Here is a 55518-nt window from a genome sequence, read left to right as displayed (position 1 = left end):
TCCCGTCCGGCACGCTCATCGTCGGCCCGGCCGTCACCGACGCCGTCCACCTGCTCGCCGAGCTGATCGAGAACGCGATCTCGTTCTCTCCCCGCGAGAGCAAGGTCCAGGTCACCAGCACGCCCGCCGAGGGCGGCGTGCTCGTGTCGATCAACGACCTGGGCATCGGGATGAACCAGGAGGAGCTCTCCGAGGCCAACTGGCGGCTGGCGAACCCGCCCGTCGTGGACGTGTCGGTGTCGCGGCGCATGGGCCTGTTCGTGGTCGGCCGGCTGGCCCTGCGGCACGGCGTCCGCGTCCAGCTCAGCCCCCGGGAGACGGGCGGCCTGAGCGCGCTGGTCTTCCTGCCCGACATGCTGATCAGCAGCGGGCTGGGCGTGCCGCAGCAGGGCGGGCAGTACGAGGCGTTCACGGACTTCGACCCGAGCATGTTCACGGACCAGTCGCGGAACGGGGCCGGCTCCTTCGGGGCGGGGCCCTCGGTCGACGGTCCTGAGCACGTGGTGGACACGCAGTGGCCGGGGTCGCTGCCCGTGCCGGGGAGCAGCGGCGGCGGGAACTGGGCTCCCTTCGGGGGCGACCCCGCGCCGTTCAACGAGCAGCCCGCGGCGTTCAACGACCGGCCCGCCGGGGATCGCCCGTTCGGCGAGCAGCCCTTCGGGGACCAGCCGTTCGGTGAGCAGCCCTTCGGGGAACGGCAGGCGCCCTACGTGGAGCAGCCGCACAGCTCGCAGAACGGCGACCAGCCGCGCTGGCCGTCCTTCGCCGAGGAGGCCCCGCCGCCCGCGCAGCAGCCGTTCGGTGAGCAGCCGTTCGGTGAGCAGCGCTGGCCGTCGTTCGCCGAGGAGACGCCGCCGCCCGCGCAGCAGCCGACGTCGTTCGCGGACAACCGGTGGCCGTCCTTCGCGGAGCAGCCGCCGCCCCTGCAGGAGGAAGAGCCGCGCTGGCCGTCGTTCGCCACCGAGCCGCCCAAGCAGCAGCCGGAGGAGCCGCGGTGGTCGTCCTTCGCCGACCCGGTGCCGCGCAGGTCGCTGTTCGAGTCCGAGGACCGTCCGCAGCCGCAGTTCGGGGAGTCGTACCGGTCGCCGTTCGCGGATGAGCCCAAGGCCGCCGACCCGTTCCAGCAGAACGGGCACTCCAACTACGACAGGTTCGGGCCCGGCGACTACTCCTCGCAGGACATGACCGGTCCGCTCCCCGTGGTGCGCAACTCGCCCATCGAGGAGCAGGGGGACGAGTTCCTGCCGATCTTCTCGTCGGTCGGGTCCGACTGGTTCCGGCGGCCGGAGCCCGAGGTGCAGCGGCCGCACAGCGAGCCCGCGGCCCGCGAGGACGAGCCGGAGATCACGGCCGTGCACCCGGCCGTGCCCGCCGACCCGGACCCCACCCCGGCCGTTCCCACATCGTCCCCTTCGGGCCTGCCGCGGCGCACGCCGGGCGCGTCGGGGGCGGGAGCGACGTGGTCCTCGCCGGCGGATTCCGGCTTCCAGGCCGCGCAGGCTGCCGCACAGCCCGCGCAGGGCGGCACGACGTCCTCGGGCCTGCCCCGTCGCGTCCCCAAGGCCAACCTGGTGCCCGGTACGGCCAGCCTCGCCGAGCCCCAGGCTTCGTCACCGGTGCCGCAGATCTCACCCGAGCGGCTGCGCAGCCGGCTCTCCAGCTTCCAGCAGGGCGTCCGCCAGGGCCGAGCGTTCACCCGGGGCGAAGAGAATGAGGAGGACAAATGAGAGAAATGAGCCAGGGAGCGCGCGGCATCAGCTGGTTGATCACGGATTTCGTGAACAACGTGCCGGGCGTCGCCCACACGGTCGTGGTGTCGTCCGACGGTTTGCCGCTGGCCTTCTCCGAGGGTTTTCCCAAGGACCGGGCCGACCAGCTGGCCGCGGTGGCGTCCGGCGTGATCAGCCTCACCCAGGGTGCCGCGCGGGTCTTCGAGGGCGGTATGGTGACCCAGACCGTTATCGAGATGCAGCGCGGGCTCTTGATGATCATGTCCATCAGTGATGGGTCCTGTTTGGCTGTCCTGGCTGCCCCCGACTGTGACATGGGCCTGGTCGCGTACCAGATGACCCTGCTGGTCGAGCGGGCGGGCCAGGTGCTGACGCCGGCTGTACGCGCCGAGCTGCAAGCGGCCCGTCCCCGTTAGCGGGGCGGTGACAGGAGATCATGGTGTCAGGTCAGGGTTGGGCTGGTGATAGCACTCCGCCGCATCCGGCGGCTCCCCGTCCGCAGAAGCAGAGCTCCCTGGTACGGCCCTATGCCGTGACCGGGGGGCGTACCGCTCCGCGGATGAAGTTCGCCATGGAGGCTTTGGTGTCCTCTGTGACGTCGGAATACCAAGACATTTCCCTACTTAGTCCGGAGTATCAGGCGATTATTCAACTGACCCGGAACGTCCGGTCGGTTGCCGAGATCTCCGCCCTTTTACGCCAGCCCCTTGGCGTGGTCCGGGTGCTGATCGCCGACATGGCGTCCGAGGGCCTGATCCGCGTGCACCAGCCTGCGCTGGACGCCGGAAAGCCGGACCTCAACTTGCTCGAAAGGGTGCTCAGTGGACTTCGCAGGCTCTAGTCCCGGCCTGACCTCGACGAAGATCGTCGTGGCCGGGGGCTTCGGCGTGGGGAAGACGACATTCGTGGGTGCGGTCTCGGAGATCCTGCCGCTCACCACCGAAGCGGTCATGACGGACGCCTCCGCGCACGTGGACGACGTCTCCCTCACGCCGAACAAGACCACCACGACCGTGGCCATGGACTTCGGCCGGGTCTCGCTCGACCAGGACCTGATCCTCTACCTGTTCGGCACGCCCGGACAGCACCGCTTCTGGTTCATGTGGGACGACCTGGTGCGGGGCGCGATCGGCGCGGTGGTGCTCGTGGACACGCGGCGCCTGGCGGACAGCTTCCCCGCCATCGACTATTTCGAAGAGGCGAAGCTGCCGTTCGTGATCGGCATCAACGGCTGGGACGGGCAGTTCGCGCACGCCCAGGACGAACTCCGCGAGGCCCTGTCGATCGGCGGCCACATCCCGATCGTCCGCCTGGATGCCAGGCAGCGGGAGTCGGTGAAATCCACCTTGATCACCCTGGTGGAACACGCCCTGACCCGCCACATGCACACCCCGGTGTAGGCGGGCCGGCCCCACCCGGGGCTTCGAATGACGGTCTTTACGCCGAAGGGCCAGGATTCTCTCCTGGCCCTTCGGCGTATCCCGGTCGGCCCACCCCTTGACAGACGAGACGGTGGGCCGGCTCCTGCCCACCCTGCCCGCCTCGATCGAGGAAATGAGGAGATCGTCCCAGTGGACAGTCCAGCGCCGCACCCCGCCCGGCAGGTCGGCCCAGTCACCATCCAGTCGCACCAGTGCCAGCGTGCCATCACGCAAGCAGCTACCACCCTCCCGCGCTGCCTTTCAGCGACTCGCCCACGGCCCGAGTGCGCGCGGGGCTATGGAGCATGTCCACGATCTTGACATGACATCCAAGATTCTTGTGCGGGTTCGTCATCGGCTGCTCGCCTGGGCTGGAGGCAGGTAGGCGAGATCGCCGATCCTCGTCGAGGAGGGACGACGTTCCGTAGATCGGCGTAGCGGAAGGCGACACGTCGGGCGGCTCGTGACGGCTCGATGGCCGGATGGCGGGCGTACAGCACCCGCTTGCGCCGGTCATCCCAGCCGGCCCGCCACCAGTACCGCTCCCCGTCGCACCACACCACCAGCCCCGCCCAGACTGACACCAGGGCGAGGCCGTAGCCCTCGTGTGCGTCTGCGTGAATGCCGTGCTCGATCTGGAGGGACCGGCGTAGGAGCTCTGCGGATAGTGCGGCTTGCGTTTTCTTGCCGTTCTTGGGCACGGCGATAATCTGGTCATGCATCGTTGACGCCCCAAAGCTCTCGATGCCTCAGACCCCCGTCTGCGGGCGGTGTTGCTGCACCGTTCGTCCCGTAGGTGGGGGTCTGCTTAAGGCCCCTGTTTTAGGGGGGCTAAAGTCGAGAGTAGAGCTGTGGCTTGACCCTCGCAATAGGGGGGCTAAAGTGCACCATATGTCGGTCGCCGAGGAGGCAACGCCCGGATGGACTTGAAGACGCTGAGGGAAGTCGCCGAGGTCGGCGATCCCGTGGAACGAGCCCGCCTTCTCAGCCGACTCATGACCGAGGAACAGGGGCTGGTGACCGAGGCGGCCAAGATGCGGCGGCAGGCCATCGCCGAGGCGCGCGAATCCGGCATGAGCCTGGAGGAGATCGCCGGGCGGTTGGGCGTGTCGCCTGGTCGTATCTCACAGATGAGGAAGGGGCCGACGGCTCGTGCTCCGGAAGGGCCCGCGTCCCCCGCTCCTCGGGTGCTGGTGCAGCGGGCGTTGCCGACCGAGCCCGCAGTACGGGGTTCCAAGTCCCTGTTCCTGGCGGAGGCGGAACGGCAGGGGCTCAGGGCCGACCGCCAGATGCTCTACGTTGGACTGGAGCCCGCCAGCGATCATGTGGCGGCTTGCCTGCGGGTCGAACCTGGTGCGGACATCGTTGCGCGGCGCAAGAGGATGACAGCCAACGACGTGCCGGTGCGGATCGCGACGAGCTACTTCCGTGCCGACCTGTTCGGCGACACCCGGCTTGCCGAGCCGGAGTTCGTCAAGCCGTCGCTTCAGTCCGCGCTGATCGCCCTGGGCTACGCGTTCGGTCACGCGGAGGAGAACCTGACCGCCCGGCCGCCGACCGCCTTCGAGCGTGAGACGCTGGAGTTGGAGCCGGGCGAGTGGGTCGTCCAGGTACTCCGGGCGAGCTATTCCACCGAGGATACGCCCATTCACATTTTGGAGACGATCTGCGCGGCCAACCGGCACGTCTTCTCCATAGGCCAGGTCTCCGGGTACGACGAATTCTGAGTGACCAACTGAGCCGTGGATCCAGGCTGACAACGAGTTCCGATACAGGCGCAGGATCTCCCTGGTCGAGGGCCTGGCGCCTGGCAAGAGGCGCCGCTCTCCGCGTGCTCAGGCCCCGGCGTGGCCCAGCGTACGCTCCGGAGTGTCCAGCCAGATCCGTTGGCCCTCCTGCGTGATGGTCATGCCGAACCGTTCCCGGTCCGGCTCGCCCCAGGACACCCACTGGGCGTAGGCGTCGGTGATCTCATCCCACAGCGACCGATCGCCGAGCTGGTATGCGAGGTGATCGCCGTCCGAGTCGTGAACCGCCGCCGCCCAGTGGGCAGGGTCGGCAGGGTCGACCACGTACAGCACGAAACGGTCTCCCTCGTCGACCTCGCGGAGGTGCAGGCCGGTGAGAGCCGACATGGCCAGCCCCGCCCCCGCCGGCGCGTAAGCGATCGTGTGCGGGTCCACCTGGGTCGTGGACCGTCGGCCGCTGCCGTCGTCGTCGGCGACGGGGGAGCCGTCCTGCGAGCGCATCAGCATGTACGACGTGCAGCCGGGGAACCGGCCGACGGCGACCCCGCCCGGCATGACCACGAGCCGCACGGAAAAGTCGACGTCGAAGCCGGGCGAGAACGGCGCCAGGATCACGCCGCCCGGCCGAGTCTGCTCGACCCACGCGTACGGCACCGTGTGGACGGCGCAGGTGACGTGGACCCGGTCGTACGGTGCTCCCTCGGCCCACCCGTCCGCCCCGTCACCGACGACCAGGCGCGGGTGCACGCCGGCCGCGGCCAGCGTCTTTCCCGCTTGCTCGGCGACGGCATGATCGACCTCGATCGAGGTCACGATGCCGTGCTCGCCGACCAGGTGGGACAGCAGCGCGGCGGTCCAGCCCGTCCCCGTGCCGATCTCCAGCACCCGATCACCCGGCTCCGGATCGAGCAGGGTGAGCAGATCGACGACGGTCCCCGGGGCGGAGTTGGAGGAGGTGTAGCGCCCGTCCACCTCGCGGATGTCGGTCGCGCCGGCATCGAGCTGCGTCACGATGGCGTCCGGCCCGTACACCGTGGCCCACCAGGTGTCCGGGTCGGCGTGCCGGTCGATGAGGCGGGGGCCGCCTCCGGTGAGAGCGACCCCGGCAGGGGGTACGAAACGATGCCGGTGCACGGCTCGCAGCGCCTTGTCGAGGGCGACGCTGACCGGGCGGCGCTCGCTGATGACGTCGATCAGGCCATCAATGCGGGCGCCCAGGTCGAGGGTCACTTGCCGTCCTTCTTGTCCCCGTCACCGCTGCCGCGCCTACCCGCGCTGCCGTCTCCGTCGCCCTGGCTCTTCTTCTGCTCCTTTGGGGGAGCGAACGGCTTCAGGCTGGGCTCCTCGCCCTTGTGCTTTCCCATGCTGGCCTCCTACGTCTAGACGAGTAGCTCATCGTGATCGTATGGCTACGTTTCGGAGCGGGCAAGAGGGTAGTGCGGTTCCGGTCTTCGCCGGTAGGCGAATGTCACTCCTCGCTCTGACACGCCCAGGCGTGGCGTATGTGGAGGTCCCACCCCGGCTCGAAATGGCCGAGCAGCCGCAGAGGGAGTCAAGCCACCTGCGCATTCAGGGCGAGGCGGGCGACGGCTATGGGCTCGCGTGCGTGGGACTGGTGGTGTGACGCCACCATGACGGCTTCTGGTGGCGTACCGGCTGGGACTGGAAGGGCTTCCCGCCGAGTCGCCGCCCGCTTCGGGCGGTTGCGGCGATCCCGCCCGCCACCGGACGACAACGACACCGCCGCACTCGGCAGCCCGCTGTGAGCGTTCGGAGTCGGCCCGTCCACTTGGACGGATGGACGAGACGTTCACCACCGATCCGCGGCGCTCGATCAGGCTGGGCAGGGCGGTCCTGGTGACGCGGACGGCGCTGAGGAGGTTGACGTCGAAGACGGCGGCCCACTCCGCGTCGCCGGTGTCGAGGAAGCCGACCGGCTCCATGGCGTCGCCGCCGCCGACGTTGTTGACCAGCAGGTCGATGCCGCCCAGCTCGGCGAGCGCGGTGTCCAGCAGGTTCTTGACCTGGGGGTCAAAATCATCGGCCGGCGGCCGGCATCTCGGGACGCGCGCCGGTCGCCAGCCAGTGGGCGCGCCGCGTGATCGCGGCCGGCCAGCCGTTCGGGACCACGGTGAAGGCGCCCGCCCGCACCGCCGCGAGGGCCTGGTCCGCGATGTCCGCGGGGTCCTCGCCGTCGGGCGACATGCCGGTGCGGACCAGGGCAGGGCACAGCATCGTCACGCCGATGGGCGTGTCGGCCAGCGACAGCGCGGCCTGCTCGGCGAGGGCGACGACGGCGTGCTTGGAGGCCGCGTACGCGCCCCCGGCGGGGAACGTGACGAGCCCCGCCAGGGACGCCGTGATCAGGATGTGCGCGGGCCGGCCGGCCGCGAGCAGGCGCGGGACGAACGCCCGCAATCCGTTGACCACGCCGCCGACGTTCACCGCGAACACCCGGTCCCAGTCCTCCGGGCTGACCTCCCACGGCGCGCCCAGATCACGGCCGACGATGCCCGCGTTCAGACAGACCAGATCGACCTCCGGTACGGCGGCGGCCAGCGTCTCCATCTGCGCGGAGTCGGAGACGTCGGTCCGGACGGCCTCGGCTCCCAGCTCGGCCGCGGTTTCGGCGAGCGCAGTCTCGTTGACGTCGGCGAGCACGACCCGCGCCCCGTCCGAGCGGAGACGGGCGGCCAGGGCTCTGCCGATCCCGCCGGCGGCACCGGTGACGACGGCGTTGGTGATGTTCATGAGGATGCTCCAAAGTGGTCGCGAGCCGAGGTGTCGCCCGCGCGGGCGAGGGTGAACTCGCGGACGAAGTAGGCGCCCTCGCCGACGCCCACGACCCGGGCGTCGGAGACCACGCCGCGCAGCGAGTCGAGATCGTCGAGGACGGGGTCGTCCGGGTCGAGGGTGCTGAGGACAGCGGTGTGCCCGGACATGGAGTGGGAAGTCATGGCGATGCACTCGTTTCTCTGTCGGATGCCGGAATCGGCGGTCAACGCGTCGGAGCACGCGGAACGGAGCGCTCGGCCGGACCCGTGCCCACGGGTCGCCGGAAAGCGCTGCGGAGTCCGCTTAGGGACGCGGACTAGCGAAACAAGGTGCCAGGAACCATGCCGTGATCATATCGGAGCCGTGCGCCCCGGGGGGTTACGTTCCGTCACCGCCGACGCCGCTGAGTACGTTCATACCGAATCCCTTGACCTTGTTCAGACGGGTCGGTAATGATCAACCGCGACTCCCGCCGAAAGGTGATCACGTGCGTTTCATCGCAGGCAAGACCGCGGCCTTATCCGCCGTTCTGACAGCAGTTCTCGTCGTCCCCCAGCCGGCCTCGGCCGCCACCCAGCTCATCGGGAACGGCACCTTCGACAGCTCCACCGCCCCCTGGGCCGCGATCGGCCAGACGACCGTCGCGGTCGAATCCCAGCGGCTGCGGGTGGACGTGAAGGCCGTCGTCGCCAACCCCTGGGACGCCATGGTGGCCGCGCCCACCGCCGCCGTCCTGAACCCGGGCAAGAGCTACACGCTCTCCTTCGACGCCTACTCCACCGTGGCGTTCAACGCCACCACGACGGTGCAGTACAAGGCCACGCCCAGCGCCAACCAGTCGCTGGCCACGGGCGTGCAGCTCACCACGACGAGCAAGCGCTACAGCATCCCCTTCACCGCCGCGACCGCCGCGGACACGGCGGCCGAGGTGACGTTCCAGCTCGGCGGGTCCGGCGGGAAGCCCGTGGTCCGGTTCGACAACGTGTCGCTGATGGAGACGCAGACGACGCGCCCGACCACCCTGTTCGTGTGGAACCAGTCCAACCCGGCCAAGTTCGTCACGGCCAATCCGAGCGCCGGCCAGACCCAGGCCATCTCATCGAACATCGCCAACAAGCCGATCTTCGAGTGGTTCGGCGGCTGGTTCAGCGACATCACGCAGGCCGTGGACACCTATGTGGGCGCGGCGCAGGCCCAGGACAAGCTGCCGATGCTGGTCGCGTACAACATCCCCAACCGGGACGCGTGCGCCGACCAGTCGGGCGGCGGCGCGGGCGACGCGGCCGGGTACCACACCTGGATCACCGACTTCGCCAAGGCCATCGGCACCAGGCACGCGATCGTCGTGCTGGAGCCCGACGCGGTCGCCGCCGCCCCGTGCGTGACCCAGATCGGCAAGAACCCCGAGGACCAGTACAAGATGCTGCTGGACGCCACGCAGGTGCTGAAGGCCCAGGCGCCCAACGCGTGGGTCTACCTGGACGCGGCCAACGCCACCTGGCGCACGCCCGACTTCATGGCGCCGCTGCTGGTCAAGTCGGGCATCGCCAACACCCGCGGCTTCTCCGTGAACGTGTCGAACTACTTCACCACCGAGGACTCCGAGGAGTACTCCGTCGCGCTCAACGGTTACCTGTCGAGCTCGGTCGGCGCCAAGGCGTACGTGATCGACACCAGCCGCAACGGCAACGGCCCCTACTCGGACAGCACGCCCGAGGACAACTGGTGCAACCCGCCCGACCGCAAGCTCGGCACCCCGCCCGTCAAGCAGACGAGCGGCGCCGAGTACCTCTTCTGGGTCAAGGTGCCCGGTGACTCCGACGGCGTGTGCGGCGTCTCCGACAAGCCGGCCGGGACGTTCGATCCCGACCTGGCGGTTGCCCTGATCAACGGCTAGCCCCCGGTGGCCGGGTCTCTTTGGCGAGAGGCCCGGCCGCTCTCTCTCAGGCCCGCTGGAGCAGGAGGGTGACGAAGCCGAGCGCCTCCCGGTAGCCGTTGAGCCACAGCTCGCGGTGCTCCCGCGCGACGGCGAGGGCCTGGTCTCCGTCCGGGCCCGGATTGGCGGCGGCCCAGCGGGACAGGGTGCCGGTCCACGACCATTCGTAGTCGTCCCACTCGGCGAGGGTGCTCACGTGGCCGTACACGGCCGGCCAGCCCTCGGACTCGGCGGCGGCCACCGTGCCCGCCAGATCGGGATACTCGCCGATGGCCGCCACGACCTCGGGCGCCGGAGTCTTCTCCCAGAAACCCTCCCCGACCAGCGCCAGCCCGCCGGGCCGCACGAACCTGGCGGCCGCGTCCAGCGTGCCCTTCAACCCCTGGAACGCGTGGGTCGAGCCCACGCAGAGCACCAGGTCGTACGGCTGCTCCGCGGAGAACTCGGCAGCCGGCGTCTCGTGCAGCGTCAGCCGGCCGGACAGGCCACGCGCGGCCGCCGCCCGCTCCGCCGAGGACAGGGCCTGCCGGGAGATGTCCACGCCGTCGGCCGTCGCTGAGGGGACGAGTTCGAGCGCGCGCAGCGACCATTCGCCCTCGCCGCATCCCAGGTCGAGGATGCGGGCCCCCTCCGGCAGCGCCGCCCGGCGCAGCAGCCGGTCGAGGTTGCCGGGCGTGATGGGCGCGGCGATCGGATGGTCACGGTGGGCGATGGCGCTGATCTGTTCTCGTTCCATGCGACTCAGTCTCGCGGTGCCCGCAACCGGTTTGTCGGCCGTACCGGTCGAGGACGGCGCGTGCCGTGGCGGCCATGGCCTCGTCCACCATCTCGCCCTCGAACGTCACCGCGCCCGACCCCCCGGCCTGGGCGGACTCCACCGCCTCGATCAGCCGGGCGTAGCGGGCCAGCTCGTCGGGGGAGGGGGAGAAGGCCGCGTTGATGACGGGGACGTGGGAGGGGTGGATGGCCATCATGCCCTCGTAGCCGAGGTCGCGGTTCTGCTCGGCGAAGGAGCGCAGCCCGTCCAGGTCGCCGATGCCGGTCCACAGGCCCGCGACCGGGTTGGGGATCCCGGCGGCGCGCACGTCGAGGAGCACGCGGGAGCGCAGGCCGAGCGTGCTCTCCGGGGTCCAGCGGTAGCCGACGGCGCGGGCGACGTCGCCGCCCGGCGCGGTGACCGCGCCGAGGTAGGCGATCCGGGACGGGGCCGCCATGGCGACGTCGTACGCCGCCCGCAGCGCGGAGGCCGTCTCCAGCAGCGGCACCAGGGCGATGTGCCCCTGAGGCAGGCCGCGTTCGCGCTCGCACCAGGAGAGCAGCCGGTCGGCGAGGCGCACGTCCTGCGGACCGGCCACCTTGGGCAGTACGACTCCGGTGAGCCGCTCGTGCGCGAGGGCCCGCAGCTCCTCGGCCCCCGCCCAGCCGTCCAGCGGGTTCACGCGGACGAACAGGGCCAGGTGCCCCGCGTAGTCGGCCACCGCCGTGGCCACCTCGCGGCGGGCCTCGACCTTGCCGTCGGCGGGGACGGCGTCCTCCAGGTCGAGGATGACCGCGTCGGCCCCCGCCGCCTCCGCCTTGGCCAGCCAGCCGGTCCTGGTGCCCGGGACGAAGAGCAGGGAACGGATCAGGGGCCGCTCAGATGACACCGTGCTGCTCCAGCTCCGCGAGCTCCTCCTCGGGGAGCCCCAGCCATTCGTGGTAGACGAGGCGGTTGTCCTGGCCGAGCGCGGGGCCGGTGCGCCAGACCTTCCCTGGTCGCCGGTGGAAGTGGGGGATCACGCCCTGCATGCGCACGGGGCCGAGGTCGGCGTCGTCGACGGTGATGATGTCGCCGCGCTCGGCGTAGACCGGGTCGGCGGCGATGTCGGCGGCGGTGAACACCCGGGAGGCCACCACCTCCGCCCGGGCGAACTCCGCCAGGCACTCGTCCGTGCTCCGCGCGGCCACCCACTCCCGCAGGCCCTTGTCCAGGGTCTCCCGGCCCGCGTGCTGCTGCGCCGAGGTCGCGAAGTCCTCCTCGGGCAGGCCGAGCAGGCGGGCCACGTTGCGTACCGACCGGAGGGTCGCGGAGGTCACCGTGATCCACTCGCCGTCACCGGCGCGATAGGTGTTGATCACCGCGGCGGGCGCGACGGCGAGCTGGTTGCCCGCCCGTTCGGGTACGGCGCCGAGCTGGTCGTACGTGATGATCTGCCACTCGATCAGCCGGTAGAGCGGCTCGAAGAGGGCCAGGTCGATCCACTCGCCGTCGAAGCCGGGGTCGGTGGCGCGGCGGTGCAGGGCGGCGAGCACGGCGTACGCGCCCATCAGTCCCGTGACCGCGTCCCCGTGCGAGAACCCCGTGTGCACGGGCGGCCCGTCGGGGAACCCGGTCAGGTGCACCACCCCGCTCCTGGCCTCGCCCATCTTGCCGAAGCCGGGCTCGTCCGCCCGCGAGGACGTCGCCCCGAACCCCGAGATCTGCAGCAGGATCGCCGTCGGGTTGAGCCGGTGCACGGCCTCCCAGTCCAGCTCCCAGGCGCGCAGCCGCCCGGCCCGCAGGGTGACGATCACGACGTCCGCCCAGGCGACCAGCCGGTGGGCGATCTCGCGTCCGGCGGCGTGGTGCAGATCGAGGGTGACCGAACGCTTGTTGCGCCCGGCGACCTTGAACCACAGGGGCACGCCGTCCCGTACCGGGCCCATCGCGCGGGCGGCGTCGCCGGCGCCGGGGGCCTCCACGTGCACCACGTCCGCGCCCTGGTCGGCGAGCATGGAGCCGGCCATCGGCCCGGCCACCACATGCGCGAACTCCACCACCTTCAGCCCGCGCAACTGCCCCTGGCCGCTCCCGCCCGTGTCCTGACCCGTGCCTGCCACCCGCGCTCCTTCGCCTCCCGATCGCGATTGCGGTCGTTTCATCCTGCCGAGGCGGTGAAATGCGTGTCCAGCACAAGAAACCCATCATTCAATGCGCTTTGCGCATGAATCCCGGATGACCCTCCGGGCGACCTCAGTCGCGGTTCCAGGTGACGCCCGCGGGCAGGTCCCGCAGCTCGCGGCGGAACCCGTCCAGCAGGTCCAGGAACGCGCTCGTCGCCAGCGGCAGCGTGCGGCGGGCCCGGACCACGACGTCCAGCCGGCGGTCCACGACGGGTTCGGCGAGCGGCCGGTACACCACCGTCCCCGCCCTCATCAGCGGTAGCACCAGGGCGGGCATCGCCGAGACGCCCAGCCCGGCCGTCACCAGCCCGCCCACCGTGGCCACGCTGCCCGCCTCGGCCGCCAGCGTCGGGACCGCGCCGGCCTGCGCGAACGCCGCGTCCGTGAGCCGCCGCACGCTCGACTCCGGCCCGACCGCCAGGAACGGCTCCCTGGCCAGCTCCTCCCAGGTGATCTCCGGGAACTCGGTGAGCGGATGGTCCTCGGGCAGCACGGCGTGGAAGCGGTCCTTGATCAACGGGCGGTGTTCGAGCTGCTCGGGCGCGGCGCCGACCGTGGAGATCGCGAAGTCGGCGTCCCCGGAGAGGACGCGGCCGAGCACCACCTGTTCCAGGCCGTCCATGATCCGCAACCCCGCCAGCGGCCGGCGCAGCCGGAACTCGGAGATCACCCGGGGCAGCAGCACCGCCGCCACCGACGGCAGCGTGGCCACGGCCACCACGCCCGACTCGCCGAGCAGGTAGCGCTCCAGCTCCTTCATGCCCGACCGGTGCGCGGACACGATCTGCTCGGCGACCCGCAGCGTCTCCACCCCGGCCGCCGTGAGCTGCACGTTGCGGGTGTCGCGCTCCAGCAGCTGCGCGCCGAGCAGCCGCTCCAGCTCGGCCACCGCCCGGCTGAGCGACGACTGCGACACGTGCATCTCGGCCGCGGCCGCAGTGAAACTCGCCGCTCTGGCCACGGCGGCGTAGGCGGCCAGCAGCCGCAGGTTCGCCTCCATGGCGTCGAGCATAGACGGGACTATTGCGCAGAACGCATGGATAAATGTTGCTTTGATGCTGGACCTGTGATTTCGTCGCTCGGAAACTCTTCCGTAACACTCCGGCACGTCACCCCCCGCGAGCCGGGCGAGGAAGAAGGCGAACACCGATGCTGGCAGCCCTGGGATTCACCACGATCGCTCTGTTCCTGCTGCTCACCATGACCAAACGCGTGTCGGTCCTGATCGCGCTGGTGCTGATCCCGGTTCTGGCCGCGCTGGCCGGGGGCTTCGGCGGCGAGCTGGGCAAGATGATCCTCGACGGGCTGACCAAGGTCGCGCCGACAGGCATCATGATCGCGTTCGCGGTCCTGTACTTCAGCCTGATGATCGACGCCGGTCTCTTCGATCCGCTCATCCGCGGCATCCTGCGCGTGGCCAAGGGCGATCCGCTCCGCATCGCCGTCGGCACCGCCGTACTGACCATGTGCGTGGCCCTCGACGGAGACGGCGCCTCGACGTTCCTCATCACGATCTCGGCGCTGCTGCCGGTCTACCGGCGGCTCGGCATGAGCCCGCTCGTCCTGTCGGGCGTCGTCTGCCTCGGCGCCGGCGTCATGAACCTCATCCCCTGGGGCGGCCCCACCGCCCGCGCGATGGCGGCGCTGAAGCTGGACAGCTCCCAGGTGTTCACGCCGGTCCTGCCCGCGATGGCGGCGGGCATCGTGTGGGTGCTGGTGGCGTCGTACCTGATCGGGCTCAGGGAACGCCGCCGCCTCGGCACGATCTCCGCCCCTGAGACGCCCGAGGAGCGGCTGGTCGGCGACGGGCCCGGCACCCAGCGGGCGCCCGCCCACCCGGCTCTGACGGTCTTCAACCTGGTCCTCACCGTCGCCCTGCTGGTCGGGCTCGTGCTGCAGGTGATGCCGCTGCCGGTGCTGTTCGTGGTCGGGTTCGCGATCGCGCTGCTGGTCAACCACCCCACCTGGGAGCGTCAGCAGGAGCTCCTGGAGAAGCACGGCAAGAGCGTCGTCCTGGTCACCACGATGATCTTCGCGGCCGGCGTGTTCACCGGCGTCCTCACCGGCACCAAGATGATCAGCAGCATGGCGTCGGCGTTCGTCGGCGTCATCCCCGACTCGCTCGGCGGGCACCTGCCCGTCCTCGTCGCCATCACCGGCATGCCGCTCAGCCTGGTCTTCACCCCCGACGCCTACTACTTCGGCGTCCTGCCCGTGCTCGCCGAGACCGTCAGCGGCTTCGGCGGCGCTCCCGCCGAGGTGGCCAGGGCTGCCATCCTCGGGCAGATGACCACCGGGTTCCCGCTGAGCCCGCTCACCGCCTCCACGTTCATCCTGGTCGGGATGAGCGGCGTGCAACTGGGCGAGCACCAGCGCTTCATCTTCAAGTGGGCCTTCGCCACCACGCTCGTGATGACCGCGGTCGCGCTGCTCACCGGCGCGTTCTCCCTCTGAGCCCTCTGGAGAGTGAACATGAGCTGGCGCGAGCTCGCCCTCATACCGGCGCTCATACCGGCGCTCATGGCGCTGCCGCTGGTCCCGCAGCAGCCGGACCTCCATGTCGAAGCGCTCTCCAACCGCGCCGACCTGGTCTCGGGAGGCGACGCGCTGGTCAGGGTCACCGGCCCTTCACGGGTGCGGGTCGAGCTCAACGGCGCCGACGTCACCTCGCGCTTCGCGCCCGGGACGGACGGCACGCTGACCGGGCTCGTCGACGGCCTCTCGCCCGGCGAGAACGTCCTGACCGTCCGGCCGCCGCGAGGGCGGGCCGAGCGGCTGACCATCACCGACCACCCGTCGGGCGGCCCGGTGTTCTCGGGCCCGCAGGTGCGGCCGTGGCAGTGCCAGACGGCCGAGAACGGCCTCGGCCCCGCGCTGAACGACCAGTGCGCCGCCGCGCCGGTCCGCAGCGAGATCACTCTGGGCAATGGCGTCATGGCCACCCTCGAACGCGGCGCCGTCAACCGCGGGATCTACGACGTCCTCGTGCCGGCGAACTGGAACCACAAGCTGGTGTGGGTGTTCGGGGCGGGCACGGGCCAGCAGTACCGGCAGGGTGTCTCCCGCGGGCTGACCATGCCGGAGGCCCAGGAGGCGGCCGTCAAGGGGTTCGCGGTGGCGTCGTCCACGATGACCGACAACTACCTGCACAGCAACGACGTCACCTCCGCCGAGACCGTCATGATGGTCAAGGAGCACGTCGTCGAGACGTACGGCGAGATCCGCTACACCATCGGGCGCGGCGGCTCGGGCGGGGCGCTCCAGCAGTACCTCGTCGCCGACGCCTACCCGGGCCTGCTGGACGGACTCCTGCCGACCCAGGACTGGCCGGACCAGATCGTCGGGGCCTACCGGGAGTTCGGCGACTGCGCCGCCCTGGTGCGCGCCATGGACTCCGCGCCGCTGTGGACCGACCCCGACGACAGGACCGCCGTCTTCGGGCACGGCGGCACCGGCGTCTGCGCCACCTCCACGGGCCGCGCCCCCGACTACATGAAGCCCGACGACGGGACGTCCTGCGCGGGGGAGGCGAGCTACGACCCGGTGCGCAACCCCGGCGGCGTCCGCTGCACGCTCCAGGACTTCATGATCTCCATCTACGGCGCCCGGAGGGAGGGCTGCTCGGGCGTGCCGTGCGCCGGCGTGGAGGGTTGCTCCGGTGCGTCGTGCGCCCGCCCGCAGGAGTGCTCCGGCGTGCCGTGCGCCCGGCGGCCGTGGGACAACGTCGGCGTCCAGTACGGCCTGACCGCGCTTCGCGACGGGCGCATCAGCGCCGAGCAGTTCGCCGACCTCAACCAGCGGGTCGGGGGCTTCGACATCGACATGAACCGGACCCCTTCGCGGAGCGCGGCCGATGCCGGAGCCGTCGAGATCGCGCACCGCACCGGACGCGTCGTCTTCGGCCGTGGGCTGGCCCAGGTGCCGATCCTCGTGCTCCGCGGCACCGACAACAACGACTACCACTACCCCTGGCGCAGCCTCGTCCTCCGCAACCGCCTCGACCGGGCCAACGGCCACCACCGCAACCAGGTGCTCTGGACGAACGGCAGCGACGGCTCGCCCCTGGACGTCATGGACCGCTGGCTCGCCGCCGTCGAGGCCGACCACCGGCCCACCCCGCTGCCCGGCAAGGTCGTACGCCACCGGCCCGCCGAGGCCGTGGACGCCTGCTGGATCTCCGGGGCCAAGGTCACCGACCAGGCCGCCTGCGACCAGGCGTACCCGCACAAGGCGGACACCCGGGTCGCGGCCGGCGAGGGGCCGACCAGCGACCTGCTGAAATGCCGCCTGAAGCCGCTGCGGCGGGGAGACTACGGCGGTGTCACGTTCACGGACGGGCAGTGGGCGGGCCTGCGCGCGGCCTTCCCGACGGGCGTGTGCGACTACTCCCGCCCCGGGGTCGGCCAGGCGGATCCTGCCACGGGCCGGCTCCGCCCGCCACAACCCTGGCTCACCTTCGCCACGGGCCCCGGCGGCACCCCTCTCGGCCCTCCGCCCTCATCCCACCCCCTCCCTTCCTGACGCCCTTTCACCTCGAAGCGCCCTCACCTCGAAGCGCCCCTCCGCCTCAAGAGGATCGAACATGAGACCCACCAAGATCATGGCCTCCCTGTCCGCCGCCCTGTCCGCCGCTCTGGGCCTGACCTGCGCCCCCGCCCTCCCCGCAGCCGCCGAACCGGCGCCGGTGGCGGGGACCACCACCACCTCCCTCCCCGCCGACCCGTTCTTCGCCTACGACCGCCCCGCCGAGTACGGCGTCCACAAGGAACGCGTCACCGTACCCCTGCGCGACGGCAGCCACCTGGCCTGCGACCTGCACCGCCCGGCCGCCCCCGACGGCACCCCGGCCCCCGGCCGCTTCCCCGGCATCGTCTACGACTACAACGCCTACAACCAGCTCGGACCCCAGGGCCAGGCCGCCGCGTACTTCGTCACCCGGGGCTACGTCGCGGCCGTGTGCAACGTCCGAGGCTCAGGCGACTCGCCCGGCTATCTCGACCCGTTCAGCGGTCAGGAGCAGCGCGACAACTACGACCTCATCGAGTGGCTGGCCGCCCAGCCCTGGTCCACGGGCCGGATCGGGCAGACGGGCGTCAGCTACGGCGGGCACTCGTCCCTCCTCGTCGCCGTCAACAAGCCGCCCCACCTGGCCGCCGTCATCCCCGTGGACGGCATCAGCGACTGGTACGAGAACACCATCTACCGGGGCGGCATCTACTCTGCCAGGATCCGCGACTGGCAGCGATCCGTCGCCCCCGACACCCTCGTGACGTACGCCCAGCACCCCCTCTACGACGACTTCTGGCGCGAACGCAGCGTCAAGTCCCGCTGGAAGGACCTCGACGTCCCCGTCCTGGAGATCGCCGGCTGGTACGACCGCTACCGGCAGGGCATGGTGGACAACTTCCGTGCGCGCGGGCGCAACGTCTGGCTGGTGTCCGGCCCCTGGGTGCACGGCTGGCCGGCCGGGCAGCCCGCCGACATCGGCAACGGCGCCTACCTCGCCTGGTGGGACCGCTGGCTGGCCCGCCGTCCCGGAACCCCGCTGCCCGCGGCCAAGGTGACCTCCTATGAGGTGCCGGGTACGGGCTGGCAGCAGTTCGACAGCTGGCCTCCTGCGGGAACGCGACCGGTGCGGCTCGGCCTCGGAGCCGACGGCGCCCTGACCTCCGACCCCGGCAGGCCCGCCACCCGCACCTTCGAGGTCAACACCCAGCCGGCCCCGGGCGGGCCGGGCCGGCGGCTGTCGTTCGCGACCGGGCCGCTCCGGCGCGACCTGGTCCTCGCGGGCGAGGTCGAGGCGAAGGTACGGGCCTCGTTCACGGCGGCCGACGGCAACATCGCGGTGGTGGTGCAGGACATCGCCCCCGACGGCACGGCGACCCGCATCACCCAGGGCTGGCTGAAGGCGAGCCACCGCTCCGGTCACACACGCGCGATCCCGGTTCGCCCCGGGAAGACGTACGACCTGGACATCCGCACCTGGCCCACGCACTACCGCGTCGCGGCCGGGCACAGCATCGGCGTCACGGTGTCCAGCGACGACTACCCGGAGATCGACTCCGACGCCCCGGCGGGCCAGGTGTCGCTGAGGCTCGGCCACGGCGGCTCGACCATCCGCCTGATCACCCGCTGACCGCTCGGCAGCACGGAGACCGGGAAGCCCAGCACTTTGGGCTCACATGCGGGACAGCAGCTCGGCCTTCTTCGTCTGGAACTCCTCCTCGGAGAGCAGCCCCGCGTCCCGCAGCTCGCCCAGCTTGGCGATCAGCTCGGCCGCCTCGGCACCCGACGGAGCCCGTAGCCCCTCGGGGACCGTCGGGGCGGCGTCGAGCGCGGGGGCGTCCTGGGCCGGAATCGCCGCGAGGACCGCGGCCGCAAAGGGTAAGGACTTGTGCGTAGCCCCAAACCCGAGCCCGAAGAGGACGGAGGCCGGGTCCTTGTTCGGATCGGGATCCGCCTGCCGCCCGCGAACCCGCAGCCGGAGACATCCGCTCGTGCCCTCCGGCGCGTGCCACTCGACGTTCTCCAGATCGGCGACCGAGAACCGCTGGTCACCCATGGAGTATTTGACCGTCGACGCCGCCGACCAATACCACGTGAACGTGATGGCCGCCCCGTCGAACGTCGCCGCCCCGTCCCACCCCTTGAAGGTGCGGGGCACCGGCGGAGCCTCGACCATGAACCGCGTCACCGGCCCGGAATCACCGATGGCCGCCCGCAACTCGTCCGCGTAGTAATCGGCGAGCGTCTCCCTGTCGGCGGGCAGCACCAGCCGCCAAGGATCGGCCGATTCCTGGAGCTGCCCGGCCGCCGCGGTCATGACCGGATCGGCACCTCGTCTGGGCACCACGCGCAGGACCACGGTGCCCTTCTTCCCGGCCGTCAGCGTCACCTCGGCGATCGCCGCATAGGGAATGACCCGTTCCCCGAGCTCGGAAACGAGTTTGGGGACCTTGGCGCCTTCGGGCCTGATCCGCAGCGAGTCCGCCTCGAACACCCAAGCGCAACCCTGGCCCGCCAGGACATCATCCACGAAAACAGGCTAGGGGATCGAGACCACATATGGCATTCGTCCCGTCGATAGGCACAACCAGCGGGGGCGGATCAACCCTGGGCGAAGGCCGGCACACCGCAGGCGTCCTCTGCGGCGACGTAGAAACCCTCAGGGGTGGTGTAGGTGGCGACGGCGTCGGCCTCGACGAGTTTGCGCGCGGCGGTCAGGTCGGTGACGGCAACCGTGTGGGCTCTCGGCAGGGCATCAGACCTTCTCGGCTCCTGCTCGCGGATGATCGGCCAGGAGCAGGCGAATGTCCTCGACGTCGGAGGTCAGGATCGTCACCTGGCCCGGATGCTGGAGAGCAGTCGCGCACAGCATGGCGTCGATGGCGTACTTGTGACCGTGCAACCCCGCGCTCCGCAGCAGAGTGGCGGCGGACTGGGCGACAGCCTGCATGACCGGCTCCACGCGAAGGCGCGACAATGTCCACTTCAACGCGACGTCGTTGATCTTTGGGTGAATCACCTCGACCAGCACTGCTGCTGAGGTCACAACCGGAAGGTCCGCGTCACGGGCCGCCGCCAGCCACTCATGCACCTCCCGATCCCGTTGCACGGCCTTCGCCAAGCCCTCGCTGTCCAGGACCAGGGCACCGCTCACGCGGCGGCCCCTTGCCCGGGGGCATCGCCGGCGAGCCGAGCCCGCTTGACCGCCACGGCCGCGGGATCGGCAGGGCCGTGAACCTTCTCGAAGTCGGCGATCAGCTCGTCCAGATTGTCCCACTCGATCTGACGCTGAGCAGCTCTCTCCAGGTACGTGGACACGCCCCGCTTGCCGACCCGCTCGCGGATCGCTTGCAGAGTGCCGGCGGTGAGGGTGATGGAGATGCCGCTCGCGGGGCCGTCACCGGGAAGAAATTCAACGTCGTCAGCCACGGGAACCATTATGGCATTGGAAATGCCATAACGTGGAACATGCTCGTCGGCGGCAGCCGTGGAAGTGTTACGCCAGGGCACGATCACGTTGTCGTCCGATGCCGACGACCTCAGGAGTCGAGGTTCGGGGCGGGCCGGGCAGGCTGGGCCTGCTGCGGCACATGGAGGTGTTCGAAGTCTGTGACCGACTCGGATCGTTCGGTGGCTGAAAAGTCTGTGGGATGAACTCGGCGGGCTCGTCGAACGAAAACGGTAGTCCTGTCAGCCGAGCGCGTCGATCTCCGCGATCAGAGCCGGCTCGGCACTGTGTGCATCAACCCAAGTCATGGCAGGCCCCTTTTCGGATCGGGGGAGTTGGATAGGTGCCTCGGCCTGGCACCGTGTACACCAGCCCCTGGTCGCGGAGAAGCGTCAGTGCTCGCCGTACGGTGCCCTTGGCCACGTCGTATTGCTGCGCGAGTTGCGTTTCGGATGGCAGCGGCACGTCCTGCTCGAAGTCGCCGGCTTGGACCTTCGCGGCCAAGTCGTCAGCGATCGTCTGGAATCTCCACCCTGATCTTGCCTGGCGCGACGCGCTCTCTGGCCCAACATATGAGCCCTCACCCCTGATCGTGTAGATGATGCCCGCGTCGCGTAGCTCTCGGACCGCCCGCCGGGCCGTGATCCGCGCGACGCCGAACTCGCTCACGAGGTCAGCCTCGGACGGTACGAGCGCGCCCGGCTGGAGCACGCCGTCGTCGATCCGCTTGCGCAGCACATCGGCGAGTTGGTTGTAGAGCGGCACGGGTCCACGAGGGTTGAGCACGTCGGAATCGTAGTTGTACCGATACGAGCCATCATCGGCGACTACGTTCCTTGCTAGGACTAGGCGTTGTCTTAGATGGATTAGAACAAGCTATGCACCGGCTGGAACGGGCATTGTTATTGTGGCTCATGACGTTCAATGCCACGCGAACCGATGCCGGAGGTCCGGCCCATGGCAGGCCCAACCGCAGATCTACGATTCGAACCCTTGACGGCTGAGATCCATGCCGTGCTCGAGATGCACGGATACCGGCTGCCTCCGGGAGAGGATCACATTCGCCAGCTCGTCATGGCCCGCGTCGACCTCGCACTCAAGAACCCCGTCGAGATCTTCGAAGGAAGGGTGCGGTGACATGACGCGCGAGATTCCTGACTTCCACAGCCCGCACGCCGCACCGCCCCAGCCGGGCCACCTGGTATTGGCCTGGTACCAACCAGACCGCCGGGCTTTGCGTATCCGCGTCGTCTCGTGGACGTGCGAATGCCGGCCGACGACGTACGAGCGATGCGGCGCCGCTGGTCAGGGCTTCGTTCGCCGTACCGACCGCGACAAACAGACCGTCCACGAAACCGTGTGGACCTTGACCGCGACCGCCAGGCACACCTTCGAGCGGATCCTGCGAGGTGAGGCTCGATGAGCAGCTCGATGACGTCGGTACCAATCGGCCTTATTCTGGAACGAGGCCGAGAGGAAGGAATGACGATGAGCGCCACGTTTGGCATGTCGCTTCCTGCCCGCGCGGATGACAGGCATCCCCTGCGGACCATCCGGGAGATCCGCGAGTCCCTGCCCGACGACCAGTTGGCCCACTTCGACGCTGAGCTCGCCGAGACCGACATCTCCGAACTGGAGTCCATGCTCACCCGTTGGGCCACGTTCGCCAACGACGGTTTCATGGACTTTCTACTTTCGACTCCCTTCGAAGGCTTGGAGTTCGGCGCTCGCTCTTACGATGAGCGGCAGGACCGCGAGTGATCTATCTGCTCGACACCAATGTCGTTGCCGAGCTCACCACGAGGCCGAAGCCTGATCCCAACGTCATCGCCTGGGCCCGATCGATTCCCCAGCCGGATCTCTACCTGAGCGTTCTCACCGTTGCCGAGATCGAAGCAGGTGTCGCGGCCGTGGCTGACCCGCTGCGTAGAACGCGATACGCGCCAGCTCCGCGTGGACTACCTGGGCCGGATCGCGGCGGTCGGCGAGCGGGAGGCCAGCGCGTACCTCGCCATCCATAAGACGCTCAAGAGCGCGGGAATGAGCATCGACCCACCTGATGCCCTCATCGGTGCGACTGCGATGGCGAACGGCTGGACCCTTGCTACCCGCAATGTCAAGCACATGGACCGGACGGGCGCCCTTGTGGTGAACCCCTGGGAGGGACCCGCATAAGACAGTACAGCCTCCTCGTGGTACCTGCGGTCACACGTGCTAAAGCAGCTTCTTGAAGAGCATGAGGCAGGGTGCCTTCGCCGCAGGCTCGCCTTCGAGGAGCAGTTGCACCGCGCCCAGGCCGGCCTCGAAGCTTCAACAAGGGGACATCGCATGGCTATAGATGCCGCCGCCTACCGCACCTGCAGGGAGCCGTCCCCGCCGAGGATCGCTGTCCATGTGCCGCTCATCTCACACCCTGTACACACGACGAAATAAGTCCAGACTGAACGGTCAACAAGCGTTGCTGATCCAGACGGCAGGGTGGGCATCAGTCGGCCCACCGCCTCGTCGGTCAACGGGTGGGCCTGATGGCGCCGAAGGCGCGTGGGGTTGCGCCGGAGGCGCCCCGGTAAAGACAGTCCGAGCGGAGCGAGGTCCTTTTGTTCGGGGCGGGTGTCAGCGGGCCCACCACCCAGATGGGCAACGGGTGGGGGAGCCCCGGCCCACCTACTACCCGGTTACACGGTGGCGTGGCTGCCGCGGACCAGGCGGCCGACCTCGGCGCGCAGGTGGACGAAGTCCGGGTGCTCGCGGGTCGTGATCTGGTCGCGGGGGCCGGGCAGTTCCACCTTGAGGTCGCCGACCACGTGGGCCGGGGCCTTCGACAGGACGACCACGCGGTCACCCACGTAGACGCTCTCGTCGATGTCGTGCGTGATGAGCACGATCGTCATCTGGTGGTGGCCGCGGACCTTGAGGACGAGGTCCTCCAGGTCCTCGCGGGTCTGCGCGTCCACCGAGCCGAACGGCTCGTCCATGAGCATCAGGGCCGGACGGTACGCCAGCGCCCGCGCGATCGCCACCCGCTGCTGCATGCCTCCCGACAGCTGGAACGGATATTTGCGCTCCGCGCCTGCCAGGCCGACCGACTCCAGGGCCTCCTGGGCGGCCTCGCGGCGCTGGCGCTTGTCCATGTTCTTGCGGCGCAGCGGCAGCGCCACGTTGTCGGCCACCGACATCCACGGGAACAGGGAGCGGCTGTAGTCCTGGAAGACCACGGCGAGATTGTCCGGCGTCTGGCGTACGAGGTTGCCCTCGACCTTGATCTGGCCGCCAGTCGGCGTGAGCAGCCCGGCGATCGAACGCAGCAGGGTCGACTTGCCCGCCCCGGAGGGGCCGACGATGCACAGCAGCTCACCCGCGGCGACGCTCAGGTTGAGGCCCTCGATGGCGTGGTGCGCGTTGGGGGTACCGCCGCCGTAGACGTGGGAGAGGTTGTCTATCTCGAGCAATGGAGTTCCTCAGGGGGCGAGACCATGGACAACATCGAGCCGGAAACACTCTATCCGAGCGGGAATCGGCATACTTGTAAACGCCTGCGATCTTACTCTCACGTGCCGGTGAGTTGCTGGGCGGCGTGGTGCCAGGCCAGCACTCGCCGCTCGACGACCAGGAAGAGCTCGTTGAGGGCGTAGCCCAGCACTCCGAGCAGCACGATCCCGCCCCACATGGCGGGCAGGTCGAAGGTCTGGTACGCGGCCGTGAGCTGGAACCCGATGCCGTTCACGGTGCCGGGCAGCAGCTCGGAGAAGACCATGACGATCAAGGAGAGCGACAGCGCGAGCCGCAGTCCCGCGAACATCTTGGGCAGCGCCGACGGCAGGATCACCCGGAAGAGCCGCTCGGTCCGGGTCAGCCGGAACACCTGGCCGGTCTGCAGGTGCAGCGGTTCGACCGAGCGGGCGCCGTCGGCGGTGTTGAGCAGCACCGGCCAGACGATGCTGAAGACGATGAACGTCAGTTGCATCCGCAGCCCGAACCCGAACACCACCACGAAGACCGTGACCAGCGCGGGCGGCGGGATGGCCCGCAGGAACTGCAGCACCCCGTCGAGGTAGTCGTACGCCCTCGCGGACAGCCCCAGCGCGAGCCCGAGCACGACCCCGGCCAGCGCGCCCCCCGCGAACCCGGCGGCCATCCTGCCCAGGCTCGGCAGGATGTTCCCGATGGCCTCGTCGGTCAGGAACAGTCTGCCCGGCGGGCCGGAGAACCACATCGCGTGCATCCTGACCACGATCGTGCTGGGCGGCGGGAAGAACGTGCTGCCCGCCAGCCGCGTGGCCGCCTCCCAGACGAGGATCAGCACGACCAGCACCAGCGACCGGAACGCCGTACCTCGCATGCCCCTGGTCCTCATGCCGTCTCTCCCAGGCGCGCGTGGTGCCAGCGGAACGCCCACCGTTCGGCGGCCACCAGCAGCGCGTTGACCAGTACCCCGAACAGCCCGACCCAGAACACCGCGGCCAGGATGTCGGTCATCCGCGCGGGCACGGCGATGCCGGCGAAGAAGATGAACACGCCGATGCCCTCGCCCCGCCCGGCCACGATCTCGGTGCTGACGATCAGGATGAGCGCTACTCCGGCGGCCAGCCTGATCCCGGTCGCGATGAAGGGCGCCGACGACGGCAGCGACACGCGCAGCAGCACCGCGAGGGGCCCGAAGCCGTACGAGCGCAGCGACTCCTTGGCGAGGGGGTCGACGCCGCGCAGCCCGTACATCGTGTTGTAGAGGATCGGCCACAACGAGGCGTAGACCGCGAGCGTGACGCGCACCTGCAGTCCGGTGCCGATCAGGAGGGATACCAGGGGGATCAGCGCCACCGACGGGATCGGCCGCAGGAACTCCACGACCGAGCGGGTGGCGGCGTCGACGACCGGCACGCTGCCGAGCAGCAGCCCGAGCGGCACCGCGATCACCGCCGCGACGCCGAGCCCGATCGCCCAGGCGAGCAGGCTCGTCAGGGCGTGCGCGCGGAAGGCGGGATCGGCCATCAGCGTCACCGCCCGCCCGAGTATCGCCGTCGCGGGCGGCAGGTTCTCCGGGTCGACCAGCCCGGTCCGGCTGACGACTTCGATCAGGGCGGCGAAGGCGAGGGCCCCGCCCGCCCGGCGCGACCAGCGTGTGGCGGCGGACGCCGGGCGGGAGGGGGCCAGGGTCTGAGCGCTCACCCCGACGTGGTGGGCGACATCAGCGACTTGACGTCGATCGCCTTCGAGAGCCACTTGGCCTCCAGCATCCAGTCAGCCACGCGTTGCAGGCGGACCGGGTTGTCGTTGCTGGAGAAGTACGGGAACGTGACCGTGGCCGCGGTGGCCGCGTCGATCTGGGTGAAGTTCGGCAGCACCTTGGCCACCACTTCGCGGTTGTTCTCCATGAGCTTGGCCGCGTTGTGGATGGCCCGCTGGAACGCCGCCGCCGTCTTCGGGTTCTTGTCGTACCACTCCTGGGTGCTGACATAGCCGGAGATCGGGAACTCGGCCGCGGGACCCGACGCCGGGTCGAGGATCTTGCGGGCGCCCATTGAGGACGTGGCCGCCGTGACCATGGGCTCGCCCAGGTACGCGGCGTCGATCTGGCCGCCCTTCCACGAGGGCATGATGTTCTGGAACGTCACCTGGACGTACTTGATCTTGGCCGGGTCGACGTTGTTGGCCTTGAGCACCTGCGTCAGCGCCAGTTCCTGGAAGTTGTGCAGGACGTTCACGTTGATCGTCTTGCCTTCGAGGTCTTTCGCGGTCTTGATGGGCGAGGTCGGCAGGGCCATGATGCTGAGCGAGTCGGGGGCCGCGCGAGAGCCCTCGGCCAGGATGCGCAGCTTCAGAGCCTGCTTGTCGTGCGCCTGGAACATCGACACGTAGTTGCCGAACATTGCGTCGATCTCGCCCTTGAGCAGCATGGGGATGGCCTCTGGTGCGGCCTGGACCACTTGCGGGGTGACCTCCAGCCCTTCCTTCTCGAAGAGCTTCTGGTCGATGGCGACGTAGATGGCGGCGCTGTCGATGGCGGGCAGGGTGGCGACCTTGATCTTCGTCTTCTCCAGGCCGCCGGCGGATGCGGACGGGGCCGCGCTTGGTGTCGTGGAGCCGCCCGTGCTGCACGCAACGGCGCCGAGTGTCAAAGCTAACCCGATGATGGCGGCCCTGGCGGGACGGCCAAGCCTCATGTCAGGGACTCCCTTCAGATGGAGCCAGGCGGGGGGACCGGGTGGCTTCTGCTCCCGGGGGCTGTGTGCCTGACGCACAACAGGGATAGACCGTAACACCAAATCTGTAGTCATTATCGCGAAAACGATACCTGTGGTTGCAATGTCGGGTTCTCGTTCTATCGTGAAAATTTGATGAGCGGTAAGAGATTGATGTTTGTCCGGTTTGTGAAAGGAGGGGATCGGCGGGACGACTGTTACTGATGAGGCTAGTCAGTCGAATATTCCACGAGCGCGGAAGAGGCTCGCTGGACGCTCTTCTGTTGCCTGTTTCACCAGTTAGAGGGTAACCTCACCGATTCTGCCGAAATATTTGGACAATCGGGGATAAACGCCTCAATGGGGCACTAGTAGTGGTTGGCCCGCGCCAACTGCTGTGCTCAAATGACGCCTATCTAGACGTACATAATGCCCCACGTGCATTTACCTGCATGGTCACCGAGAATTCCCCTCCAGGGGCGAGAGGTTGCGAAGGCAAGTGAGAACGCAGAGCGCTGGAGCTTCCGCCGACCGCGAGCCGCACGGGCATCAGAAGCGACGGTTGCCCAACCCTCCTTCACGCAGGTTCGGGCTGGGTAACTGGCACGTGCGGTCGCGCCTGATCGCGCTGATCGTCGTCCCCACGGCCGTGGCCGTGGGTCTGGGCGGACTGAACGTGTTCACCTCGCTCAGGGACGCCAACACCTATCAGACCCTCAGAGAGGTGGCCGAGCTCAGCCAGCAGCTCGGCGCCGTCACCCATGAGCTGTCCTTCGAACGCGACCAGACCGCCCTTTACATCGCCCAGGGCCGCCCGGCCACCCGAGAGGCCCAGCTCCGCACGACCTACAGTGGTGTGAACGGCCTCATCGACGAGGCCAAACAGCGGGCGCAGGCGCTCTCGGACACCCACGCCGAGGCCGTACGGCCCGTGCTCCGCCGTCTGGAGGAGATCCCGACGCTGCGCGAGACGGCCGTCAAGGGGAAGATCCAGCCCCTCCCGATGATCCAGAAGTACTCGCAGATCATCGCGGCCCTGCTCCAGTTCCACGACCAGGTCGGCCAGGTCGCGGTGGACGACGAGGTCTCGGACAGCGCCGGCGCGATGGCCGCCATCTCCCGGGCCAAGGAGCAGGCCTCCAAGCAGCGCGGCGTCCTGGCCAGCGCGCTGGACAAGAAGGGCTTCGACAGCGGCGAGCTGGACGCGCTCACCGACGCCAAGTCGCGCGAGGAGAGCGAGGAGACGCTGTTCGCGACCCTGGCCACCCTCGACCAGCTTGAGCTCTACCGCAACACGGTCGTGGGCAGGGACGTCGACCAGACCGACCTGTTCAGGCTGCGGGCCATGGCGCAGTCCGCCGAGGGCAAGGAGCTGAGCATCGGCGTCCGGCCGGACAAGGACGTCTCCACCTGGTTCGACGTCAGCACCGGCAAGATCGACGCGCTGCGCAGCGTGGAGAAGGACCTGTCCGCCTCCGTCATCCTGCGCTCCCGCGCCTTGGAGGAAGGCGCCAACCGCTCGGCGCTGATCTCCGGCGGCCTCATCCTGCTCCTGCTGATCGTGGTCACCGCGATCATCTCGCTCATCGCCCGTTCGCTCATCAGGCCGCTGCGCAAGCTGCGCGGCGAGGCCCTCGACATCGCCGGTCACCGCCTGCCGGAGACCGTGCAGCAGCTGCGCGAGAGCAGCGACGGCGTGGCCGGTCCCGTCGTCCCCATCGGCGTGAACACGCACGACGAGATCGGCGAGGTCGCGCGGGCGTTCGACGAGGTGCACCGCGAGGCGGTCCGGCTGGCGGGTGAGGAGGCCCGCCTGCGGAGCAACGTCAACGCGATGTTCGTGAACCTGTCGCGGCGCAGCCAAACGCTGGTGGAGCGGCAGATCACCCTGATCGACGGGCTGGAGCAGGGCGAGCAGGACGAGTTGCGGCTCGGGAACCTGTTCAAGCTGGACCACCTGGCCACCCGCATGCGGCGCAACAGCGAGAACCTGCTGGTGCTGGCCGGCCAGGACCCGCCGCGCCGCTGGAGCCAGCCGGTCAAGCTGGTCGACGTGGCCCGTGCCTCGTTGTCCGAGGTGGAGAACTACGAGCGGGTCGTGCTGCAGGTGCCCGACGGCGTCTCGGTGGCCGGTCAGGCCGTCAACGACGTCATCCACCTGCTCGCCGAGCTCGTCGAGAACGCCCTGTCGTTCTCGCCGCGCGAGACCAGGGTGACGGTCTCCGGCAGCAGGATCGACGGCGGCGGCGTGATGCTGTCGATCACCGACGCCGGCATCGGTATGACCCAGGACGAACTGGTCCAGGCCAACGACCGCCTCACGGACGCGCCGAGCGTGGACGTGTCGGTGTCGCGCCGCATGGGCCTGTTCGTGGTGGCCAGGCTGGCGCACCGGCACGGCATCCGGGTGCAGCTGCGCCCGCACGCCTCGGGCGGCCTGACCGCGATGGTGCTCATCCCCGAGAACATGCTCGGCTCCCAGGTTCCGAACATCGCCGGCATGCCCTCCTTCTCGGGCAACCAGCCTCCCGCCCTCGCGGGCGCGGCGAGCGGCGGTCCCGGTGAGCAGCCGTACTCGGGGCCGCACCCCGCGCCGCCGGCAACGGACTGGCCGCAGGCCGCGCCTCCGGCCCCGGACTGGCCGCAGCCCACGTACCAGATGGGGCCCGGCCAGATGGGGCCCGGCCACCCGTCCTTCCCGTCGAACCCGGAGCTGAACGGCAACTGGCCGCCGACGCAGCAGTGGCAGCCGGACCCCGGCGCGTGGCCGTCCGAGCCGCGCATCGGCAGCGGCTACGACAGCTCCGACGTCTGGACCCCGCCCCGCAGCCCGTCCTGGAACGGCGACCGCGCACTGCCCAGAAGGCCCGTGCCCGAGCCCCCGCCGGGCGGATGGGGCCGCGACACCATGCCGCCGCAGCGGCCGGGCTTCGACTTCCCCGAGACCGAGTCCGGCAACCCGGGCTCCATCCCGGCCGCCCCGCCCGCCTCGGCGGGAGACGACTACTTACCCATCTTCGCCGCGGTGGAGTCGGCCTGGTTCGGCCGCAACAACGGGGCGAGCTGGGGTTCGAGCAAGGCGGACGAAGGATGGAGCGCGGCGGAGGCAGTGGTGGAACCGGTACGTGACGGCCAGACGGCGGCGGGCCTGCCCAAGCGGGTGCCCAAGGCCAACCTGGTGCCCGGCTCGGCTGACTCCTCGGCGTCGCCGAAGGGCGTGACACCGATGCCGTCGGTGTCACCGGACCGCATCCGCAACCGGCTCTCGAGCTTCCAGCAGGGCTTCCGGGCGGCACGCGACGACATCACCGAGGGCAGGGCGTTCCCCTCTGGCCCGAGAAACAATGACAGGGAGGAGGGAGCATGAGCGAGCGACCGATCAACACAGCCGAGTGTCACTCATGCGTCCGACGAAGGAGGGCGCATGAGTGAGCTGAGTCACGCGGCGCGCGGCGTCGACTGGCTGATCACCGACTTCGTCAGCACGGTCCCGGGCGTCGCGCACGCGGTGGTCGTCTCCTCCGACGGGCTGCCGCTGGCGGCCTCGTCGGGCTTTCCGGCTGACCGGGCTGACCAGCTGGCCGCTATCGCGTCGGGCCTGGTGAGCCTGACGCAGGGTGCGGCCAGGGTGTTCGAGGGTGGTGCGGTCAACCAGACGATCGTGGAGATGCAGCGCGGGCTGATGCTGATCATGTCGGTCAGCGACGGCTCGTGCCTGGCGGTGCTGGCGGCCCCGGACTGTGACATGGGTCTGGTGGCGTACCAGATGACGCTGATGGTTGATCGCGCCGGTCAGGTGCTTACTCCGGCTGTGCGGGCCGAGCTGCGCGCCAGCCAGACCAGGTGATGTAGGTGTCAGACCCGAGATGGAACAGCGGCGGTTGGGCGCCCCAGCCTGTGCCCCAGTCCCAGCCGCAGCTGAATCCCGACCCCGCATCGCCCGTCCGTCCCTATGCCGTGACAGGTGGACGGACGGCGCCGCGGGTAAAGCTGGCGATGGAGGCACTGGTGTCCTCGGCGACCGCCGAGCACCGGGAGTTCTCGCATATCACGCCGGAGTACCAGGCGATCAGTCAACTGTGCCGGCAGGTCCGGTCCGTGGCAGAGGTGTCGGCCCTGCTGCGGATCCCCCTCGGCGTGGTGCGCGTGCTGATCGCTGACATGGCTGCCGAAGGTCTCGTCCGCGTGCATCAGCCACAGCTGGACGACGGCAGGCCGGACGTTAATCTGCTCGAAAGGGTGCTCAGTGGACTTCGCAGGCTCTAGCCCCGGCCTCACCTCGACGAAGATCGTGGTGGCTGGAGGTTTCGGGGTGGGCAAGACGACGTTCGTCGGCGCGGTGTCGGAGATCATGCCGTTGACCACGGAGGCCGTCATGACCGACGCCTCCGTGGGGATCGACGATCTGGGCATGACGCCGCTGAAGTCGACCACGACCGTCGCCATGGACTTCGGCCGGGTCTCCCTGGACCGTGACCTCATCCTGTACCTGTTCGGGACGCCCGGTCAGCACAGGTTCTGGTTCATGTGGGACGACCTCGTACGCGGTGCCATCGGCGCGGTGGTGCTCGTGGACACACGCCGACTTTCCGACAGTTTCCCGGCGATCGACTACTTCGAGGAGGCCCAGCTGCCGTTCGTGGTGGGCGTCAACGGCTGGGACGGTGAGTATCCGCACAGCGACGCCGAGGTACGCGACGCCCTGACGCTGGCGCCGCACATCCCGCTGGTGCGGCTCGACGCCAGGTCCAAGGACTCGGTCAAGGTCGCGCTGATCAACCTGGTCGAACACGCGCTCTCCGTGCGCATGGCCGTCCCGGGCTGGGGCGGTTAGGACATCCTTCGTACCGATTTCGCCTCCGCGAGCGCGTTGACAGCCGCGGCCCTCTCCTGATCACAATGGCTCCCGCCGAGCATCGCAGGAGCATCATGTCCCGTGGCCGCACCACATGAACGTGAGGAACCCGATCACCGGGCAGGCCGACAGGCCGCTCGCCCCCGTCCCGCCCGACCGGCTCGCCGCCCTGGCGGCCGGTCTGCGCGAACGGCAGCGGAGCTGGCTGGACGCCGACCGCGGCGAGATCCTCTCCAGGTTCGGCGCGGCGCTGGCCGATGACGAAGAGCTGCTCTCCGCGCTGGTGGCCGACACCGGCAGGGTGGGGGAGTCGGTGCTGGAGCGGCAGATCGTCGCCGGTCTGATCGGCCGATGGGTACGCCAGGCGCCCGCCCTCCTCGCACCCCCCGCCGAGACCCCCGCCTCCCTGCCCGGCGTCTTCGTGGGCGGCGACGTGGTGCCGTACGAGCTGGTCGGGGTGATCAGCCCGTGGAACTTCCCGCTGCTGCTGGGCCTCATCGACGCCGTGCCCGCGCTGGCCGCGGGATGCGCGGTGCTGGTCAAGCCGAGCGAGGTGGCTCCCAGGTTCATCGAGCCGCTGATGCGGCTGGTCCCTGACGAGCTGCCGCTGGAGGTCGTCGAGGGCGACGGCGCGACGGGCGCGGCCCTGGTGGATCTGGTGGACGCCGTGGTCTTCACCGGCAGCGTCGAGACGGGACGGGTGGTCGCCGAGGCGGCGGCCCGCGCGTTCGTGCCCGCGTTCCTGGAGCTGGGCGGCAAGGACCCGGCGATCGTGCTGGCCGGGGCCGACCTGGAGCGGGCCGCGTCGGCCGTCCTGTGGGGCGGCACCGCCAACGCCGGGCAGTCGTGCCAGTCGATCGAGCGCGTCTACGTGGCCCGCGAGGTCCACGACGAGTTCCTCGCGCTGCTGGTGGACCGGGCCGCCAAGGTGGGCCTGACCTGCGAGGGCGGCCCGATCGGGCCGATCATCGGCCCCGGGCAGGAGGACGTCGTCGCCGCGCACCTGGCCGACGCCGTGGCCAAGGGCGCGACCGTGCACACGGGAGGCCGGATCGAGCGCCACGGCGGCGGCCACTGGTGCCGCCCGACCGTGCTGTCCGGCGTCGATCACGGCATGCTGGTGATGACGGAGGAGACGTTCGGCCCGGTGCTGCCGGTCATGGCCGTGGACGGGCCCGGTGAGGCCGTCGCGATGGCCAACGACTCGGTCTACGGGCTGTCGGCCGCGGTCTTCGCCGCCACGGAGGAGCAGGCCATGGCCGTGGCGGCCCGGCTGCGGGCCGGTGCGATCAGCGTCAACGACGCCTCGCTGACCGCGCTCGTGCACGAGGGCGAGAAGCACTCCTTCCGCCTGTCGGGGCTCGGCGGCTCGCGGATGGGCGCCGCCTCCATCCGCCGGTTCGTCCGCCGCAGGGCCTTCCTGGTCAACCGTTCCGACGCCGCCGACCCCTGGTGGCACCAGACGAAGGAGTAGCTCCGGATGGGACTTCGCGGGGACATGCCGCTGCTGGCCCGCCACGAAGGCGAGTGGGAAGGCGAGTACCTCCATCTCGACCGAGAGGGAAACCCGATCGACCGGCACCGCGTCCAGATGACCTGCGCGATCCTGGACGACGCCGTCTACCACCAGACCAACCGCTACATCTGGGACGACGGGCGCACCGAGGTGCACGAGTTCCCGGGCACGTACCTCGGCGGCGGGCGGTGCGGGTTCGACACCGAGCGGATCAAGGGCGAGTTCTGGGAGCTGGACGGCAGCACCATCTACCTCAGCTGGCAGTACAAGGCCGAGGGCGAGGACCTGCGGCTCCACGAGATGATCGTGCTGAGCGAGGACGGCAAGTCACGCAGCCGCGTCTGGCAGTGGATCAAAAACGGCGTTTGCGTGAAGCGCACCCTGATCAACGAGCGTCGCGTCAGCTGAGTCAGCCTCTCGCACCCCGGTGCCACGACAGCACCACCCGCTCGAACCCCAGGAAAGCGGCGTTGAGCACGATGCCCAGCAGCCCCAGCAGCACGATCCCCGCCCACATGGCCGGGATGTCGAACTGGCTCTGCGCCTCCAGCATCCGGTGCCCGACCCCTTCGGTGCTGCCGACCAGCTCCGAGATGATCATCATGATCAGCGCCAGCGACACGCTCAGCCGCAGCCCGGCGAAGATCTTGGGGGACGCGCCGGGCAGGATGATCCGGGTGAGCCGCTGCCAGGGGCCGAGCCGGTAGACGACCCCGGTCTCGATGTACTGCCGGTCCACGTGGCGGGCGCCGTCCATGGAGTTGATCAGTACGGGCCAGACGACGCCGTACACGATCGCGGCCAGCTGCATCGGGGTGCCGATCTTGAACAGCGCCAGGAACACCGGCACCAGCGTGGTGGGCGGCACCGAGCGGCCGACGTGCAGCAGCGGCTCCACCAGGGCCGACAGCCAGCGCGAGCGGCCGAGCGCGACCCCGATCGCCATCCCGGCCACGCAGGCCACCGCCCAGCCCGCGAACAGCCTGGCCAGGCTGGGCAGCAGGTCGGCGACGGCCTCGTCGGTCAGGAACGCCCGCGTCCACGGCCCCGAGAACCACATCTCGTGCAGTCTGGCCACGATCCGCGACGGCGGCGGGAAGTACGCGGCCTGCGCGGAGCGCGTGGCCAGCTCCCAGCAGAGCACGGCCACGGGCAGCAGCCAGTACCACACGAGCCGCCGGCCGAAGGAGGCCCTCCGGGAGAGAAGGGCATTCATGAGGCGTCCCCCGTCCGTTCCCGGTGCCAGCGGAACACGCGCCGTTCGGCGGCGGTGAACAGCAGGTTGGCGGCCAGCCCGATCAGCCCCGCCCACAGCGGCGCCGCCAGCATGCGGTCGAGCCGGTTCGCGCTGCCGGCCAGCGACAGGAACGCGCCGATCCCGCCCCCGCCCGGTGCCAGCAGCTCCGCGCTCACGGCCACGATCAGCGTGACCGACACCGCGATCCGCACGCCGGTCGCGATGAAGGGCGCCGCGCTCGGCAGGCTCACCCGCAGCGCCACGGCGACCGGCCCGAAGCCGAAGCTCCGCAACGTGTCCTTGGCCAGCGGATCGACGTCGGTCAGGCCGTACAGCGTGTTGATCAGCACCGGCCAGGTGCAGGTGTAGACGACCAGCGCGGTCTTGGCGTCCTGGCTCTCGGTCCACAGGAACATGGCGATCGGGATCAGCGATACCGACGGGATCGGCCGCAGGAACTCCACCAGCGGCCGCACCGATTTCTCCACGAACGGCACCGTCCCGAGCAGCAGCCCCGCGGGGACCGCGACCGCGACCGCGATCAGCAGCCCGCTCGCGCACGCGCCCAGCGTGGCCAGGACGTCGGCCCTGAACTGCGGCTCCAGCGGCAGCTCCGCCGCCGTGGCGAGCACGGCCGACGCGTACGGCCACCCGGCCGGGGCCAAGCCGAGCCGCCCGGCCAGCTCGACGAGGGCGATGAACGCGGCGATCCCGAGGGCCCCGAGCGCCGCCCGCCCGATCCGGTGTTCGATCATCCGCTCACAGGCGCGAACAGCTGCGCCACGTCCACCTTCGTCTTGAGGTAGCCGTAGCCCTGCAGCAGGTCGGCCAGCTTCTGGACACTGGCCTTGTCGGCCTCCATCGAGAACTTGCCGAGCGTCATCGCCGCCGCCGCGTCCGCCGGGATCTGCGTGTACGTCGGCACCACCTCGTCGATCGCCTTCCTGTCGGTGCCCGCGATCTGCTGGGCCTTGGCCAGGGCGCGGTGGAAGGCGGCGGCCGTCTTCGGGTTCTTGGCCAGCCAGTCTTCGGTGACGCCCCACCCGTCGATCGGCACGCCGGCCGTCACGCCGTCGGTGGTGTCGATGATCTGCGTGGCGCCGCTCTTCTTGGCCGCGGTCAGGAACGGCTCGACCAGCCAGGCCGCGTCCACCTGGCCCGAGCCCAGCGCGGCGATCTGGTCGGCGAACTGCACAGGGACGTACTTGACGTCCTCGGGCTTGAGCCCGGCCTCCTGCAGATGGGCGTTGGTCAGCGTCTGGCCGAGGGCCTTGAGCACGTTGACCGCGATGGTCTTGCCCTTGAGGTCGGCGGCCGTCTTGATGGGGGAGCCCTTGGCCACGACGACGCCGGCGACGTTGGGGGCGGCCTCCTGGCTGTGCTGGAAGAGCTTGAGCTTGGCCGCGCCCGAGTCGTTGATGGCCATCAGCGACACGTAGCTCGTGAGGAAGGCGTCCATGCTGCCGTTGAGGATCTTCGGCATGACCGCCTGCGGCGCCTGGATGATCTCCGTCTTGACGGTCAGGCCCTCCTCCTTGAAGAAGCCGCGCTTCTCCGCGATGAACAGCGGCGCCGACGACGGGACCGGCACCACGCCCACCAGGAGCTGGGTCTTCTCCAGCCCGCCCGAGGACGAGGTGCTGCTCGTGCCCGTGGAGCTCTCTCCTCCTCCGCCGCACGCGCTGAGGGTCAGCGCGATCGCCATACCCGCGACTACGAACCTGGCCAGCTTCATCGCCTATGCCTTTCTCGGTCCTGAGAGTTCACGAATTACCGGTGGCCTGCCTGTGCCAGACGAGCAGACGGCGCTCCGCCAGCACGAACAGGGAGTTGACGACGTAGCCGAGGACACCCAGCAGGGCGATTGCCGCCCACACCCCGGCGCCGTCGAAGCTGCGCATGGCCGTCAGCAACTGGTAGCCGATGCCGTCCGTGCCGCCGATGAGCTCTGAGATCACCATGAGGATCAGCGCCAGCGACAGGCTCAGCCGCAGCCCGGCGAAGATCTTGGGTGCGGCGGCGGGGAGGACGACCAGGCCCAGACGCTGCGGCCTCGACAGGTTGAAGACCGTGGCCGTGTCGGTGTACGTGCGATCGACGGATCTGGCACCGTCGATCGAGTTGAGCAGCACCGGCCAGATCACTCCGAACACGATAGTGGCCAGTTGCGTGGTCAGGCCCGCCCTGAACAACACGAGGAACAGCGGCAGCAGCAACGGCGGCGGGATGGCCCGGCCGAACTCGATCAGCGGGTCCACGTAGTCGGTCGCCGAGCGCGAACGTCCGAGCAGCGTGCCCGCCACGATCCCGATCAGCGCGGCCAGCAGCCAGCCGCCGAACATGCGGCCGAGGCTCGGCAGGATGTTCGCGATCGCGTCGTCGGTGAGGAAGGCGCGGGAAGGCGGGCCGGAGAACCACAGCTCGTACATGCGGACGGCGATCGTCGTGGGCGGCGGGAAATCGGTGTCCCCGATCGCCCGCCCCATGATCTCCCAGACGACCAGCACCACCGGGACCACCCAGAGCCTGGCGACCGCCTTCACGAAGCCGCCCCGGTCCGCGCGTGGTGCCAGCGGAACAGGCGGCGCTCGCCGGCGAGCAGGGCCAGGTTCGCGATCACGCCGAACAGCCCGGCCCAGAACGTCGCCGCCATCATGAGGTCGGTCCGGTTGCCGTTGCCTGCCACGGTCACGTACACGCCGATCCCGTCCACGCCGCCGGCCACCAGCTCGGCGCTGACCGCGAGGACGAGCGCGATCCCGGCGGCGATCCTGACCCCGGTCGCGACGAACGGGGCGGCGCTGGGCAGGCTCACCCGGTAGAGCACGGCCAGGTCGCCGAACCCGAAGCTGCGCAGGGACTCCTTGGCCAGCGGGTCCACGTCGCGCATGCCGTACAGGGTGTTGATCAGGATCGGCCAGACGGACGCGTACACGATGACGGAGACTTTCATCAGCTCGTCCACCGGGATCAGCAGGATCGCGAGCGGGATGATGGCCACCGAGGGGATCGGGCGCATGAACTCGAGCACGGGCCTGATCGCCCGCTCCACCGGCGTCAGCGCGCCGAGCAGCACGCCCGCGGGCACGGCCACCGCGACGGCGGTCAGCAGGCCGAGTGCCCAGTTCGCGAGGGTGGCGCCCACCCCGGCCAGGAACCTGGCGTCGGCCGGGAGGAGCGCGGCTTCGTACAGGACGGTCGAAGGCGGTGGAAAGAGGAGGTTCTCGCCCAGGCCGAAGCGGATGACCAGCTCTCCGGCCAGGAGAAACCCCGCGGCGCCGACGGCGCCGCGGAGCAGGCGGGCACCCGTCATCCGCCCGGGCTCGCCGCGATCAGTGACTTCACGTCGATCGGGCCGTTGATGTACTTGTACTCGAGCATGAGGTCGGCCACCTTCTGCAGCCGCGCCGCCTCCAGGGTGCTCGGGTAGGTGCCCAGGGTGATCGCTGCGGCGGTCCTGGCGTCGATCTTCGTGTACGTCGGCAGCGCCGTCTCGATCTCCTTGCGGTCGCCGGAGGCGAGTTGCTGCGCTTTGGAGATCGCCCGCTGGAAGGCGGCCAGCGTCTTCGGGTTCTGCCGGACCCACTCGTCGGTGGCCATCCAGCCCGCGATGGGCAGGTCGGCGGTCTGGCCCGTCATCGTGTCGGCGATGGTGCGGAAGCCGAGCGCGTTCTTGTTGGCCGTGATGAACGGCTCGGTGATCCAGCCCGCGTCACCCTGCCCCGCGGTGATCGCGTTGCCCATCTCGGGGAACGGCTTCTCGGCGAACTTGACGTCCGCCTCGCTGAGGCCGGCCGCCTTGAGCTGGGTCGTGACGGCCAGCGTGGCGATGTTCCTGAGGTTGTTGACCAGGATGGTCTTGCCCTTCAGATCCGCGACCGTCCGGATGGGCGAGTCCTTGGGGACCATGATCTCGAAGGTGTTGGGGGCCGCCCGGTACATGTCGGCCACCAGCTTGATCTTCTTGCCCTGGCTTGCGGCCAGGATCGAGGACACGTAGTTGGTCTGCGTGATGTCCAGGGCGCCGCTCTCGATCTGCGGCAGCGCGGCGGCGCCGCCGGTGATCGTGACCGGCTCCACGGCCAGGCCCTCTTCCTTGAAGAAGCCCTTGGCCTGGGCGATGTAGAGCGCGACCGGGTCGGGAATCGGGAGCGCCCCGACCTTGACGGTGGTCTTCTCCAGACCGTTGGGCCCGGTCGAGGCCGGTGGCGCGCCGCCCCCGCTGCAGCCGGTGAGCGCGAGGACGGCGGCGGTGCCGAGCGCGAGTACGTGACAGCGCAGTGTGCGTGTCATGGGGGGTTCTCCTACTTGGATTTGGGAGAGCGAGACACGTTACTGTGCGTGATCGTACCCGAGGAATGATCGACTCTGCAGGAACACGCGCTTTCAGGCGGGGCGGGACACGTAGCGGCCCACCGGCTGCCCCACGATCTTGCCGGCGTCGAGCACGTGGTTGCCGCGGACGAAGGTGTCGGTGACCTTGGCGGTCAGCTCGAACCCCTCGAACGGCGTGTACTCCTGCGTCGACTCCGAGTCCTGCGCGCGTACCGTCCAGGTCTGCCCGGGGTCGACCAGGCAGATGTCGGCGTCGAAACCGGGGGCGATGGTGCCCTTGGTGCGCAGGCCGTACCGCTTCGCGGGGTTCCACGAGGTCAGCGCGGCGATCCGGCCGTACGGCAGGCCCCGGCGGCGCCCTTCGGTGATCAGACCGGGCAGCAGGTACTCGGCGCCCCCGAACCCGGCCTTGGCCACGAAGACGTCGTCGCGCTGCTCGCCGAACTTGAGCTCGTCGCGGCAGCAGGCGTGGTCGCTGACCACCCAGTCCACGGTGCCGTCGAGCACGTGTCCCCACAGCGCCTCGACGTCCTCGCGGGGCCTGATCGGCGGGTTGACCTTGGCCCCGATGCCGCTGGCCGTGTCGATGTCGGCGAGCAGGTGACCGATCGTGACCTCGCGGCGGAAGTCGATGTGCGGGAACGTCGCCGCCATGCGTACGGCGGCGTCCAGAGCCTTGGCGGAGGACAGGTGGAGCAGGTTGACGTTGGCCAGGCCCGTCTCGTGGGCGAGGTAGGAGGCGATGAAGACGGCCAGCCCCTCGGAGTGCGGCGGCCGGGAGGCGCTGTAGGCGGCCAGCCCGCTCAGGTCCCCGGCCTCCTCCACGAGCTTGGTGTACGCGGTCATGATCTCGGCGGTCTCGCAGTGCAGCGACAGCGAGATCTCGCCGGCCAGCTCGGGAAGCCGCTCCCTGGCCGCCTGTACGCCGCGCATCACGAACTCGAAGTGCGCGTAGTCGTAGCGCTCGCCCTCCGGCAGCATGAGGAACGCCCGCTGGTCGTCGGAGCGCCCGTGCAGCCCGTGCCCGCCGTAGAACATGAAGATCTTGAACGACGGGACCCCGAACCGTTCGACCAGGTCGGGCAGCTCGCCGATGTGCCCTCGAGACATGGGCGCCAGGTGGAAGCCGTAGTCGATGTAGGCCCGGCCCTCGGCCTGCCTGAGCACCTCGGGGAAGAACTCGGCGTAGGAGCCGCCCCTGTTGAGGTAGTACTGGCCGGTCCGCATGTAGGTGAGCGCCGTCGTCACGCCGCCCTGGGCGCTGGCGCGGCTCTCCGACCCGGTGTCCTCGGGCAGCGGGTTGTAGATGCCCCAGTGCTGGTGGGCGTCGACGACCCCGGGGAAGGCCAGCTTGCCGCCGCCGTCGATCACCTCGCCGGCGGCGGACTGTCCTGGCTCCACCCGTACGATGCGGCCGTCCGCGATGGCGATGTCCGCCTCCACGGGGTCGTCGTGCTCGTGGGTGACAACCTTCACGTTCTTCAACAACAGGTCGGTCACAGCAGTGGTCTTTCCTATGCGAGGCGGTGGGCGTTGCGGTGCCAGGACAGCACGCGCCGCTCCACCGTGAGGAACAGTGAGTTGAATGCGAAGCCCAGCACGCCGAGCAGCACGACGTTGGCCCAGACGGCCGCCATGTCGGCGCTGCTGACGGCCATGTTGAGGAGATAGCCGAATCCCTCGGTGCTGGCCTTGAGCTCGGAGATGACCATGAGGATCAGCGCCAGGGAGACGCTCAGTCGCAGGCCCGCGAAGATCTTCGGCGCCGCGGCGGGCAGGATGATCCGGAAGAACCGCAGGCGGGCGGGCACGCCGAAGACGGCCGCGGTCTCCACCTTCAGCACGTCGAGGTTGCGCGCGCCGTCGATGGAGTTGATCAGGATCGGCCAGATGATGCCGAACACGATGGTCGCGACCTGCACCTGCGGGCCGATCTGGAAGAGCACGAGGAAGATCGGGAGCATCACGGGAGGCGGCACGGCCCGGCCGAACTCGATCAGCGGTTCGACGATGTCGGCCAGCCAGGCGGTCCTGCCGATCGCCACCCCGAGCGCCACGCCGATGACCACGGCGATGGCCCAGGACCCGACCACCCTGATCAGGCTGGGCAGGAAGTTGTCGACCGCTTCCTCGGTGAAGATGTAGGGCCCGGAGAACCACAGCTCGTACATCCGGGAGACGATCAGGATCGGTCCGGGGAGATACGGAGTGGCGAGCGCCCCGGAGAGCAGTTCCCAGCCGAAGAACATGACCGGGACCAGCCACAGGCGCTTGACCAGGGTAAGGATCATGCGTTTCGCCACCTGAACAGCCGCCGCTCGGCGCGTGCGAGCAGGATGTTGACGACGAGCCCGATCACGCCGGCCCAGATCAGGACCGCGACGACGTCGATCATCGCGTCCATGCCGATGCCGGTGCTCGCCTCGATGAGGAAGCCTCCGACGCCGACCGAGCCGCCCACGATGTACTCCACGCTGATGGCCAGGATGAGCGTGATGGAGGCGGCCAGCCGGACGCCCGTCGCGATGAAGGGCGCCGCGCTCGGCAGGGCGACCCGCCAGATCACCGCGCCGCGGCCGAACCCGAACGAGCGCAGCGTCTCCTTGCCCAGCGGGTCCACGTCGCGCACGCCGTACATGGTGTTGATCAGGATCGGCCAGGAGGCGGCGAACATGATCAGCGCCACCTTGGCGTTGATCTCCGGCTGGATGAAGAACAGCGCCAGCGGGATCAGCGCCACCGAGGGGATGGGCCGCAGGAATTCCACGAACACCCGGGTCATCTCCTCGACCACCGGGACCGTTCCCAGCAGGAGTCCGATGGGGACGGCGACCAGGACGGCCAGCGGCAGCCCGATGACCGCGGCGGTGAGCGTGCCCGCGATGTCCCCGAGGAACTCCGGGTCCAGGGCCAGGGAGAACGTCCTGGCCAGGGTTGCCCCGGCCGGAGGCATCCACTTGAACAGGCCCGACATGCCGAGAATCTGCCAGGCAAGCAGAAAACCCGCCACGCCGATGGCGTGGCGGGTGAATTTGGCCAGCTTGGCGCGGGCGAGCGGATTCTGCCCGCGCCGCGCCGTGGTGATCGTGGTCATCATCCCTGGGATGCTGTGTAGATCATCGAGCTGACGTCCATCTTCTGCTTGAGCAGCTGGGAGTCGAACATCAGGTCCGCCACCCGCTGGATGCGCTGCGCGTTCAGCGAGGTCGGGTAGGCGCCCAGGTTGATCGTGGCGGCGGTCTCAGCCGGGATCTTGGTGAAGGTCGGCAGGACCTTGGTGACCGCGCTGCGGTCGGTGGCCGCGATCTGCTGCGCCTTGGCCATGGCCCGCTGGAAGGCGGCCAGGGTCTTGGGGTTGTTCTGCGTCCACTTCTCCGTGGCGGCCCAGCCGGTGATGGGCAGACCGTCGGTCGGGCCGGACATGGTGTCCAGCAGCATGGTGGCGCCGATCTCCTTCTTCGCCTGGCTGACGTACGGGTCCGTCATCCACACGGCGTCGACGCTGCCCTTGTCCAGCGAGGAGATCCATTCCGTCGTCGGGATGACGACGTACTTGATGTCCTTGGTGGTGTCGATGCCGGCGATCTTGAAGTGGGGGGCCATCGTGAGCGTGCCCAGACCGCCGACGATGTTGACGCCGATCTTCTTGCCCTTCAGGTCGGCGACCTGCTTGATCGGGGAGTCCTTCTTGACCATGATGCCGAAGGCCCCGGGCGCGCCCTGGTAGGAGTCGGCGATGTACTTGAACTTCTCGGTGCCGGCCTGCTGGATGGTCAGGATGGTGGCGTAGCTACCCAGCACCACGTCCATCTGGCCGTTGGAGAGCTTGGGGAGCACCGCCTGGGGAGCCTGGATGGGCTCCTGCTTGACGTTGAGGCCCTCTTCCTTGAAGAAGCCGCGCTCCATGGCGATGAACAGTGGCGCAGAGTCGGCGCCTGGATACTGTCCGACGAGAAGATCGGTTTTCATGCCCCCGGCGGCGGAACTCGAACTTTCTGGTTTGTCGCCGGAACTTGAACACCCGGTGATGGCGAGGGTGGTGACAAGCCCAATCAGGGCACTGCGCCCTAATGCACCGAACCGCATTACGGTCTCCTTTGAACCCATGGGGATGGGGGTGTTGGTAACTGAGGGTGTCAGCGACGCTGGAACCCTAGCGCAGCCTGTAGTTCCCGATGCACCGGGAACCCCTAAAATTAACAAGATATATCACCATATGTACCGATATATCCCTTTTGTCCGATTAATATCTCTGACTCGGCTTGACTTCGAGGGCCTGTGGCAGGTGTTGTGATTTGCGTAAAATGTGCAGCTGTGTGTCGACCGTGATCTTTGCGGTATTGGCCGATCTCGTGTTGATGTGCTCCAATAAGCTCTCGCCCCAAGGGTGCGTCGGCGTCACACCGCAAACAACCTGCATAACGTGATCTTCGTGCACCAGACCGTCCGAGGAGAGGTTGCGGAGGCAAGTGAAGAGTGTTGTCCCCTCTGTGGGCGGGGATCCGGGCTTAATAGAGGAAGCCCCCCGGCATGCGTCTGGAGGACCGCAGCAGGTCGAGCCAGGCAATGCGGGCGAGGCAGGCAAGCCTCGGACGGCATCGCGGTTCTCCCTGCGTAACTGGCGTGTGCGCTCCAAACTGCTCGTCCTGGTCGTCATCCCGACCCTCGCCGCGCTCGTGCTCGGTGGCCTGCGCGTCACCACGTCGATCTCGAGCGCCGGCGACTACGCGCAGGTCAACGAGGTCGCCGTGCTGGCGAGCCGGCTGACCGCGCTCGCGCACGAGGTCGAGGTGGAGCGTGACTACACCGCGCGCTTCGTCGCCCTCGGGCGCAAGGCCGGCCGGGATGTGGTGACCGATCAGTACGAGCCGGTCAACAAGCTCGTCGCCGAGGTCAAGGGCAGCGTCGATGCGCTGGCCTCCTCCGACAGCCCCCAGGCGCCCGAGGCCCTGCGTATCAAGAACCGCCTCAACGAGCTGGAGACCGCGCGTAACAACGCGATGGACTCCCAGCTCGACGTGAACTCCGTCATCGAGCTCTACGACCGGTTCATCACAGACCTCCTCTCCCTGAACGACACCATCGATCAAGGTGCGGTCGACAAGGAGCTCTCGGCGGTCGTCTCCGGCTTCGCCGCCCTTGCCCGCGCCAAGCAGTTCGTCTCCACGCAGCGCGCGCTGCTCGTGTCGGCCCTGGCGACCAGGGAATTCGGCCGGGCCGAGCTCGACGCCTTCATCGCCGCCCGTGCGCAGAAGAACAGTGAGCTGGCCACCTTCCGGGCACAGGTCCCCCTTGAGCTGCGCCAGGCGTACGACGACACCGTCAGCGGCAAGGCCGTCGACCGCGCGGAGATCCTGGCCGCCCGAGCCCTGTTCCTGCAGAGCCTGGGGCAGCCGCAGAACGTGACGGACCCGAAGCTCGGCCTCACCCGTGACGGCAAGGACTGGTTCGCCGCCATCAGCGAGACGATCGACGGGATGCGCAAGGTCGAGCAGCGCGCCGCCGACTCCATCGTGCTCCGCAGCCGCACCCTGGAAGGGGCCGAGCAGCAGAGCGCCGTCATCGTGGCGATCGCCATCCTGATCCTGCTCATCCTCGTGCTGCTGGTCACCGTCTTCATGGCGCGTTCGCTGAGCGGCCCCCTGCGCAGGCTGCGCAGGGAGGCGCTGTTCATCGCCGGTCGCCGCCTGCCCGACACCGTCCGTCAGCTCCGTGAGGCCGAGTCGACCGGGGACAACGTCGACGTCCAGCCCATCGGTGTCGCCTCTCAGGACGAGATCGGTGAAGTCGCGCGGGCATTCGACGAGGTACACCGCGAGGCGGTCCGGCTGGCGGGCGAGGAAGCCCGCCTGCGGAGCAACGTCAACGCGATGTTCGTGAACCTGTCCCGGCGCAGCCAGACGCTGGTCGAACGGCAGATCACCCTGATCGACGGGCTGGAGCAGGGCGAGCAGGACGAGCAGCGGCTCGGCAACCTGTTCAAGCTGGACCACCTGGCCACCCGCATGCGGCGCAACAGCGAGAACCTCCTGGTTCTCGCCGGCCAGGAACCGCCTCGCCGCTGGAGCAAGCCCGTCAAGCTGGTCGACGTCGCCCGCGCCTCGCTGTCCGAGGTCGAGAACTACGAGCGGGTCGTCCTCCAGGTCCCGGACGGCGTCGCCGTGGCCGGTCAGGCCGTCAACGACGTCATCCACCTGCTCGCCGAGCTGATCGAGAACGCCCTGTCGTTCTCGCCGCGCGAGACCAGGGTGACGGTCTCCGGCAGCAGGATCGACGGCGGCGGCGTGATGCTGTCGATCAGCGACTCCGGAATCGGCATGACCCCGGACGAGCTCACCATCGCCAACGACCGCCTCATGGACGCTCCCACCGTGGACGTGTCGGTGTCGCGTCGCATGGGCCTGTTCGTGGTCGCGAGGCTGGCGCACCGCCACGGCATCCGGGTGCAGCTGCGCCCGCACGGCACCGGCGGCCTGACCGCCATGGTCCTGATGCCGGAAGCGCTGCTCGGCTCGCAGTCTCCCGCCTACGCGACCCCCGGAAGCAACGGCATGGGGACCCTGGACTCGTTCGACGAGAGCTTCGGCGCCCGTCAGCCCATGCCACCCATGCAGTCCCCGATGCAGTCCCCCATGCAGCCCCCGATGCAACCCCCCATGCCTCCGCCGCCGGTTCCCAATTGGGGGCCGGGAGGCTACCAGCCCGGACCGGGGCACCCGTCGTTCCCCTCGCAGCCGTCGTTCTCGGCGCAGCCGAGCGTGGACGTGGGCTGGCCGGCCGACCCGCGCAGCAGCAGCGGCGGCTACGACACCTCTGACGTCTGGGTCCCGGCGCGCAACTCCAACAGCCGGCCGGGCGAATGGGGCCAGGACAACAACTCCCTGCCGAGGCGGCCCTTCGGCGGCGACCAGATGGACATGGGGCAGCCGAGATACGACTTCCCCGAAACCGAGTCGGCGGCGACCGGTCCCATCCCGGCCGTGAAGCCCGCCTCTTCGGGTGACGAATACCTGCCGATCTTCGCCTCGGTCGAGTCGGCCTGGTTCGAGCACGGCAACGAGGGTGGCGCGACCTGGGGCTCCGCCAAGGCGGACGCGGGCTGGAGCGCCGCGGAAGCCGTGGTCGAGCCGGTACGTGACGGCGCGACCGCGGCGGGCCTGCCCAAGCGGGTGCCCAAGGCCAACCTGGTGCCCGGCTCGGCCGACACCGTCTCGGCGCCCAAGGGCGTCGCCCCCATGCCGGCGGTCTCGCCGGACCGGGTGCGCAGCCGCCTTTCGAGCTTCCAGCAGGGGTTCAGGGCGGCACGTGACGACATCAGCGAGGGCAGGACGTATCCCTCCGGTCCGAGAAGTGTTGAAAGCAGGGATGAGCGCACATGAATGACCTGAGCCAGTCGGCACGTGGGGTGGACTGGTTAATCACCGACTTCGTCAGCACCGTTCCCGGCGTCGCGCACGCGGTGGTCGTCTCCTCCGACGGGCTGCCGCTGGCGGCCTCGTCGGGGTTCCCGGCTGACCGGGCTGACCAGCTGGCCGCCATCGCGTCGGGCCTGGTGAGCCTGACGCACGGTGCGGCCAGGGTGTTCGAGGGTGGTGCGGTCAACCAGACGATCGTGGAGATGCAGCGCGGGCTGATGCTGATCATGTCGATCAGCGACGGCTCGTGCCTGGCGGTCCTGGCGGCCCCGGACTGTGACATGGGTCTGGTGGCGTACCAGATGACGCTGATGGTTGATCGCGCCGGTCAGGTGCTTACTCCGGCTGTGCGCGCCGAACTGCGCGCCAGCCAGACCAGGTGATGTAGGTGACAGACCCGAGATGGAACAGCGGCGGCTGGGAATCCCATAACAGCGGTGCATGGGATTCCCAGAACAGCGGGAGCTGGCAGCCTCCGCCGCCCAGCAACGACCCCGCCTCGCCGGTGCGGCCCTACGCCGTCACCGGCGGGCGTACCGCGCCCAAGGTCAAGCTGGCCATGGAGGCACTGGTGTCCTCGGCGACCGCCGAACATCGGGAGTTCTCGCACATCACTCCCGAGTACAAGGCGATCAGCCAGCTGTGCCTGCAGGTCAGGTCGGTGGCTGAGGTCTCGGCGCTGCTGCGGATCCCCCTCGGGGTGGTGCGTGTTCTGATCGCGGATATGGCGGCAGAGGGCCTGGTTCGGGTGCATCAGCCGCAGCTGGAAGCGGGTAGGCCGGACGTCAACCTGCTGGAAAGGGTGCTCAGTGGACTTCGCAGGCTCTAGCCCCGGTTTGACCTCGACGAAGATCGTGGTCGCCGGTGGGTTCGGGGTGGGCAAGACGACGTTCGTCGGCGCGGTGTCGGAGATCATGCCGCTGACCACGGAGGCCGTCATGACCGACGCCTCCGCGGGCATCGACGATCTGGGCATGACCCCGCTGAAGTCGACCACGACCGTCGCCATGGACTTCGGCCGCGTCTCGCTTGATCGCGACCTGATCCTTTACCTGTTCGGCACCCCCGGACAGCACAGGTTCTGGTTCATGTGGGACGACCTCGTACGCGGTGCCATCGGCGCGGTGGTGCTCGTGGACACGCGGCGCCTGGCGGACAGCTTCCCCGCGATCGACTACTTCGAGGAAGCCCAGCTGCCGTTCATCGTGGGGGTGAACGGCTGGGACGGCGTCTACGGTCACAGCGACGTCGAAGTGCGCGACGCCCTGACCCTGGCGCCGCACATCCCGATGGTGCGCCTCGACGCCCGCTCCAAGGACTCGGTCAAGACCGCGCTGATCAACCTGGTCGAGCACGCGCTCTCGGTCCGCATGGCCGTGCCAGGCTGGAGCGGCTAGCGGAGCGGATAGGCTGGAGTCTTAGACGTTCATTCGCTTCGAGGACTGGCCAACCACGTGTTCGAGACGCTATCCGACCGGTTGACATCGGTCTTCTCCTCCCTCCGGTCCAAAGGCCGGCTGTCCGATGCCGACATCGACGCCACCACCCGCGAGATCCGCATCGCCCTGCTGGAGGCCGATGTCGCGCTCCCGGTGGTCAAGGCGTTCGTCGCCCAGGTCAAGGAGCGCGCCCGCGGGTCCGAGGTCTCCCAGGCGCTCAACCCGGCGCAGCAGGTCGTCAAGATCGTCAACGACGAGCTGATCGCGATCCTCGGCGGCGAGACGCGCAGGCTCCGCCTCGCCAAGACGCCGCCGACCGTCATCATGCTGGCGGGTCTGCAGGGCGCCGGTAAGACCACCCTGGCGGGCAAGCTGGCCAAGTGGCTGCGCGAGCAGGGCCACGCGCCCATGCTGGTCGCCGCCGACCTGCAGCGCCCCAACGCCGTCCAGCAGCTCCAGGTCGTGGGCGAGCGCGCCGGGGTCGCCGTCTACGCCCCCGAGCCGGGCAACGGCGCCGGCGACCCGATCGAGGTCGCCCGCACATCGATCGACGAGGCCAAGCGGCTGCAGCACGACATCGTCGTCATCGACACCGCCGGCCGCCTGGGCATCGACCAGGAGATGATGAAGCAGGCCGCCGACATCCGCGACGCGGTCTCGCCCGACGAGGTCCTGTTCGTGGTCGACGCCATGATCGGCCAGGACGCCGTCACGACGGCGCAGGCGTTCATGGAGGGCGTCGGCTTCGACGGGGTCGTGCTGACCAAGCTCGACGGCGACGCCCGCGGTGGCGCCGCCCTGTCGGTGCGGCACATCACGGGCCGGCCGATCATGTTCGCCTCCACGGGCGAGAAGCTGGAAGACTTCGACGCCTTCCACCCCGACCGGATGGCCTCCCGCATCCTTGACATGGGTGACATCCTCACCCTGATCGAGCAGGCCCAGAAGACGTTCGACGAGGAGCAGGCCGCCAAGATGGCGGGCAAGCTCACGTCGGGCGAAAACTTCACGCTCGAGGACTTCCTCGAGCAGATGATGATGGTCCAGAAGATGGGGCCCATCAAAAACCTGCTGGGCATGATGCCCGGCATGGGGCAGATGCGCGACCAGCTCAACTCCATCGACGATCGCGACCTCGACCGCATCGCCGCCATCATCCGCTCGATGACGCCGGCGGAGCGCCAGGACCCCAAGATCATCAACGGGTCGCGCCGGGCCCGCATCGCGGCCGGCTCCGGGGTCACGGTCACCGCCGTCAGCAACCTCGTCACCCGCTTCTTCGACGCCCAGAAGATGATGAAGCGGATGGCGGGCGGCATGGGCATTCCCGGCATGCCGGGCGGCCGGGGCAAGGCGGCCAAGGCGCAGAAGAAGGCCAAGAAGGGGCGGCGCGTCAGCGGCGACCCGCGCAAGGCGGCCCTCGGCAAGGCCTCCTCCGCCGAGGAGGCTCCCGCGGCCGAGCCCAAGGGCGGCGGGCTGCTGGGCAACCTGGGGGGCAAGCTGCCGCCGGGGATGGAGTTGCCGCCCGGCTTCGACCCCTCCAAGTTCCGCCTGCCCGGCCAGTAGTAAACCGCCGCCGAGAGCCCTCCCGGCGGCGGGTCCGGCCGTCGGCGGCCCGCGGCCCGGTTTTCCGCGTTGGTGGTGGAGTGGTCAGGTCCTGGCGGGTTCCTCTCACCCGGGCCCTGGTCGCCTCTGCGCGCCTGCACCCGTCGCGACTGGCCGCCCCTCGTACGTCTGTGCTACCCACCCCGCGGGGGTCGAGGGCCATTCCGTCCGGGCAGGAGCCGGTCGGGGTGTACCGGCGCCGGGGACGGGGATCGCCCGGGATCGCGTACCCGGGCGGTAACATGGGCGGGTCGCTCGCCGTACGTGCGGCCTGGTCGCGGGCGGTGCTGAGCCTCCGGGAGCCACTCGGGCACGGACGGAGGCAACGCGCCGTGACGGAACGTCGATGGCAGTGTCGTCGATCTGGCACAATGGCATGTTGGAACATCGTGACCACGCGGGTGCCCTCTCATCTCCCGCCGGACGCGCCTGTCCCTGGAGCGTCGTCCCGTCGTGCCCCACTCGGCGAGATGCCGTTCACCCACGCTCGAATGCAGGAGAGACCACACCCGTGGCAGTCAAGATCAAGCTCAAGCGGCTCGGCATGATCCGCAACGCTCAATACCGCATCGTCATCGCCGACAGCCGCACCAAGCGTGACGGCCGGGCGATCGAGGAGATCGGCCTGTACCACCCGAAGGAAAACCCTTCGCGCATCGAGGTCAACGCCGAGCGTGCGGCCTACTGGCTGGGGGTCGGCGCGCAGCCGACCGAGCCCGTCCTCAAGCTGCTCAAGCTCACCGGCGACTGGCAGAAGTTCAAGGGCGAGGCCGCCCCTGCGCCGCTGAAGGTCGCCGAGCCCGCGCCTGACCGTCACGCCCTCTACGAGGCCGCGGCCAAGGAGGCGCTGTCCGGTGGCGACACCGGCACGGCCGCCACCACGCCGAGGAAGGCCAAGAAGAAGGAAGAGGCCGAGGCCCCCGTCGAGACCCAGACCGAGGGCGAGGCCTGACGTGCTCGAGGAGGCTCTCGAGCACCTCGTGAAGGGCATCGTCGAACATCCAGACGATGTCCGGGTCCGCGCACGCCGCATTCGCAGCGGGCGCGTCCTGGAGGTCCGGGTGCACCCCGAGGACCTGGGCAAGGTCATCGGACGCGGCGGGCGCACCGCCAAGGCGCTGCGCACCGTTGTGAACGCCCTGGCCGACGGGAAGTACGTGCGGGTCGACTTGCTCGACCTGCACGAAGCAGTCCGTTAGCGTCAGGTTTCCGCGCCCTCATCGGCTTTGCCGGCCGATGGGGGCGCTTGCGTTAGGAGTTCACGTTGCAGCTGGTCGTCGGCCGGATCGGCCGTCCGCACGGGGTGCGCGGTGAGGTGTCCGTGGAGGTACGCACCGACGATCCCGAGCTGCGTTTCGCCGTGGGCACGTCCATCGCCACGGACCCCGCCGCCAGGGGGCCGCTCGTCGTAGAGGGCCGCCGCTGGCACAAGGGCTTCCTGCTGCTGGCCTTCGAGGGGGTCACCGACCGCGACGTGGCGGAGGAGCTGCGGGGCACCATGCTGGTCATCGACTCGGCCGAGGTGGCGCCGTCCGACGACCCCGACGAGTTCCACGATCACCAGCTCATCGGCCTGACGGTGGAGACCGCCGCCGGGGAGACCGTGGGCGAGGTCACCGACGTCCTCCACCACGGCCAGGACCTCCTGGTCGTACGCAGGGCCGGGGCGGACGAGGCGCTCATCCCGTTCGTCAAGGCGCTGGTGCCCGAGGTCGACCTGAAGGGCGGTCGGCTGGTCGTCGATCCGCCTGAGGGCCTGCTCTGATGCGGCTCGACATCATCTCGATCTTCCCCGAATACTTCGCGCCGCTCGACGTCTCGCTGATCGGCAAGGCCCGCGAGCGCGGCACGCTGGACGTACGCGTGCACCAGCTGCGCGACTGGACCCACGACGTGCACAAGACCGTGGACGACACCCCCTACGGCGGGGGGCCGGGCATGGTCATGAAGCCCGAGGTGTGGGGCGAGGCCATCGACACCGTCGTCGGGGACGGCGCGCCGCGGATGATCGTGCCGACGCCGAGCGGGCGGCCGTTCACCCAGGAGCTGGCGCAGGAGCTGGCGGGGGAGCAGTGGCTGCTGTTCGCGTGCGGCCGGTACGAGGGCATCGACTCGCGGGTCATGGCGGAGTACGGCTCCCGGCTGCGGGTCGACGAGGTCGGCATCGGCGACTACGTGCTGGCCGGGGGCGAGGTGGCGGTGCTGGTCATGGTGGAGGCCATCGGGCGGCTGCTGCCCGGGGTGCTCGGCAATGCCCAGTCGGCCGTGGACGACTCCTTCGCGCCCGGTTCCATGCAGAACCTGGTCGAAGGCCCCGTCTACACCAAGCCGCCCGTGTGGCGGGGGCACGAAGTGCCTGACGTGCTGCTGTCCGGACATCACGGAAAAATCGCCAGATGGCGGCGTGACCAGGCGCTGCGTCGTACCGTACGGAACAGGCCGGAGCTGGCGGCGGCGCTCGACCCCGACACGCTCGACAAGCACGACAGGAAGCTCCTGGAGGAGCTGTCGTTTCGCGTCGAGCGCGAAGATATGGCAAACTGAATCGCTGCCAACCGTCATTTGGTTGGTCTGTCATGCCCGGGAAGCGATCCCGGGTTCATCACATCAGCAGGCGTGTCCGCCGCGAGCCCCGGCCGGGTGGACCTCCGCGTGCTCACGAGGACTTGAGGACAGCTCTCATGCACACGAAGATCCAGGAGCTCGAGAAGGCGACGCTGCGTAGCGACGTGCCGGGCTTCCGTCCCGGCGACACGCTCGAGGTTCACGTACGAGTCGTCGAAGGAAACCGCTCCCGTATCCAGGTCTTCAAGGGCTTCGTGCTGCGCAGGCAGGGCAGCGGCGCCCGCGAGACCTTCACGGTCCGCAAGGTCAGCTACGGCGTCGGCGTCGAGCGCACCTTCCCCGTGCACAGCCCGGTCATCGAGAAGATCGTGCTCGTGACCCGCGGCGACGTGCGCCGGGCCAAGCTTTACTACATGCGCGACCTGCGCGGCAAGGCCGCCCGTATCCGCGAGAAGCGCGAGGCGACGACCGCCAAGTAGCCCGTTCTTTCCGTGGCCCGCGCACTGGCGCGGGCCATTCGGCTTTACAGGGCCGTTTCCTTTATGTGGAGCGACTCGTGCATGGGTGTAACGTCGGTCGAGGCTTGTCGAGCCGAAGCATCATCTAGGCTCGTCAGCGATGACTAGCGAGAGCCAGGAGCACGGCGCGCCGCGCCGCCCTGTCGAGGACGAGGTGGACGTGGTCGCCGAAGAGACTCAGAAGCCAGCAAAAGGCGAGAAAAAGGAGAAGAAGGGGTCGTTCTGGAAAGAACTTCCCGTTCTTGTCGTCGTGGCCTTGGTGCTGGCCCTGATCATCAAGACGTTTGTGATCCAGGCCTTCTACATTCCGTCGGAGTCGATGGAGAACACCCTGTTGAAAAACGACAGGGTCCTGGTCAACAAGCTCGTCTACCACACGCGTGACATCGAGCGCGGCGACGTAGTGGTCTTCTCGGGCGTCGACTCCTGGGACGGCGAGTTCCCGATGGAGGAGCCTTCCAACCCGATCGCGGCCTTCTTCCGCTGGGTCGGCACGGCGTTCGGCATCGTGCCCGGCGAGAAGGACTACATCAAGCGGGTCATCGGTGTCGGCGGCGACCACGTCAAGTGCTGCGACCCCAAGAACCGCATCACGGTCAACGGCACGCCCATCGACGAGGAGGGCTATCTCTATCCGGGCAACGTGCCGTCCGACAAGTTCTTCGACATCACGGTGCCGGAGGGGCGGCTGTGGGTGATGGGCGACCACCGGTCGGTCTCGCTCGACTCCCGGTCCCACACCGGAGACGCGGGTGGCGGCTCCATTCCCGAGAGCCAGGTCATCGGGCGGGCCTTCGTGATCGTCTGGCCGTTCAACCGGGCGTCCTCGATCGACATCCCGGACACGTTCGCGCAACCCGCTCTTCAGGCACTGGGCGGCTCCGTGCCGCTGGTCGCCGGGTTCGGGCTGGCCGTACCCTTGGTCCTGGTTCGTCGCCGTTGGCTGGGGAGGAGGCGTTGATGGCCGTCACCAAGAAGGCGGAGGGCGTGGGCAAGGAGAAGAAGAAGGGCGGCTTCCGCGAGACGGTGCTGCTGCTGGTCCTGGGCGTGGGCATCGCGCTGCTGCTGCAGGCGTTCGTGGTCGGCTCGTTCTACATCCCGTCCGTCTCGATGGAGAACACGCTGCTGGTCAACGACCGGGTGTTCGTCAACAAGCTGGCGGGCAAGCCGGAGCGCGGCGACATCGTGGTGTTCAAGGGCTGGAACAACGGCGAGGACACCATCAAGCGGGTCATCGGCGTCGGCGGCGACAAGGTGGTGTGCTGCGACTCCAAGAAGCACATCACGGTCAACGGCACGCCGCTGGACGAGGCTTCGTACCTCTACCCAGGCGATTACGCTTCCGGCGATAAGTTCAACGTCACCGTGCCCCCCGGGAAGCTCTGGCTGATGGGCGATCACCGCAGCGCCTCGGCCGACTCGCGGGCCCACATGGAGGAGGCCGGAGGCGGGTTCATCTCGGAGAACGACGTGATCGGCAAGGCCGTGGTGCGCTACTGGCCACTGTCACGGGGTTATCTCTTCTCCCGTCCTGACACTTTCGACAAGGTCAAATAGCGGGCGCTTTCGGTCGCGGTTCGCGGCGTATGGGGCGTACGCTGCCTCTGTCATGACAGTTGCGTTCCGCCCTCGGCCAAGCGTCGTCCGGCGCGATTCCGGACTCTACGCCTATGAGCGGGCGCTCGCCCGCCGCGGCCTCACCCCCATCGCGGGCGTCGATGAGGCCGGCCGCGGCGCCTGCGCGGGGCCCCTCGTCGTCGCGGCCGTGATCCTGCGCAGGCAGATCGACGGCCTCGGCGACTCGAAGCTGCTCTCCCCGGCGGTGCGCGAACGTCTGTACGACCAAATCGTCCGCGTCTCCCACATCGGCATGGTGATCATCCCGCCGGGGGAGATCGACGCAAAAGGTCTTCACAAAAGCAACGTTTCAGGAATGCGGCGAGCTGTCGCACAGTTGCCTTGTGACCCGGAGTACATCCTGACGGACGGCTTCCCGGTGCCGGGGCTCCCGGCGCCGTCGCTGGCCGTGTGGAAGGGGGACCAGGTGGCCGCATGCGTGGCGGCGGCGTCGATCGTGGCCAAGGTGACGCGAGACCGTCTCATGGTCGCGCTCGACGAGCGTTACCCGCAGTACGGCTTCGCCGAGCACAAGGGGTATGTCACACCAGGACACCGGCTGGCGCTGGAAACGCACGGGCCGTGTCCTGATCACCGATACTCCTTCGTCACGGTGGCGAGGGAGATGGGTGAAAATGAAATGGGGGCCGGGGTTGCCTGAGCAGGCGAACCGGGGGACCGGTACGACAGGAGGACCGCGATGAGCGCAGAGGATCTCGAAAAGTACGAAACCGAGATGGAGCTGCAGCTTTACCGCGAATACCGAGATGTCGTCGGTTTGTTCACATACGTGGTGGAGACCGAGCGTCGCTTCTACCTGACCAACTCGGTCGACCTCGACGTCCGTACCGCGGAGAACGGCGACGTCTTCTTCGACGTGAAGATGCAGGACGCTTGGGTGTGGGACATGTATCGGCCGGCGCGGTTCGTGAAGAACGTGCGAGTGGTCACGTTTAAAGATGTGAACGTGGAAGAACTGGCCAAGGCGGACCTGGAGATGCCCAAGGAGGGCTTCTCGGGGTAACAAGCCGGGGCTCGAGGCCCACCCGCTCGCGCAGCCTGGCCGTCCGGCTCAGCCTGGCTATCCAGCTTGGCCGTCCGGCTCAGCCTGGCTATCCAGCTTGGCCGTCCGGCTCAGCCTGGCCGTCCAGCTTGGCCGTCCGGCTCAGCCTGGCCGTCCAGCTTGGCCGGTCGCCGGTGGTGGCACGCCTCCGCAACAGGCTCCGCCAGAAGGCAGTTCCTCACCCTCAGCCCCATCCGCCCCTCTGGTGAATGAGCCACATCCGTGCCTCTCCGGAGCCGACACCGCGCACCGAGCTGGCGAGCCGACACCGGTACGCCGTGCGGGGCGGCCGACACCGCATGCCACGCTCACGAGCTGCCGCTCTGGCCTGCGGGGTGGTTCAGCGTGACGTACCGCTCGTACCAACAAGCACGCGCGCTGATTCCCGCGAGCAATGCAGGCGTGCTTTGAGGGGCGATGCGGGTGTGCCTTGAGGGCGAGTCAGCGCTGCGGACCACTCTCGCGAGTCATCACCGCTGACCCCTCGGAAGCCACAGCCGTGCATCGGCACCGCCGAGCCGACGCTGGGCGGCTCGGAGGCCAATCAGCGACGCTCGCCTATCCCACAGGCCACTGCAAGAACATCACGCTCTCTAGCCCCGTTTTCCGCACGTCGGGTTGTGTGAAGATCGCCAGGTTGCTGTGGTGATCGTCATCGCGGTATGACCTGGCTGGTGAGACAGCGTGC

At 69.1% G+C, this 55518-nt stretch carries 59 protein-coding genes and 1 pseudogene (1 of these 60 only partly in view); 33 read left to right on the top strand and 27 right to left on the bottom strand.

Annotated elements, in window-relative coordinates:
* The 5 genes from ACIBQ1_RS12335 to ACIBQ1_RS12315 form a co-directional block, all read left to right on the top strand.
* Positions 1–1727 carry the 3' portion of a nitrate- and nitrite sensing domain-containing protein gene (locus ACIBQ1_RS12335; RefSeq protein ID WP_397276851.1) on the top strand. The gene continues 1516 nt to the left of window position 1, outside the view, so 1727 of the gene's 3243 nt are visible here — the last part of the coding sequence; the start codon falls outside the window, past its left edge; it ends in the stop codon at positions 1725–1727.
* 5 nt (positions 1728–1732) lie between these two features.
* On the top strand, positions 1733–2146 hold the full coding sequence (locus tag ACIBQ1_RS12330; protein ID WP_201760494.1) for a roadblock/LC7 domain-containing protein: 414 nt from the start codon (positions 1733–1735) through the stop codon (positions 2144–2146).
* Between the two features lie 20 nt (positions 2147–2166).
* The gene (locus ACIBQ1_RS12325; protein WP_225964010.1) at positions 2167–2571 is read left to right on the top strand and encodes a DUF742 domain-containing protein; all 405 of its coding nucleotides are present in this window, start codon (positions 2167–2169) and stop codon (positions 2569–2571) included.
* A gap of 7 nt (positions 2572–2578) precedes the next feature.
* On the top strand, positions 2579–3130 hold the full coding sequence (locus ACIBQ1_RS12320; protein ID WP_355379269.1) for an ATP/GTP-binding protein: 552 nt from the start codon (positions 2579–2581) through the stop codon (positions 3128–3130).
* A gap of 941 nt (positions 3131–4071) precedes the next feature.
* Complete coding sequence (locus ACIBQ1_RS12315) at positions 4072–4878, top strand: UTRA domain-containing protein (RefSeq protein WP_397276849.1); 807 nt, start codon at positions 4072–4074, stop codon at positions 4876–4878.
* A 108-nt stretch (positions 4879–4986) separates the two neighbouring features.
* Here ACIBQ1_RS12315 and ACIBQ1_RS12310 read toward each other — a convergent pair whose 3' ends face one another.
* The 5 genes and pseudogenes from ACIBQ1_RS12310 to ACIBQ1_RS12290 all read right to left on the bottom strand — a co-directional run bounded on the left by ACIBQ1_RS12310 (position 4987) and on the right by ACIBQ1_RS12290 (position 7856).
* Positions 4987–6129: a methyltransferase domain-containing protein gene (locus ACIBQ1_RS12310; RefSeq protein ID WP_397276847.1), complete on the bottom strand. Its 1143-nt coding sequence runs from the start codon at positions 6127–6129 to the stop codon at positions 4987–4989.
* Positions 6126–6263, bottom strand: coding sequence for a hypothetical protein (locus ACIBQ1_RS12305; RefSeq protein ID WP_397276846.1), 138 nt, complete (start codon positions 6261–6263; stop codon positions 6126–6128). The genes ACIBQ1_RS12310 and ACIBQ1_RS12305 overlap by 4 nt, the downstream gene beginning before the upstream one ends.
* A gap of 45 nt (positions 6264–6308) precedes the next feature.
* Positions 6309–6917 (bottom strand): annotated as a pseudogene (locus ACIBQ1_RS12300) (SDR family NAD(P)-dependent oxidoreductase); the annotation flags it as partial.
* A 19-nt stretch (positions 6918–6936) separates the two neighbouring features.
* The gene (locus tag ACIBQ1_RS12295; RefSeq protein ID WP_397276844.1) at positions 6937–7650 is read right to left on the bottom strand and encodes an SDR family NAD(P)-dependent oxidoreductase; all 714 of its coding nucleotides are present in this window, start codon (positions 7648–7650) and stop codon (positions 6937–6939) included.
* Entirely contained in the window at positions 7647–7856 is a 210-nt protein-coding gene (locus ACIBQ1_RS12290) for a hypothetical protein (RefSeq protein ID WP_397276842.1), read from the bottom strand. The genes ACIBQ1_RS12295 and ACIBQ1_RS12290 overlap by 4 nt, the downstream gene beginning before the upstream one ends.
* 305 nt (positions 7857–8161) lie before the next feature.
* On the opposite strand from ACIBQ1_RS12290, the gene ACIBQ1_RS12285 reads away from it, so the two are divergent.
* The gene (locus ACIBQ1_RS12285; protein ID WP_397276841.1) at positions 8162–9571 is read left to right on the top strand and encodes a glycoside hydrolase family 6 protein; all 1410 of its coding nucleotides are present in this window, start codon (positions 8162–8164) and stop codon (positions 9569–9571) included.
* Between the two features lie 46 nt (positions 9572–9617).
* Here the strand turns inward: ACIBQ1_RS12285 and ACIBQ1_RS12280 are convergent, their stop codons facing one another.
* The 4 genes from ACIBQ1_RS12280 to ACIBQ1_RS12265 form a co-directional block, all read right to left on the bottom strand.
* A complete protein-coding gene (locus ACIBQ1_RS12280) occupies positions 9618–10346 on the bottom strand; it encodes an SAM-dependent methyltransferase (RefSeq protein WP_397276840.1) in 729 nt (242 codons plus the stop codon).
* Complete coding sequence (locus ACIBQ1_RS12275; protein WP_397276838.1) at positions 10309–11256, bottom strand: HpcH/HpaI aldolase/citrate lyase family protein; 948 nt, start codon at positions 11254–11256, stop codon at positions 10309–10311. Before ACIBQ1_RS12275 ends, ACIBQ1_RS12280 begins: the two co-directional genes overlap by 38 nt.
* Positions 11246–12469, bottom strand: a complete 1224-nt coding sequence (locus ACIBQ1_RS12270; protein ID WP_397276836.1) for a CaiB/BaiF CoA transferase family protein — start codon at positions 12467–12469, stop codon at positions 11246–11248. Before ACIBQ1_RS12270 ends, ACIBQ1_RS12275 begins: the two co-directional genes overlap by 11 nt.
* Before the next feature lie 133 nt (positions 12470–12602).
* Positions 12603–13544, bottom strand: coding sequence for a LysR family transcriptional regulator (locus tag ACIBQ1_RS12265; RefSeq protein ID WP_397276834.1), 942 nt, complete (start codon positions 13542–13544; stop codon positions 12603–12605).
* A gap of 137 nt (positions 13545–13681) precedes the next feature.
* Between ACIBQ1_RS12265 and ACIBQ1_RS12260 the strand changes: the two genes are divergently transcribed.
* The 3 genes from ACIBQ1_RS12260 to ACIBQ1_RS12250 all read left to right on the top strand — a co-directional run bounded on the left by ACIBQ1_RS12260 (position 13682) and on the right by ACIBQ1_RS12250 (position 18668).
* Positions 13682–14986: a CitMHS family transporter gene (locus ACIBQ1_RS12260; RefSeq protein WP_397276832.1), complete on the top strand. Its 1305-nt coding sequence runs from the start codon at positions 13682–13684 to the stop codon at positions 14984–14986.
* Positions 14987–15004: 18 nt separating this feature from the next.
* Complete coding sequence (locus tag ACIBQ1_RS12255; protein WP_397276830.1) at positions 15005–17053, top strand: DUF6351 family protein; 2049 nt, start codon at positions 15005–15007, stop codon at positions 17051–17053.
* A 61-nt stretch (positions 17054–17114) separates the two neighbouring features.
* Entirely contained in the window at positions 17115–18668 is a 1554-nt protein-coding gene (locus ACIBQ1_RS12250; RefSeq protein WP_397276828.1) for a CocE/NonD family hydrolase, read from the top strand.
* A gap of 42 nt (positions 18669–18710) precedes the next feature.
* On the opposite strand, the gene ACIBQ1_RS12245 is transcribed toward ACIBQ1_RS12250, so the two are convergent.
* From ACIBQ1_RS12245 to ACIBQ1_RS12230, 4 genes are all read right to left on the bottom strand, one after another.
* Positions 18711–19568 (bottom strand): DUF4429 domain-containing protein, encoded by an 858-nt coding sequence (locus ACIBQ1_RS12245; RefSeq protein ID WP_397276826.1) that lies wholly within the window; start codon positions 19566–19568, stop codon positions 18711–18713.
* Positions 19569–19793: 225 nt separating this feature from the next.
* Positions 19794–20192, bottom strand: a complete 399-nt coding sequence (locus ACIBQ1_RS12240; RefSeq protein ID WP_397276824.1) for a PIN domain-containing protein — start codon at positions 20190–20192, stop codon at positions 19794–19796.
* A complete protein-coding gene (locus ACIBQ1_RS12235) occupies positions 20189–20467 on the bottom strand; it encodes a hypothetical protein (protein ID WP_397276822.1) in 279 nt (92 codons plus the stop codon). Before ACIBQ1_RS12235 ends, ACIBQ1_RS12240 begins: the two co-directional genes overlap by 4 nt.
* A gap of 313 nt (positions 20468–20780) precedes the next feature.
* The gene (locus tag ACIBQ1_RS12230) at positions 20781–21251 is read right to left on the bottom strand and encodes a GntR family transcriptional regulator (RefSeq protein ID WP_397276820.1); all 471 of its coding nucleotides are present in this window, start codon (positions 21249–21251) and stop codon (positions 20781–20783) included.
* A 228-nt stretch (positions 21252–21479) separates the two neighbouring features.
* Between ACIBQ1_RS12230 and ACIBQ1_RS12225 the strand changes: the two genes are divergently transcribed.
* The 4 genes from ACIBQ1_RS12225 to ACIBQ1_RS12210 all read left to right on the top strand — a co-directional run bounded on the left by ACIBQ1_RS12225 (position 21480) and on the right by ACIBQ1_RS12210 (position 22661).
* Positions 21480–21623, top strand: a complete 144-nt coding sequence (locus ACIBQ1_RS12225) for a hypothetical protein (protein WP_397276818.1) — start codon at positions 21480–21482, stop codon at positions 21621–21623.
* 1 nt (position 21624) lies between these two features.
* Positions 21625–21909 carry a hypothetical protein gene (locus tag ACIBQ1_RS12220; RefSeq protein ID WP_397276817.1) on the top strand — a complete coding sequence of 95 codons (285 nt, stop codon included), beginning with the start codon at positions 21625–21627 and terminating at the stop codon, positions 21907–21909.
* A complete protein-coding gene (locus ACIBQ1_RS12215) occupies positions 21906–22247 on the top strand; it encodes a hypothetical protein (RefSeq protein WP_397276815.1) in 342 nt (113 codons plus the stop codon). Before ACIBQ1_RS12220 ends, ACIBQ1_RS12215 begins: the two co-directional genes overlap by 4 nt.
* Positions 22248–22367: 120 nt before the next feature.
* Positions 22368–22661: a PIN domain-containing protein gene (locus ACIBQ1_RS12210; protein WP_397276814.1), complete on the top strand. Its 294-nt coding sequence runs from the start codon at positions 22368–22370 to the stop codon at positions 22659–22661.
* A 500-nt stretch (positions 22662–23161) separates the two neighbouring features.
* On the opposite strand, the gene ACIBQ1_RS12205 is transcribed toward ACIBQ1_RS12210, so the two are convergent.
* The 4 genes from ACIBQ1_RS12205 to ACIBQ1_RS12190 form a co-directional block, all read right to left on the bottom strand.
* Entirely contained in the window at positions 23162–23935 is a 774-nt protein-coding gene (locus tag ACIBQ1_RS12205) for an ABC transporter ATP-binding protein (RefSeq protein ID WP_319718892.1), read from the bottom strand.
* Positions 23936–24033: 98 nt separating this feature from the next.
* A complete protein-coding gene (locus tag ACIBQ1_RS12200) occupies positions 24034–24840 on the bottom strand; it encodes an ABC transporter permease (protein ID WP_397276812.1) in 807 nt (268 codons plus the stop codon).
* Positions 24837–25652, bottom strand: coding sequence for an ABC transporter permease (locus tag ACIBQ1_RS12195; RefSeq protein WP_397276810.1), 816 nt, complete (start codon positions 25650–25652; stop codon positions 24837–24839). The genes ACIBQ1_RS12200 and ACIBQ1_RS12195 overlap by 4 nt, the downstream gene beginning before the upstream one ends.
* Positions 25649–26647, bottom strand: a complete 999-nt coding sequence (locus ACIBQ1_RS12190; RefSeq protein WP_397276808.1) for an ABC transporter substrate-binding protein — start codon at positions 26645–26647, stop codon at positions 25649–25651. Before ACIBQ1_RS12190 ends, ACIBQ1_RS12195 begins: the two co-directional genes overlap by 4 nt.
* Positions 26648–27227: 580 nt before the next feature.
* Here ACIBQ1_RS12190 and ACIBQ1_RS12185 point away from each other — a divergent pair.
* The 6 genes from ACIBQ1_RS12185 to ACIBQ1_RS12160 all read left to right on the top strand — a co-directional run bounded on the left by ACIBQ1_RS12185 (position 27228) and on the right by ACIBQ1_RS12160 (position 33444).
* Entirely contained in the window at positions 27228–30032 is a 2805-nt protein-coding gene (locus ACIBQ1_RS12185) for a nitrate- and nitrite sensing domain-containing protein (protein WP_397276807.1), read from the top strand.
* A 57-nt stretch (positions 30033–30089) separates the two neighbouring features.
* Entirely contained in the window at positions 30090–30512 is a 423-nt protein-coding gene (locus ACIBQ1_RS12180) for a roadblock/LC7 domain-containing protein (RefSeq protein WP_397276805.1), read from the top strand.
* A gap of 50 nt (positions 30513–30562) precedes the next feature.
* Complete coding sequence (locus tag ACIBQ1_RS12175) at positions 30563–30931, top strand: DUF742 domain-containing protein (RefSeq protein WP_355379271.1); 369 nt, start codon at positions 30563–30565, stop codon at positions 30929–30931.
* Positions 30912–31499, top strand: a complete 588-nt coding sequence (locus ACIBQ1_RS12170) for an ATP/GTP-binding protein (protein ID WP_350730304.1) — start codon at positions 30912–30914, stop codon at positions 31497–31499. Before ACIBQ1_RS12175 ends, ACIBQ1_RS12170 begins: the two co-directional genes overlap by 20 nt.
* Before the next feature lie 121 nt (positions 31500–31620).
* Positions 31621–32994: an aldehyde dehydrogenase family protein gene (locus ACIBQ1_RS12165; protein WP_397276803.1), complete on the top strand. Its 1374-nt coding sequence runs from the start codon at positions 31621–31623 to the stop codon at positions 32992–32994.
* A gap of 6 nt (positions 32995–33000) precedes the next feature.
* Complete coding sequence (locus ACIBQ1_RS12160) at positions 33001–33444, top strand: hypothetical protein (protein ID WP_397276802.1); 444 nt, start codon at positions 33001–33003, stop codon at positions 33442–33444.
* A gap of 1 nt (position 33445) precedes the next feature.
* Here ACIBQ1_RS12160 and ACIBQ1_RS12155 read toward each other — a convergent pair whose 3' ends face one another.
* From ACIBQ1_RS12155 to ACIBQ1_RS12110, 10 genes are all read right to left on the bottom strand, one after another.
* Complete coding sequence (locus tag ACIBQ1_RS12155) at positions 33446–34252, bottom strand: ABC transporter permease (RefSeq protein WP_397276800.1); 807 nt, start codon at positions 34250–34252, stop codon at positions 33446–33448.
* Positions 34249–35028: an ABC transporter permease gene (locus ACIBQ1_RS12150; RefSeq protein WP_397276798.1), complete on the bottom strand. Its 780-nt coding sequence runs from the start codon at positions 35026–35028 to the stop codon at positions 34249–34251. Before ACIBQ1_RS12150 ends, ACIBQ1_RS12155 begins: the two co-directional genes overlap by 4 nt.
* The gene (locus ACIBQ1_RS12145; protein ID WP_397276797.1) at positions 35025–35978 is read right to left on the bottom strand and encodes an ABC transporter substrate-binding protein; all 954 of its coding nucleotides are present in this window, start codon (positions 35976–35978) and stop codon (positions 35025–35027) included. Before ACIBQ1_RS12145 ends, ACIBQ1_RS12150 begins: the two co-directional genes overlap by 4 nt.
* 58 nt (positions 35979–36036) lie before the next feature.
* Positions 36037–36816: an ABC transporter permease gene (locus ACIBQ1_RS12140; RefSeq protein WP_397276795.1), complete on the bottom strand. Its 780-nt coding sequence runs from the start codon at positions 36814–36816 to the stop codon at positions 36037–36039.
* Positions 36813–37586, bottom strand: coding sequence for an ABC transporter permease (locus ACIBQ1_RS12135; protein WP_397276793.1), 774 nt, complete (start codon positions 37584–37586; stop codon positions 36813–36815). The genes ACIBQ1_RS12140 and ACIBQ1_RS12135 overlap by 4 nt, the downstream gene beginning before the upstream one ends.
* The gene (locus ACIBQ1_RS12130) at positions 37583–38566 is read right to left on the bottom strand and encodes an ABC transporter substrate-binding protein (protein WP_397276792.1); all 984 of its coding nucleotides are present in this window, start codon (positions 38564–38566) and stop codon (positions 37583–37585) included. The genes ACIBQ1_RS12135 and ACIBQ1_RS12130 overlap by 4 nt, the downstream gene beginning before the upstream one ends.
* Before the next feature lie 93 nt (positions 38567–38659).
* Positions 38660–40108: a dihydroorotase family protein gene (locus tag ACIBQ1_RS12125; RefSeq protein ID WP_397276790.1), complete on the bottom strand. Its 1449-nt coding sequence runs from the start codon at positions 40106–40108 to the stop codon at positions 38660–38662.
* 14 nt (positions 40109–40122) lie between these two features.
* Positions 40123–40899: an ABC transporter permease gene (locus ACIBQ1_RS12120; protein ID WP_397276789.1), complete on the bottom strand. Its 777-nt coding sequence runs from the start codon at positions 40897–40899 to the stop codon at positions 40123–40125.
* Complete coding sequence (locus ACIBQ1_RS12115) at positions 40896–41705, bottom strand: ABC transporter permease (protein ID WP_397276787.1); 810 nt, start codon at positions 41703–41705, stop codon at positions 40896–40898. Before ACIBQ1_RS12115 ends, ACIBQ1_RS12120 begins: the two co-directional genes overlap by 4 nt.
* The gene (locus ACIBQ1_RS12110; protein WP_397276786.1) at positions 41702–42577 is read right to left on the bottom strand and encodes an ABC transporter substrate-binding protein; all 876 of its coding nucleotides are present in this window, start codon (positions 42575–42577) and stop codon (positions 41702–41704) included. The genes ACIBQ1_RS12115 and ACIBQ1_RS12110 overlap by 4 nt, the downstream gene beginning before the upstream one ends.
* A 656-nt stretch (positions 42578–43233) precedes the next feature.
* Here ACIBQ1_RS12110 and ACIBQ1_RS12105 point away from each other — a divergent pair.
* From ACIBQ1_RS12105 to ACIBQ1_RS12040, 14 genes are all read left to right on the top strand, one after another.
* Positions 43234–45987, top strand: coding sequence for a nitrate- and nitrite sensing domain-containing protein (locus ACIBQ1_RS12105; protein WP_397276784.1), 2754 nt, complete (start codon positions 43234–43236; stop codon positions 45985–45987).
* Entirely contained in the window at positions 45984–46406 is a 423-nt protein-coding gene (locus ACIBQ1_RS12100; RefSeq protein WP_397276782.1) for a roadblock/LC7 domain-containing protein, read from the top strand. Before ACIBQ1_RS12105 ends, ACIBQ1_RS12100 begins: the two co-directional genes overlap by 4 nt.
* A 122-nt stretch (positions 46407–46528) precedes the next feature.
* Positions 46529–46852 (top strand): DUF742 domain-containing protein, encoded by a 324-nt coding sequence (locus tag ACIBQ1_RS12095; RefSeq protein WP_168022241.1) that lies wholly within the window; start codon positions 46529–46531, stop codon positions 46850–46852.
* A 7-nt stretch (positions 46853–46859) separates the two neighbouring features.
* A complete protein-coding gene (locus ACIBQ1_RS12090; RefSeq protein WP_355379173.1) occupies positions 46860–47420 on the top strand; it encodes an ATP/GTP-binding protein in 561 nt (186 codons plus the stop codon).
* A 57-nt stretch (positions 47421–47477) separates the two neighbouring features.
* Positions 47478–49028, top strand: coding sequence for a signal recognition particle protein (gene ffh, locus ACIBQ1_RS12085; protein WP_397276780.1), 1551 nt, complete (start codon positions 47478–47480; stop codon positions 49026–49028).
* Between the two features lie 550 nt (positions 49029–49578).
* Complete coding sequence (gene rpsP, locus ACIBQ1_RS12080; RefSeq protein ID WP_397276778.1) at positions 49579–50019, top strand: 30S ribosomal protein S16; 441 nt, start codon at positions 49579–49581, stop codon at positions 50017–50019.
* Between the two features lies 1 nt (position 50020).
* Positions 50021–50266 carry an RNA-binding protein gene (locus ACIBQ1_RS12075; protein ID WP_043634919.1) on the top strand — a complete coding sequence of 82 codons (246 nt, stop codon included), beginning with the start codon at positions 50021–50023 and terminating at the stop codon, positions 50264–50266.
* A gap of 65 nt (positions 50267–50331) precedes the next feature.
* Positions 50332–50832, top strand: a complete 501-nt coding sequence (gene rimM / locus ACIBQ1_RS12070; RefSeq protein ID WP_397276776.1) for a ribosome maturation factor RimM — start codon at positions 50332–50334, stop codon at positions 50830–50832.
* On the top strand, positions 50832–51611 hold the full coding sequence (trmD, locus tag ACIBQ1_RS12065; RefSeq protein ID WP_397276774.1) for a tRNA (guanosine(37)-N1)-methyltransferase TrmD: 780 nt from the start codon (positions 50832–50834) through the stop codon (positions 51609–51611). The genes rimM and trmD overlap by 1 nt, the downstream gene beginning before the upstream one ends.
* Before the next feature lie 137 nt (positions 51612–51748).
* Complete coding sequence (gene rplS, locus ACIBQ1_RS12060) at positions 51749–52111, top strand: 50S ribosomal protein L19 (RefSeq protein ID WP_397276772.1); 363 nt, start codon at positions 51749–51751, stop codon at positions 52109–52111.
* Positions 52112–52250: 139 nt separating this feature from the next.
* Entirely contained in the window at positions 52251–53111 is an 861-nt protein-coding gene (gene lepB, locus ACIBQ1_RS12055) for a signal peptidase I (protein WP_397276771.1), read from the top strand.
* On the top strand, positions 53111–53707 hold the full coding sequence (gene lepB, locus ACIBQ1_RS12050; protein WP_397276770.1) for a signal peptidase I: 597 nt from the start codon (positions 53111–53113) through the stop codon (positions 53705–53707). The genes lepB (ACIBQ1_RS12055) and lepB (ACIBQ1_RS12050) overlap by 1 nt, the downstream gene beginning before the upstream one ends.
* 52 nt (positions 53708–53759) lie before the next feature.
* Complete coding sequence (locus ACIBQ1_RS12045) at positions 53760–54428, top strand: ribonuclease HII (protein ID WP_397276768.1); 669 nt, start codon at positions 53760–53762, stop codon at positions 54426–54428.
* 39 nt (positions 54429–54467) lie between these two features.
* A complete protein-coding gene (locus tag ACIBQ1_RS12040) occupies positions 54468–54791 on the top strand; it encodes a DUF2469 domain-containing protein (protein ID WP_026215037.1) in 324 nt (107 codons plus the stop codon).
* Positions 54792–55518 lie beyond the last annotated feature (727 nt).

Origin of the sequence: Nonomuraea sp. NPDC050153 (assembly GCF_044460125.1) — a bacterium.
GTDB lineage: Bacteria > Actinomycetota > Actinomycetes > Streptosporangiales > Streptosporangiaceae > Nonomuraea.
Note: the sequence above shows the minus strand (reverse complement) of the source record. Positions and strands in the feature narration are given on the sequence as shown.

What these genes read in the sequence shown, in the direction of transcription:
- ACIBQ1_RS12330 (WP_201760494.1), top strand. Translation starts at nt 1,733, where the DNA reads ATGAGCCAGGGAGCGCGCGGCATCAGCTGGTTGATCACGGATTTCGTG.
- ACIBQ1_RS12325 (WP_225964010.1), top strand. Translation starts at nt 2,167, where the DNA reads ATGGTGTCAGGTCAGGGTTGGGCTGGTGATAGCACTCCGCCGCATCCG.
- ACIBQ1_RS12315 (WP_397276849.1), top strand. Translation starts at nt 4,072, where the DNA reads ATGGACTTGAAGACGCTGAGGGAAGTCGCCGAGGTCGGCGATCCCGTG.
- ACIBQ1_RS12305 (WP_397276846.1), bottom strand. Translation starts at nt 6,263, where the DNA reads ATGGGAAAGCACAAGGGCGAGGAGCCCAGCCTGAAGCCGTTCGCTCCC.
- ACIBQ1_RS12295 (WP_397276844.1), bottom strand. Translation starts at nt 7,650, where the DNA reads ATGAACATCACCAACGCCGTCGTCACCGGTGCCGCCGGCGGGATCGGC.
- ACIBQ1_RS12290 (WP_397276842.1), bottom strand. Translation starts at nt 7,856, where the DNA reads ATGACTTCCCACTCCATGTCCGGGCACACCGCTGTCCTCAGCACCCTC.
- ACIBQ1_RS12280 (WP_397276840.1), bottom strand. Translation starts at nt 10,346, where the DNA reads ATGGAACGAGAACAGATCAGCGCCATCGCCCACCGTGACCATCCGATC.
- ACIBQ1_RS12265 (WP_397276834.1), bottom strand. Translation starts at nt 13,544, where the DNA reads ATGCTCGACGCCATGGAGGCGAACCTGCGGCTGCTGGCCGCCTACGCC.
- ACIBQ1_RS12260 (WP_397276832.1), top strand. Translation starts at nt 13,682, where the DNA reads ATGCTGGCAGCCCTGGGATTCACCACGATCGCTCTGTTCCTGCTGCTC.
- ACIBQ1_RS12255 (WP_397276830.1), top strand. Translation starts at nt 15,005, where the DNA reads ATGAGCTGGCGCGAGCTCGCCCTCATACCGGCGCTCATACCGGCGCTC.
- ACIBQ1_RS12250 (WP_397276828.1), top strand. Translation starts at nt 17,115, where the DNA reads ATGAGACCCACCAAGATCATGGCCTCCCTGTCCGCCGCCCTGTCCGCC.
- ACIBQ1_RS12220 (WP_397276817.1), top strand. Translation starts at nt 21,625, where the DNA reads ATGACGCGCGAGATTCCTGACTTCCACAGCCCGCACGCCGCACCGCCC.
- ACIBQ1_RS12215 (WP_397276815.1), top strand. Translation starts at nt 21,906, where the DNA reads ATGAGCAGCTCGATGACGTCGGTACCAATCGGCCTTATTCTGGAACGA.
- ACIBQ1_RS12200 (WP_397276812.1), bottom strand. Translation starts at nt 24,840, where the DNA reads ATGAGGACCAGGGGCATGCGAGGTACGGCGTTCCGGTCGCTGGTGCTG.
- ACIBQ1_RS12190 (WP_397276808.1), bottom strand. Translation starts at nt 26,647, where the DNA reads ATGAGGCTTGGCCGTCCCGCCAGGGCCGCCATCATCGGGTTAGCTTTG.
- ACIBQ1_RS12180 (WP_397276805.1), top strand. Translation starts at nt 30,090, where the DNA reads ATGAGTGAGCTGAGTCACGCGGCGCGCGGCGTCGACTGGCTGATCACC.
- ACIBQ1_RS12160 (WP_397276802.1), top strand. Translation starts at nt 33,001, where the DNA reads ATGGGACTTCGCGGGGACATGCCGCTGCTGGCCCGCCACGAAGGCGAG.
- ACIBQ1_RS12155 (WP_397276800.1), bottom strand. Translation starts at nt 34,252, where the DNA reads ATGAATGCCCTTCTCTCCCGGAGGGCCTCCTTCGGCCGGCGGCTCGTG.
- ACIBQ1_RS12150 (WP_397276798.1), bottom strand. Translation starts at nt 35,028, where the DNA reads ATGATCGAACACCGGATCGGGCGGGCGGCGCTCGGGGCCCTCGGGATC.
- ACIBQ1_RS12145 (WP_397276797.1), bottom strand. Translation starts at nt 35,978, where the DNA reads ATGGCGATCGCGCTGACCCTCAGCGCGTGCGGCGGAGGAGGAGAGAGC.
- ACIBQ1_RS12135 (WP_397276793.1), bottom strand. Translation starts at nt 37,586, where the DNA reads ATGACGGGTGCCCGCCTGCTCCGCGGCGCCGTCGGCGCCGCGGGGTTT.
- ACIBQ1_RS12130 (WP_397276792.1), bottom strand. Translation starts at nt 38,566, where the DNA reads ATGACACGCACACTGCGCTGTCACGTACTCGCGCTCGGCACCGCCGCC.
- ACIBQ1_RS12120 (WP_397276789.1), bottom strand. Translation starts at nt 40,899, where the DNA reads ATGATCCTTACCCTGGTCAAGCGCCTGTGGCTGGTCCCGGTCATGTTC.
- ACIBQ1_RS12115 (WP_397276787.1), bottom strand. Translation starts at nt 41,705, where the DNA reads ATGATGACCACGATCACCACGGCGCGGCGCGGGCAGAATCCGCTCGCC.
- ACIBQ1_RS12110 (WP_397276786.1), bottom strand. Translation starts at nt 42,577, where the DNA reads ATGAAAACCGATCTTCTCGTCGGACAGTATCCAGGCGCCGACTCTGCG.
- ACIBQ1_RS12100 (WP_397276782.1), top strand. Translation starts at nt 45,984, where the DNA reads ATGAATGACCTGAGCCAGTCGGCACGTGGGGTGGACTGGTTAATCACC.
- trmD (WP_397276774.1), top strand. Translation starts at nt 50,832, where the DNA reads ATGCGGCTCGACATCATCTCGATCTTCCCCGAATACTTCGCGCCGCTC.
- rplS (WP_397276772.1), top strand. Translation starts at nt 51,749, where the DNA reads ATGCACACGAAGATCCAGGAGCTCGAGAAGGCGACGCTGCGTAGCGAC.
- lepB (WP_397276771.1), top strand. Translation starts at nt 52,251, where the DNA reads ATGACTAGCGAGAGCCAGGAGCACGGCGCGCCGCGCCGCCCTGTCGAG.
- lepB (WP_397276770.1), top strand. Translation starts at nt 53,111, where the DNA reads ATGGCCGTCACCAAGAAGGCGGAGGGCGTGGGCAAGGAGAAGAAGAAG.
- ACIBQ1_RS12045 (WP_397276768.1), top strand. Translation starts at nt 53,760, where the DNA reads ATGACAGTTGCGTTCCGCCCTCGGCCAAGCGTCGTCCGGCGCGATTCC.
- ACIBQ1_RS12040 (WP_026215037.1), top strand. Translation starts at nt 54,468, where the DNA reads ATGAGCGCAGAGGATCTCGAAAAGTACGAAACCGAGATGGAGCTGCAG.